Genomic DNA, 54,686 nt, shown 5'->3' with positions numbered 1-54,686 from the left:
GACAGCTCGGAAGGATCCTTCAACCGATCACTTTGGCTTTAACTGATCGGCATTAGCCCTGAGGCTCCCTTTTTTTGTTTCGATTTTCACTCTAAAACGGCTTGAATTTCGTTAAGTAGAACATTATACAGCACGTTATTTAAGCGATGCTTTCAATGAAAAACCTAAAATGGATACCAGAATAATTGTGGTTCTAAAACACGCTTTACGATCGCTAACACAACGATAAAGGCGATAACCATTAGCCAAACATAATCGATACGTTTCAAAGGCGCATAGCTATACCAAGTCCGTGACTTATGTCTGCCAAAACCTCGTAACGTCATTGCGTTTGAAATCTCGTCTGCACGGTCTAAGCTAGAAAAAATGAGCGGACCTAGAACCTTAGCAACGTTTTTGATGCGAGTGAGTAAAGGTGCTTTCTTCGATAGTTCAACGCCACGAGCCTGTTGCGCGTGCATGATATTGATGAAGTCTTTTTTAACTTCAGGTAAATAACGCAGTGTTAAGCTGACCGCGTAGGCGATTTTGTATGGAACGCCAATACGGTTGAGGCTTGCGGCAAACTCGGTCGGGTGCGTGGTAAAGACGAATATTAACGCTATCGGGAACATGCTCATGTATTTGAGCGTGACAGTGATTAAATAAAACAGAGTCTCTTGGCTCAACGAGTAGTTACTCGGCAGTGTCAGCAATAGAGTCTCGCTGCCGATGAGCTCTGTACCTTGCTGTGGAGCAAGCAGATACATGAACAAAGCATTTAGGCTTAATACACTCACCGTTCCCAATAACAAAGGCTTATAAACGCGCACAGGCACATTGGTGAGCTTTAGCAGGAATAAACCAGTCACAATAAGCAACGCGATCAATCTCAGGTCGAACGTAGTTAAAACCACAGTGACCCAAGCGAGAAAAAGTACAAATTTAGTGATGCCGTTCAGTGCGTGTAACGGTGATTTGGTATCAATGTAATTGATGCCAAATTTTACTTTTGATGCATTCATAGCGAGCTTCTCTCGTCGTCGATGAAGTACTGCATAAAAGCGTTGGTGTCGTCGATTTTCATTATAGTCGCAAGTTCATAAATGCTGGTAGTACAAAGGTTCGCACGTTCTAAAAGCGATGGCTGACTAAACACTTCCGTCATGGCTGCATTAGCAATTAACTTACTGTCTGCGATTACGATCGAACGTGTGGTGTATTCTAGAACCAAGTGCATGTCGTGTGAGATGATCACAACAGTAATGCCCAAATCTCGGTTAAGCTTTTGGATGAATGCCAGCATCGATGTGTAGTTACGGTAGTCTTGGCCTGCTGTTGGCTCATCTAAGATGAGGAGTTCAGGCTCCAACACTAAGATAGACGCGATCGTTACACGCTTTTTCTGACCATAGCTCAGAGCTTCAATGGGCCAGTGGCGGAACTTACTTAACCCGCAAAGCTCAAGAACGTTCTCTACTTTTTCTGTGATCAGTTGTTCTGCAATACCTCGGTTACGAAGACCAAAAGCAATCTCATCAAAAATCATATGATGTGAGATCATATGATTCGGGTTCTGCATCACCACACCGACTTTCTGGCTTCTTTCAAAGATGGAAAGTTCAGATAAGTCTTGACCATTTAGATAGGAAGAACCTGAATCAGCATCTATCACACCCATGATGAGTTTGGTGATAGTGGATTTACCCGAACCGTTCTTGCCCAAAATCGAGACAAACTCACCCTTACCAATTTTGAAACTCACATCTTCGAGTGCATTTTTTTCGCCGTCGTAAGAATAAGTTAAGCCATGAACTTCGAGTAAAGGCTGGTACTGTTTCTCTGCTACCGGTGCCGGGCGCTCAGCAAACCAAGCTTGAACTGCTGGGCGGAATCTTTTGTAATCCAAAGCTTTGAGGTTTGAAAGTTTATCTTCGTTAGTCAGAGGGGCTTTCGCTGCTTTAAGTGCAGATAAGTAGAGAGGTTCACGAATACCGTGCGTCTTAAGTAACTTGGACGCTAAGATGTCATCCGGAGTCATATCCGCGACTATTTCACCGCGCTCCATTAAGATTACACGATCGATATCTCGATGTAGAACATCCTCAAGGCGATGCTCGATAATCACGATAGTCTTGTTGGTTTCTTTATGAAGTTGGTCGATGATCTCAATCGTTGCTTTGCCCGTTTTAGGATCAAGGCTTGCTAAAGGCTCATCAAACAGCAAGATATCGACATCATCGACTAAAATACCCGCTAACGATACTCGCTGTTTTTGACCACCTGAAAGGTCATGAGGAGAGCGCTCAAGCATATCCGCTAGGTCGACCATTTTTGCTGTCGATTTAACTAACGGGTACATATCAATGTTCGACATCAACTGGTTTTCTAATGCGAACGCGATATCTTCACCGATACTTAACCCCACAAATTGGCTGTCAGTATCTTGCAATACTGTGCCGACTTGCTCGGTATAGTCGTGCATTGAAAACTCAGACACATTCTTGCCGTTGATCTCTAAAGAACCAGATACCTCACCTTTAATTGCATGAGGTATCAGACCATTGAGACACTGACCTAGCGTAGATTTACCACTACCACTTGGTCCAATAATGACGATTTTCTCTCCTTTCTCTATCCTTAGATTGATATTTTTTAGCGTCGGTTTATCCAGCGACTCATATCTAAAAGAGAAGTTCGAAAATGCTATAGTCATTAGCGTTTATGCCTCGGTCAGGTTACGGCTTTGTTTGTTACGTTTAGCGACTGATTTTAGGATCAGGAAGCCAACCACTGCGATAAGAATAGTGTTGCCCGCAGCGATGATAGACAGTTGAGTGAAGACTTTAGTAAACGGTTCTGCGTATAGGATGGTGTCTAGGAACGCGGAGCTACCATAACCCACAACGTTACCCGCAAGGGCAAGTACCACGAACAGTGCAAAATCTTTCATTGGCAGTTCACCTTGTTGAAGGCGATTCTTAGTCATCATTGGGAATAAGCCGATAACCATACCGACAATACCTGAGCCTAATACCCAAGTTAACCATACCCCCCAACCTGCGAACAAATCCGTTACCCAGTGACCGATAAAGCCAACCAAGAAGCCAACAATAGGGCCAAACAAAACAGAAAACAGTGCTAGGACTGCCATTGCTGGTTTCAATGTCGTGTTAGCAAACACTGGGACACCAAACATAGGTAAACCACCAATGCCGTACAGTGCCGCGCCAATAGCAATAACGACGACTGTTTTAGCTGAAAAGTTCATAGATAACCTCGAATACTGAAAATAAAGCATAATATTCGCCATTATTAATATGCGTCTCAATGAGAACGTTTTTTGGGCAAATATAAAAAATAAGGCGCGCATTATACAGTAGAACCCTTCCATAAGGGAAGGTAAGTGTCTAGATGTCTAAAATTCCATCTAGACGCATTAATATCATGTAAAAAGCGCAATTTTACGGTTAATCAAGCAACAAAAAAGCCAGAACGAGTCTGGCTTTTTGATTCATATTAACAATGTGTTAAGCGGGGTCGTCGTATATCTACGACCGTTTAGTGGTCTAGCTCTAGTTAGTGGTCTAGATACGGTTAGTGGTCTAGATACAAATAATTTTGCCAACTCTTCATGCGAATAAGCACTTTACGCATGATAGATACGTGAGTGAAGCTGTCAGAATAAACGGCCACTTCGACGGCAGTACCCATAGGCAAATGGTACTCAGACAGATCATCAGTGATGGTCAGCTTAACAAATACACGGCCGCTAGTGCGCAGTGCGTCAGTACCTAGAAGTGTGCCTCGAGCTTGAAATTGACTTTCACCAATGGCTGGGATCACTTCATCAATGCGTCCTTTAAACACTTTTCCTGGTAGTGCTCTAAATAGAAACTCAGCTTCGTAGCCAGGTTGCAGTCGTTGTAGTGAGTTTTGTCTAAAGGCTGCGGTATAGAATTGCGCCTCAGTGTGAACAAAGGTCATCACCGGCGCTAATGGTAGTGGTACAGCCATTACACCAGGACGAAGAGCGAGTTGAGTTACGTAGCCATCGGTTGGTGCTCTTACTACCGTTTGGTCAAGATTGAATTCAGCTTTACGTAAATCAGCAAGTAAGCCTGCAACCGCTGTATTCTCACCGCCAATCTCAGAGTTAAGTGCGATCTGAGCTTGTTGTTGGTTTGCTTCGGCTACTTTCACTGCTGCTTCTGTGGCTTTGTATGCCTGTCGACGAGTATCGAGCTGTTGCTCTGTAAATGCGCCACTTTCGAAGCCTCGCTTGTATCGAGAGAATTCACGTTGTGCTTTATCTCTTTCTGCAATGGCTTTTATTTTGGCTGCTTCGGCTTCTCCAACTTGCGACTCTAGACCTAAGGCACCTTGACTCGCTTCTTTTACTTTGGCTTGCAGCTTAGCAACTTCAGCTTCAAAAGGAATCGGGTCTATTTTGAAAAGGATATCCCCTTGCTTGAGAGGCTTATTTGCTTCAACCGGAACCTCGATGACTTTGCCTCGAACCCCTGAAACAATCGGTGTCGTTGAGTAAACTTGATTACCGATTTGTGTGAAAGGGTGGTTGTAGTTCATTAATAGAATCAAAGTACCGATGAGGACAACACCACCCAGTACGGCTGTTGGGACGGTCCATTTGTTTAGTGGGATTTTGAATACTTTGAAAATCGTAATACAAAGCGCCGCGTAGGTCATTATCAGCAGTAAATCCATTACTTAGCCTCCTGATCTTGAACGTTGTTTGTCTGTTTCTCTGTGCTGTTTTGCTCAGTGCCCGCTTGCTTTAGCTGTGCGATTTCGCTCTGAAGTGCACTCACTTGGTCGATGAGAGTGTCGACTCGGTGATGAATATCATGTTGTTCTTCTTCAAGCTTAGCGAAGCCCCAGCCACGATCTTTGCGCCACAACGTAGCCCAAATCCAAAGGAATGGCCAAATAGTGTGTAAAGTGAATAGGCTAACCCAGCCTGAGACATGAATAGCATCTTGATGAGGGTGATTGCGTTCTTTCGCAATTTCATAGGGAATATCGTGAATAACGATGATGCCGTAAAAGATAACTAATGCTACGAAAATCAGTAGACCGAGTGCAAAGTAGTCTAAAAACATAACAGATCCTTGTAATGTTAGATGTTAGTTACAAATATACTACGCTATCATCCAAGTAATTGTTATAAAAATGATTTACCAATCTGAAAATAATATGTTGCTGCTAATAATGAGAATAAAATCACTGATGGATCTTATAAAATCCAATTGAACTTGAATAGGTTGTTTCGTATTTCTTGCTGACAAGATGACAGTTCTGATTCAAACGATGCGCATAGCCATAATCATAACAACAAAAAATAAAGGATAAATGCGGATGTATATAGGTGAATTAGCGGCCATTGGCGCTGCGATGGTGTGGGCGTGTGCGACATGGATTTATGGGCAGTTTGGGCATCGCTTCTCTGCGATGCAGTTGAACATTGTTAAGGGGGTTGTAGCCTCTGGCATGATGCTGTTGGTCATGCCGTTAATACCAATGCCTGAATTCGAACTGAGTGCTAACCATTTTGGGATCTTGGCGATCTCGGGAGTCATTGGTATCGCAGTTGGTGACAGTGCTTATTTTGCGGCATTAAAAAGAATTGGTGCCAATAAGACCTTGTTGCTGGAATCTCTGGCTCCACCTCTTTCTGGTGTTTTGGCATTAATGTTTCTTGGCGCGGCACTCACTTTGCAAAGTTGGCTCGGTGTTGTGATAACAACCTTAGCGGTGACCTTTGTGGTCTTTCAGCCGTCGAAATCAGCGAACGGTAATGATATTTCTAATGACAAAGCACAGTGGGGTGGCATTGGATATGGGCTTATGGCAAGTGTTTGTCAGGCGTCGGGTGTGGTGATTTCCCACTACGCATTGGTGGCGGGTGACATTCCACCATTGTTAGGTGCTTTGATTCGCCTGACGATTGGCGTGTTTGCCGTAATGCTGATTATCCCTTTCGTTGAAAAGAAGCCGTACTCGTCGATAAAAAGAGATTTATGGGCAATGACCAAGCTCGATAAACTTTGGTTATTAGGGGCAATCTTTGTCGGGACGTTTCTCGCTCTATGGCTTCAGCAAGTGGCGTTGAAAAATGCTAACCCTGCGATTGCTCAAACATTAATAGCGACCAGCCCGGTCTTTATTTTGGTGATTTATGCGATTAGAGGAGAGAAGGTGTCAAAGCAAAGTATCATCGGGACACTTGCCGCATTAGGTGGAATTTCTTTGTTCTTTTATCAATAAGAGGCGGGCTTAGCTACAGAGCTACAGAGCTACAGAGCTACAGACCTACAGAACTAAAGACCCACAGACAGACGTGTTACTACTCTGTACACACTTGATTACGGCCGTTGGCTTTAGCTCGGTATAGGGCTTTGTCTGCACGATAGAAGGTACGCTGAGTATTTTCTCTATCGCGATGCAAAGTGATACCGATACTAACGGTTAAACCGCGCTCGCCGAGTATTTCATGCCACCCAAATTGGAAGATACGCTCTCGATAATTTTCAGAGTGCATTTCTGCTTTCGCAAGGTCAGTATTCTCAAGGATGACGAGGAACTCTTCTCCGCCAAACCTGACACATGACGCGCCTCTAAACTTAAAGTATGAACGCAGTTCTTGAGAAACGCTGACGATCGCTTTATCACCCACTAAGTGGCTCAGTTCATCATTGATTGACTTAAAGTGGTCGATATCGATAACCATTAATGCGAAAGGCGTTTCGTGTAGCAGTAGATCTTTCAGTTTCACATCTAACCAGCGACGGTTGTTTAACCCGGTCAGTGGATCGGTGAAAACATCTTGTTGTAGCTGAGCAACTGTATTTTTATGTTGCTCTGTTGTCTCTTTAAGCTCTTTGTTCTCTTGTTCGGAGAGAATGAGTTTAAGTTGTAATTCAAACCGAGATAGACGGCGCAGTTGGCTTGCACCGAGTTCGCTGATCGGGATCTGCTTCATCAGATCCGTTTCAATTCGGTAGCCTTTCTTCTCGTAGCTCAGCGCTTCTTCAAAACGACCTTGATTCAAACACACATCACTTAGAGAATCATAGAAGCGCTTCGCAAGCACAGGTGACGAGCCGGGCTTCACACGTTTGTGGGTGCTCGACAAGATCATACTTGCATAGTCTTGCTTTCCGGTCGCACTCAAGCAATGTGCTAACTCTAGACGAGTCATGGTCGCGAGCCAACTTGCTTGAGTACTGTTGGCTGGATATTGAATTTTTGACAGACAACGAAGCGCTTCATGGTGCTTTTTCTTAGCACGGAGCACTTTTGCTTGATACAACAGTATCTGAGCTGTGAGTAGCTTATCACTCACTAAAATGCTCAGTTCTTCGCATTCGTTCAGTAAGTCGCTGGCCGCCGTTATTCGGTTGAGCAGTAGCAGACTTGCTACCATATAAAGCTTGAATTTCAGACGAAGTGATCGACTGCTTATCGCGTGATCTATGCTATTGATTTTTTGGTAGTAGCGAAGAGCTCTGCTGTGGTCTCCGTAAGCGTCACACAGGTTCCCCATACCTAAGATAGCCATTACATATTCATCGATATGTCCGTGCTCAACGGCGATTGTCGATGAGCTGACGAATTCATTCAGTGCCGACGTGTAATCACCAATTTCAACCAAGCGATTACTTAAGCTGGTCTTTACAGTAAGAATATCTTCTATATCTGTAGGAAGGTGGAGTAGGTCGAGTGCCAGTTTTAATTCATCAATACTGGTTTGATTTTGTTGTAACTCGGCGCGGTACTCAGAGCTGATGATGTAACAGTGTGCTTGTTCTGTTTGTGTCGTCGAAACGTGTTGGCGAATATGATTCCAGAATATGATCGCCTCTTCACCCGATACCGATGAAGGATCTAGACCTGCATCTGTAATCTTGCTTAATAGGGTTTCCATCATTCTGTTACCTCAGCATCGTCTTCTTCTAGTTGTTCAAGAGTGAACGGGAACGTCAAAATATCGTTGAGGCTGACGGTCGGTCTCGAACCTTTTAATCCTTTTCTGTGCCATGGATAGATATCTAGCATGGTGGTCAGAGTTTTGAAGATCTGGTCAGCAGCTTCGTCTTTTTCGGAAAGCATAAGAGCCACACGTTCCGAACTTAGCCTTGCAATGAAGTCGTTCTGATTACACAAGGTATGTGCTATCTCGGTACAGACATCTAAGTAATCGGTATCGATGTGATGGAACATGATGATGCAGTGATTAGAGCGTTTAAGCTCCGTCTTAAATAGTACCAGTTTTTCCCACCAGAAGGTTTCGGAAACGACATAAGAGAGGTGCTTTTCCGGGTCGTGTTCGTGTTGACCTCGAATGCGGTTAATTAGCTTACGAGCTCTCTGTTCAAGCTGGCGTTTTGAACTGCGCGCTCTGTCTAAACCGACACGATTTGTTTGTTCTTTAAGCATGCCGGTAGAATATTGACGATACTTCTTAAAAGCGGTCAATGCGGCTTCAAAATCTTGATTTTCTTCTGCGACTAAAGACTGTTGATAACAAATTTGGCTAAGCAGTTCGCCATTATCGAATTCGTTTGCTGACTCTTCTGCCAGCCTTAGCAACTCGGCGGCTTGTTCTGGCCTCTTTCTTAAGAGCTCCAGTCTAGCTCGACTGATGTAGGAATGCGCTTTCATCCATACAAGGTTGTGCTCTACTGCTAGCTTGTGCGCTTTGGCTGTGGCTCGTTCTGCATCATCCAAACGTTCAAGGCCAAGTAGGGCAAGGCCTCGAAAATCCCATACTTCAGCGTGCCAAGTATTATCTTTATATTCTTTTAATGCTTCTTCTGCACCGTCGAGCACCGACAGCATTTCAACATAGTTGTTGAGCAGGTAGTAATCCCATGCGAGAAGTATTCTTGCTTTGCCTTCTAACCAACCAATGCGACTGTTATTCGCTACTTTTACAGCGAGCTGGTGGGTAGAGCGTGCAAGTTTATATTCGTGAGTCATTCGCCAAATGTTGCCAAGGCCAATGAGGCATTCAATTTGAATCTCCACTTCATCAACCAGTGCAGATTGTTCTAATGCATTGATCCAGAAATGTTGGGCGGAGTAATACTTGGCTTGTCCCCAGAATTGGAGAGCGTGTAAGTGGAGAATTTCAGGGAGAAAATGATCGGTATCTAATCGGCTTTGGCGTTTGTAGGCTTCCTTGATGTATTTTAAACCTTTCTGGTAATCCATAAGGTTCCAACAACATCTCGCCATTAACATGAATGACTGGATAGCGCCCTCTTCAAACAGAACTTGCTCTGATCTGACTAGGCATTGTTGTGCAATCTCTAGGATCACCAATGGCTCAGAATCAACGCGAGTTTTGAGTTGTTCTAGTTCGGTTTCAAGAAGGTACTGATTTTTGTCCAAGGCTTAGATCCATAATTATCGAACATATTGATAACACAATCATTATAGGAGTGTGATTGATGATAAGCATCAATTATCTCTCGCTGAGCATAAAGGGGACACGTATCTTTTCCAATTCTGGGTGTTATCTCATGCTTTTGCTTTGAAATCAATGAGTTCTAGAGCGCTTGTCTAGATGGTAAATCTCTATGAAAGCAATTGCTTAAGAGTTAATGGCTGCTCTGTCACACCTAAGCGTTGTGCTGCCGTCAACCCTTGCTTATCTTGGTAGCACAGATTGTGCCAAGATCTAAATATGTCGAGTAATGGAAGAATGCCCCCAGGACGAAGTTTACGTCTTGGCTCATTGATGAAGCTATCAAATAACAACTGAAAACGTTGTTGATAGAACTTTGTTTGCTGAATTGAAGCTGTATTAAACCACTGTTTTGGTTCTGGATTGTTACCGGTTAGGTAGCAGATACCTTTTTGACTGTCACCTTGACTCGCGATAGCCCAACGATCGCGCCACCAACTCATATGAACGATGTCGATCTTTTCAAAATTTTGGTCATCTTGCCAACCTGAGTCTTCCTCTACATACATAAGGTCAACATTTTGACTCTGAATACGCGGCAAGCAAACGCTTAGAGCGGCAGATCTTAGTAATGGGTCTTGTGGCATATAGATCGTGACATGCTTATTCTCATCACACATATCAAGCACGTGTAGGAAGTGAGCATAGGAAGTATAAGGCGGTCGAATTAGCGCGCCCTTCGAAGGGTAACTGAATGTCGTGAGGTTCCCCATTGGATCCTCGACATTACCTCTCGCAAGAATCACTTGGTATTGCTGCTCAATGCGCTCTTTCAGTTTGTCAGACGGCTGAGGAAGTTCGAGATTCGCTTCTGAAGAGTGCTCTTTAGACACAAAGCGTGCAACGTCATCATAAGGGTTGTGATCAGCACTTCCAGATGGTTCTTCATTTTGAGAGTAATTGACGTGTTGGCAAAGGATGTAGCCAGAGTGTGCCTCGCCAGTCGCTATCCATACCACACCATTGTTGCTTTTCGGTTGCAGGCGTTGGTAGTGAGAAGCGAATTCGTAATCTTTAGCATGGTTGACCCAACGAGCATCGATCATCGCTAACTTGCGACGACAGCGACTGGCGATATGGTCAACATGATCATAGAAAGTCTTTGGATTGATCTCTAACTTTCTACAAATTTCACGTACTGAATATCCCATGAACAATAAGCCCATGAGGTTCTCTTGAAACTGAAGTTTTTTGTTGGATCCTGACCACTTATCAACGAAGGTTGATTGGCAGTCTTTGCATCTGTAACGCTGCCTATCGCCACTGTAGCCGAAGGCATGATAAAGATGTTTGTGGGTATGAACCGATAAGCCAAAGTTATCGCAATCATCATTACGACAAGCAGGGAGCCCGTCGCTGTGAAGTTGTCTTAGGCGATGAAGTTCGCTTAACACTTCACGATTGTTAAGTAAGGGGGGGAAAGCTCCACATTCACGACAAACCATCGCTGGACGCTTAGGGTTTGCGTGTTGCAAAACATACCGTTTTGCATCGCTCAAGCCAAAGTTGTCACACGCCAATGTTTTACAAAAGTTGAGTTGCAAACCATCCGCATCTTTTGGCAGCTTGTCGTTAGACACGATCTCCCCCTCGGGATTATTTGAGCAGCCAAGTGAGCTTGGCTGCGGGGTAACGCTTTTCAATGTATCTTATCAATTCGTTAGATGTTGATTGCAGTCTCTAGAGCAACTTTCATCATGTCGTTGAAAGATTTTTGACGATCTTCAGAGCTTAGTTTCTCACCACGGATGATGTGGTCAGATACTGTTAGGATAGTTAGAGCTTTAGCACCAAGATCCGCAGCAACACCGTAGATACCAGCTGCTTCCATATCAACACCAAGGATGCCTAGCTTTTCCATTTTTTCGAAAAGGTCAGCTTCTGGAGTGTAGAAAAGGTCTGCAGAGAATACGTTACCAACTTTAACTGGAACTTCTTGTGCACGTGCTTGGTTTACGGCTTCTTCTAGAAGACCGAAATCAGCGATTGCCGCGAAGTCATGGTTGTTGAAACGAATGCGGTTTACTTTTGAGTCAGTCGATGCACCCATACCGATAACAACGTCCATTAGTTTAACGTCATCACGTACCGCACCACAGCTACCTACGCGAATAACGTTCTTTACGCCGTACTCAGCAATTAGCTCATGTACATAGATGCAGCACGATGGAATACCCATACCGTGGCCCATTACAGAAACTTTCTTACCTTTGTAAGTGCCTGTGTAACCAAACATGTTGCGAACGTCACAAACTTGCTTCACGTCATCAAGGAATGTTTCTGCAATGTATTTTGCGCGAAGCGGGTCGCCTGGCATAAGTACAGTTTCTGAGAAATCACCAGCTTGAGCATTAATATGAGGTGTAGCCATGGTCGTTCTCCAAAGTTTTAACGGTAATTATAGGAACAGGGTTTTATTAATTACCGATTCTGTTGAATTGAATTCGTTTTGTTGAGGCAATATTAGCGAGTTAAAACGAGGCTCCGTGAGATGTTTGTCACAAATTTGCTCTACCTTTAAAGTATTATTCATATAGATAACCAAATATGTTGAAAGTTTAGAGGCAATCGATTTTGTGTGGTTAAATTACGCTATGTCCAGACGAAAAACGACAAATAAAGGCCTGTTGCATATCAGCTTGGAGCAACAATACGTTGTCGCGACGTTTGATCAGCGATAATCTAAACTTTGATAAAAAGACAAACCAAGGAATTGTATGTCGTATTGCGCTAACTCGACGCCTTTGCACTCAATGAGAACACAGATACGTAAGGTAGCTTTACCTCTAGTGAGGGTCACCTTGTTTGTGGCAGCGATGGCTTCGTCGTGTGTGTCTGCTGCAACTTTTGAGTTGCCGCCAACTGAAAGTCGTATTGTCGGAAGAATACAGCAGCATGAAGTGGCAGCGGGCGAAACGTTGGCCATCATTGCTAAGCAATACGATATTGGTTTTCTCTCTTTAATGGCGGCAAACAAAGGCGTTGATCCTTTTCTTCCTGCTGAAGGTTATGTGTTAAGTATTCCTAGTCGTCTGATTCTGCCGGATACGCCGAGAAAAGGCATTGTGATTAACCTTGCCGAGTTAAGGTTGTACTTCTTTGAACCTGAGAAAAATCAGGTGCACGTATTTCCTGTTGGCATCGGTCGAGTGGGGCGAGATACCCCAGAGATGATCACTAAGATAAGCCAAAAAAGACCCAATCCGACTTGGACGCCTCCAAACTCAATTCGTAAAGAGTATCTAGAGAAAGGGATTGAGCTACCAAAAGTGGTTCCTGCTGGGCCGGAAAACCCTCTGGGCGAGTATGCATTACGACTTGCTTATGGTGCAGGTGATTATCTGATACACGGCACCAATAAAGACTTTGGGATAGGCTTGCGAGTCAGCTCCGGCTGTATCCGTATGGAACCTAAAGATATTGAGTGGCTTTTTGAACAGGTTAGTCGTGGTGAGCAAGTCACAATAATCGATGAGCCTATCAAAGTGTCTTTAGAGCCAGATAGAAGCGTGTTTGTTGAAGCTCACGAACCATTGACGCGAAGCGACGGCTCTAAGAAATTATTGCAAATCCCCGTTGAATTAAAATGGTGGCTTGAAGATGCAGATCTACCAAATTCAAAAGCGAAAGCGGTGATATTTGCTCAAAATGGCGTGCCTGTTGAGATAGCACCACCTGTGATTGAGTTCTAATTTGATTGCCTCTTCTGTAATAAGGGGCGTTTATCTTTGTTTACTCGAATTAGTACCTTCTACTCGAATTAGTAACGCCGAAAAAAAGCACCACATCCGTTAAGAGGTGGTGCTGTCTATTTACTGCATTTTGCGACTGATTTAATCTACAGCTTAATCGCACTGAGCTCTCAAACTATTTAGTGTAAGACTCTGCGATGTTGTCGATACGGTCGTTAGCACGATCCGCTTCTTCTTTTGCTGCCATAGCGGCTGCAGCTGCTTCTTGAGCTTTCATTTCAGCTGCCGCTTTATCGCCTTTAAGTGCTTCAACTTCACTGGTTAGCTCAGCAACTTGGTTAGTCAATTGATCCATTTGTGACATTGCAGCTTCTTCTGGCTCAGAAGAACAACCAGCTAAAATGAAAACTGAGGCTGCAGCTGCGATTAACGTCTTATTCATAAGAACTCCTTGCTTATTTATCATCAAAAGATGCGCTATACATTCTTTATCATATAGTCGCTTCATTAATGATTGTAGCGACTAATTTTTTAACTGCAAAAACAATAACTAGAGAAATTACTAAATTTTTGAGGTAATTAGCTGAGCGTCACGTTATGTCTCGTTTATGAGATGGAGGGGTGAGAGCCGGTTTTGATGTGTTTTGGAGAGTTATTTCTTTACGAACAATGCATACAATGTGCTAGCAAACGAGAGATAAAGGGATAAATTTTCTGTGATCTCTATCCTTATAAAGTACTTTCGCGGTATCATGTCACGTTAAATTAATTTTATTCAATACCATCATGACTGGAGAGTCCTTTGCACTTTAAAGATTTAGGCTTAGATAACCGCTTACTGAAGAACTTAAAACATTACGACTTCAAGAAGGCGACAGAGATCCAATCAAAAGCGATCCCTGTTGCTATTGCTGGTAAGGATCTATTGGCTTCATCAAAAACGGGATCAGGTAAAACATTGGCGTTTGTGTTGCCGATGATACATAAAGCATTAAAAACAAAAGCGTTTTCTGCTAAAGATCCTCGTGGTGTAATTTTGGCTCCTACTCGTGAGCTAGCAAAACAAGTTTACGGCGAGCTGCGTAGCATGCTTGGTGGTCTGTCTTACGAAGCCACACTTATCTTGGGTGGCGAAAACTTTAACGACCAAGTTAAAGCCCTGCGTAAGTACCCTCGTTTTATTGTTGCGACTCCAGGTCGTCTGGCCGATCACCTTGAGCACCGCTCACTGTTTTTAGATGGTGTTGAAACGCTGATCCTTGATGAAGCTGACCGTATGCTAGATTTAGGTTTCGCACCTGAATTGCGTCGTATCGCGAACGCAGCTAAACACCGTCGCCGTCAAACGTTGATGTTCTCTGCGACACTTGATCACGCGGAAGTGAACGACATTGCAAATGAAATGCTAGATTCGCCTAAACGCATCTCAGTGGGTGTTTCTAACGAACAGCACCTTGATATCACTCAGAAGTTTTACCTATGTGACCATCTAGATCATAAAGAAGCAATTCTGGATCGTGTTATTGAAGAAGCTGAATACCGTCAGGTGATGATCTTCACGGCAACTCGTGCTGATACTGATCGCCTAACCGAGAAGTTAAACGAGAAGAAGCTTAAAGCGGTGGCATTGAGCGGTAACCTAAACCAAACGCAACGTAATGCAATCATGAGCCAGTTCGAGCGTGCGGTTTACAAGATCTTGGTAACAACAGACGTTGCTTCACGTGGTATCGATATTCCAAACGTAAGCCATGTTATTAACTTTGACATGCCTAAGCATACAGAAGAGTACGTGCACCGCGTTGGTCGTACTGGTCGTGCGGGTAACAAAGGTGATGCAATCTCTTTGGTTGGTCCAAAGGATTGGGATAGCTTCAAGCGTGTTGAGCTTTACCTTCAACAAGATCTTACCTTCTCTGTACTTGAAGGACTAAAAGGTAAGTTCAAAGGTATTAAGCCGCGTAAACCTGCTTTTGCTAAAGGCGGGCCTGCGAAGAAGAAAACCAATACTCAAGCTAAGAAGACGCCGAAGAAACCGGTTAAGCGCGATAAGAGCTTCCACAAGAATGTGGCAGTGGGTGATACAGTATTTATCCCTAAGAAGAAAGTTGCGCCAAAAACTGACGACGAGTAATCAACTCGTGTGAGCTAAAAGATGATGTTTATAAAAACAGATCTTTATACAAGCTAGCGTAAACAAAAACCGCCTATGAAGGGCGGTTTTTTTGTATCTGGTTTCTACTCCTGAAAGGTGTTGTCTCAGGTTACAGAGTCATTCGAAAGGCTTTAGAAATCAAAGGTTGAGAATGAATACGCTAAGATATGGTCGGCAATGTATTTGTGGGTGGCGGTCGTTGGGTGTGTTACTCCCCAGAAGACATAGCTGTCTGATCCGTACGCTGCGCAATCATTGGTTAAGCTGTGACTTTTTAGGTAGTCGGCTGCTGAGCTTCTATTGATATTTAGGCAGGCATCACTCGCGTTTCGAAAGCCATGTTGCTCTGGATTATCGGTAATGCTGGCGAACAACGCGCTTGCATCGAACAACACCACGTTTTTACCCATGCTTTGGTAATACTTGGCCTGCGTCTTGATGAATTGATTGAACTCTAAAATCTTGCCACGAACTTTAATGATCTCTTGTTCAGTTGAGTATTTGAATTGAGGTGCTTTGGTTGCATCAGGCAAGGTGAACAGCAGGATACTGTTTGCACCAGATTCCGTTAAGCGGATCAAAGCGCTGCTGAAATCGGCTTTTACATCGGCCACTTCTCGGTTGTAGTTCATAAAGTCATTGAGGCCAAACTCCAAAGTAAACAACGAGTTTTCTGGGCGGTAGTTTTTGGCGATTTTCATATAGGTTAAGTAAGAGGTGACTTGGTCATATACTCCGGTTAATGCGACGTATTGATTGGTGCCAGCTGCCCCACCTACTGCCCAGTTATAAAGAGGCACATCTTTCGCCTTGGCTAAATACTCTGTCCAGACTAAACCGTTTGAAAAGTGCCCTAAAAACCATGAGTTAGCGTTCGGGAAAACCCATTGAGAACCGTTAAATAGGTTACCAGTGTCAGAAAGACTATCACCGAAGGTGACGATACGGTTGATGGTGTTCGCTTGGACAACGTTGTCATTTGTCCAAATCGAGTGGTTATAAGAGAAGCGATTGTCTGCGGCAAAGTAAGTGATGTCTGCGGCATCATTTTGGATGTCGAGCGTTTCTTCACAACGTTGCTTGATTTCAGGCTGGGGCGTATCACTGTAAAACATGTTTTTGAAGGATACAGAAGACCACCAGTATCCATTGATCGTGTAGTAATCACCATTTTCTTTTTTTGCCCATTTCCAGTCGGTGGCTGGAGAGTCATGTGAGGCATCGGTTCGATACCAGCATCGAACATAAGAATAGGTCTCGGAACCTTGTGTACCAAATACTTGTGCGGATGTAATGGATTCAGGTGTCGGTATTGAATCTTCAGCAGCATAAGCGCCAAAAGGCAGGGTTAACGCGAGTATAAAAGCCGTATTTTTCATCACTGTATTCTCTTTTATATTTAGTGAGCCAAACAAAACGTTGTTGCTTGTGACTGTTTTAATAACTAAATTGCAGATAACTGGTATGACCTATATCTAAAACCAATAGCTCTCGTCAATACATTCAGGTTGTTAGCGGCTCATAACTGGCATAAGTGTCAAAGTTTCAACCACTTTTTGATTGAAAAACAATGGCTTCGAAGTGAAATGGCTAATATCTAACATTTGATTTTAACGAACTATCGCAGGCAAACACGTCGTCATTGACCGGTATGTGATGACTTGTCTATTGAATGCTAAATGAAAACGTTATCAGAAGGGGGGGAGGTAAATTATAATTTAATCAGTAGCTTACCCGTTGGTAATATCAAGCGACGTTGCATTTTCTATGTTCATCACAATTGTTTAATTCAAGTTCAATATCACAAATATCAAGTTGTTACTTTTTGTTTTATAAAATCATCATCTACGGTTTCCTTGCTCATCAGAGGTCTAATCTGTTTAAGGAAAGAGCATTGAAAAAGATATTAATTTGGACGATAGCCTGCCTATCCAGTTTTGGCGTCTATGCCGGAACAAGCGCATCAGCATTAGAAACCAGCGGATACACTGCAACGAAATACCCTATTATGCTGGTACACGGTTTGTTTGGTTTCGATACATTAGCAGGCGTGGATTACTTCTATGGCGTACCGGAGTCTCTAGCAAAAGATGGTGCGAGCGTATACGTTGCTCAGGTTTCAGCTACCAACAGTTCCGAAGTTCGTGGTGAACAGTTACTCGCTCAAGTCGAGACGCTATTAGCCGCGACAGGCGCAAGTAAAGTGAATCTAGTCGGTCATAGTCACGGTGGTCCTACTGCGCGCTATGTCGCATCGGTTCGACCTGATCTTGTTGCTTCGGTGACGAGCATTGGTGGTGTTCATAAAGGATCTAAAGTGGCAGACCTTGTTCGCGGGACGGTATCTGAAGGGTCAGTTTCAGAAGGTATCGCGGTTAAATTGGCTGGTGGATTGACGGCGCTTATCAACCTATTATCTGGTGGAACGGATCTTGATCAAGATGGCCTTGCGTCTCTTGAAGCGTTGACCACTGAAGGTTCGCTTGCATTCAATCAGTTTTACCCTGAAGGCGTGCCAACGTCTGAGTGTGGTGATGGTGAATGGCAAGCAAACAACGGTGTCTATTACTATTCATGGACAGGCTCTTCCACTTTTACCAACCTTCTTGATCCTACCGACGGAGCGATGACAATCCTTGGTTTAGCTTTTAATGAACCTAATGACGGGTTAGTGGGAGCATGTAGCGCGCATTTGGGCAAAGTGATTGGTGATGACTACAAAATGAATCACCTAGACGAGATCAATGGACTATTGGGTATCCACCATCTTTTTGAGACCGATCCAGTGACCTTATATCGTCAGCACGCCAATCGATTGAAGTTGGCCGGCCTTTAGGTAGCACTAACCGTTCATTAAGAGAATAAGGAAAGTATGATGAAAAAGATCGCCATTTTGTCGATAACCACGATAGCCCTGATGAGTACAGCGGCGGTCTTTTTATATCTAAAGAAGGAAGATACAAGTTCATATAATAACAGCGAACAAAGCGCTTCTTCATTGAAGGTTAGCTCTCAACAAGATACCGAAATCGATAGTGCGTCAGCTAAAGACATGATGGAATATTTCGTGTCAGGCAATACAGAATTAACCCTCGAAGATATTCGCGACAATGTGGCAAAACACCACGAGCAATCACAAGCTACGATTGTCGATGAAGCACTGTTTGCCAAGTATCTTGAGTACAAGGCGGCACTGACAGCATTAGACGTGCAATTCGACAACACCTCTATATCCGCTGAGGACTTACGTGCACTGAATCAAGCTCTCCTCGATCTTCAAGCACAGTTTTTCAGTGAGAGCGAGATAAGTATTTTGTTTACCCATGACAACAGAATGAGGGAAATCGCTTTAGAAAAGTTACTTCTGAAACAAGAAGGGCTAGACGAGTCAGAATATCAGCAAAGGCTTGAGTCTTATCTATCTGAACAGCCAGATTACGTTCAAGCCAGTCATCAAAATCAGGTATTACTCCCACAGCTATCCAGTTCAGAAGGTCTAGACGAACAAGGTAAATACTTGAAAAGAAGCGAACTGGTCGGAGAAGAAGCGACACAGAGGCTCGAAGCGCTTGATCAACAAAGGGCGGACTTTGATGGAGCTTTAGAAATTTACTTTGTTGAACGAAATGACATTTTGAATGACTCCGAACTCTCTGAAATTGAGCAACAAGAGACTATCGCACAGCTTCGGACTACGCATTTTCAGCCACAACAGCTGAGAAGGGTAGAAGCGATTGAAAGAATCAGAGCTGCTCAGAGCGATCAGTAATCTCCAGAAATTAAAAAAGCCAACTACTGATGACTCAATAGTTGGCTTAATAATGAAGGACGGTTACTGCAATCTGTACATGCTAAGTAAGTGCTTACAGTTTAAGGCTTAAATTTTGTATCCTAGAGCCTATACCATAAGCCGTTACAGCTTGAACCTTAAAGCTTATTCGCCCTTAAACCTTACTCCTTAAACCTTAAAGAAGCCCAACTGCTGCTTTTGTTGTTCAGCGAGGTTTGATAACTCGTGGCTTGCTGCTGCTGCTTGGGTAATGCCGGTTACGTTTTGGCTTACTAAGCTGTAGATATTTGAGATATTACGGTTAATGTCTGAAGTCACTTGGCTTTGCTCTTCTGCTGCTGCTGCGACCTGAGTGTTGATTTCCGTGATATCCGTTACTGAGTTCGCAATGCCGGAAAGTGCAGAGCTTACCTCACCCGAAAGCGTCTGGTTATGCTCCAGCATAGACAGCGAACTGCTCATACTCTCATTCGCGTTTCCAGATTGAACCTGCAAGCCTTCAATGATGGTTTGGATTTCTTTGGTCGAATCTTGTGTACGTGCTGCTAGCATTCTCACTTCATCAGCTACAACCGCAAAACCACGTCCGCTTTCACCTGCACGAGCGGCTTCAATGGCAGCGTTAAGCGCAAGAAGGTTAGTTTGCTCTGAGATGCTTTGAATAACCTCAATGACATTACCAATCTTCTCTGAGTGCTCTTTTAGCGTGCCAACAACGTTCGCAGCTTCGCTAAGCTGAATCGCCATTTGCTCGTTTGCTTGGTTACTTTCATTAAACAAGCTCATGCTGTGTGTCGCCATTTCGTCAGCTTGCTTAGACGCGGAGTCGGCTTGTACTGCATTTTCGTTGACGTTTGCTGCTGTGCTCTCAAGTTGATTCACGGCAGAAGCAACTTGTTCCACTTCTTGCTTCTCTTGGTCTGAGTTCGCACTTGATTGTGTCATTACAGCAGCTAGTTCAGTCGATGCTGACGCAACTTCGATGCTGATTCGAGACAGTGAACTTACCGTGTCACGCAATTGCTCAACGGATTTGTTTACGTCTTGCGCAAGACGTGAGATCTCATTGTCTCCATGTTCTTCGGCTTTTACTAGCAGGTTACCTTTTGCTACTTCGCGCATGGTTGCCTGAATATTGTTGATTGGTTTAACAATGATGCCAGCCAGTGTCCAGCTAATAACAAGAGCAATAGAAAGAATCACTAAAAGCCCAATAGTCGCAGTATTTAGGGTGCTAGTGTGTTGCTGACCATTGGTATGGACTTGTTGAGTAGCAAGCAAGTTTAGCTTTTTAGAAAGACTGTCGATTGCTTTTACCATTTCGTTACCTGCATGGCGGTATTGGTCAATTGCCGTTTGGTAACGAGTATCAAAGTCAGAAGTTAGCACTGAGTTACCGTGTTTTGCCTTTAACAGGGGAAGCATGGTATTGCGTGAAAAGTTAACGTAATGGTCCATCGCCTTGCTCATTGCTGCGACTTCATCTTGCATACCTGGCACTGTGTCTAATGAGCTCAGTAGGCGTGAGTTTTGATCGCGTTTTTGATTAAGCGTTTCAACGAGTGTGTTTACATCATCAGGGTTGAACAAGCTATAGATTGCTTTGATGCGCATGCCGTAACTATTGTCGACGATTTCGCTGAGTTCTTCTTTATGTAGAATGAGTTGATCTGTTGCTGTTGATACATCTTTAAATGCGTTTTCCAGCTTGTCACCACCGATGATGACACCCGTCAAAAGTAATATGACGGAAAAGAGTACTGGAATAAGAATTTGTATTTTAATTGATAAGCCACTGAGAAGTTGGCGCATGAATTGTCCCTCTATAAATAAGTAAATGAGCCGATGCAATTGCTTTTATTATAATTATCCCGTGATTCTAACTACTGAGAATGACAATTCAATCAGTAATACATTCGATTTAGATATATGCGATAGGTAATTGATAAATTACGGTTATTTATTGTGCAAAATGAGCGTTTTTCTTTATTTCTCTATGGTTTTCCCGTTATGGTTTGGTGTGTGGTAATTGGTAATATTCGGTATTGGTGGAATGTTGAACGATTTGGGTTAAATAGATTGAAATAAGTGTTTAACGTTTATGAGTTATTTAAACTTATTGCTTCAAGGTTATTTGACACGAAAAAAGACGAAAATAAATGTCAGCTGTCATATAGGCTTCAATTTAATGAAACACAACTGTCACATTCAGATTCTAAAGTGGGCACCGTTCAAGTTAAACACAACGGCAATAACGCCACTTAAGGAAATTTGTGATGAAAAAGACAGTTATCGGTGCAATCGCTCTTTTAGGTGCACTAACAGTGACTCCAGCTTCAGCTAAAGAAACTATTTCAGCAGTTGGTTCAAGCAGCGTGACGCCACTGATGGAAGTTTTCTCTGAAACATACATGAAAACGAATTCAAACGTATTTATCGAAGTACAAGGCCCTGGTTCGTCTGCTGGTGTTAAAGCGGCGAAGAACGGCAGTGCAGATTTAGGTATGTCTTCTCGTAACCTTAAAGATAGCGAGAAAGAAACAACACTCGTTGAAGAAGTGGTTGCTCGTGACGGCATCGCAGTCGTGGTTAACCCTAAGAATGGTCTTGACGGTCTAACGGCTGAGCAAGTAACGGCTATCTACAAAGGTGAAGTAACAAACTGGAAAGACGTTGGTGGTGCGGACAAGCCAATCGTAGCAATCACTCGTGATACAGCATCTGGTACTCGCGGTGCATTCGAAGACATCATGTCTCTTAAAATGAAGATTTCTGGCACGAAAGTATCAGCAATCTCTCAACGTGCTCAAGTTGCTAACGGTAACGGTGCACTAAAAACAATGGTTGCATCTAACCCTTACGCAATCGGCTATATCTCTTTAGGTACAGTAGATAACTCAGTAAACGCGCTTGCAATTGACGGTACTGAAGCATCTGTAGACAACGTTAAGAACGGTTCTTACAAAGTAGCTCGTCCTTTCCTAGTACTTTACAAAGAAGGTAAGCCTTCTTCTGAAACTCAAAAGTTCCTAGATTGGATGCTAACTGACGAAGCTCAATCTCTTGTTGAGAACAAAGGCTACATCTCAGTTAACTAATCTATATCTCAATTAATTAAATATTGCTCAGCCTACCTTTTCAGGCTGAGCCTTTTCTATCCCACTTCGAGTTAATCCGTACGCTTATACAGCGTGTTAAGGATTTCGATATGTGAGACTTGTTATGACCATCGCAACGAATAGTGAACAGCTTATGAATAGCGAAGCGACTCAACTGAAACGCGGCTTACGTAAAAAGAAGCGTGTAGATTGGAAAGAGCGTATTTTTCACGGCTTATTCCTTACTAGCGCAATCATCGGCATCGTATCCCTTGCTGTTATTGCTTTTTTCATCGTTAGAGAAAGTATCCCTGCGTTCCAGGAAGCGGGCCTATCGGGCATCGTGCTAGGACAGAACTGGCTACCACCAGCACTTTACGGTGTTGCTACCATGATTGTGGCATCTGTCGTATCGACATTAGGTGCAGTAGTGGTCGGTGTGCCGATTGGTGTATTAACGGCAATCTTTATTGCTGAAATCGCGCCAAAGCGTCTGGCGGACATCATTCGTCCTGCTGTCGAATTGCTAGCGGGTATACCTTCGGTAGTTTACGGCTTCTTCGGACTCGTTATTATCGTTCCCCTGATTCAAAACGTATTTCAAGTGCCTGCGGGTAACACGATTTTGGCGGGTATTATTGTTCTGGGTGTGATGATCCTTCCGACGGTAATTACGGTTTCTGAAACCTCAATCCGTGCTGTACCAAGAACGTACAAAGAAGGTTCCTTAGCGTTAGGTGCTTCAAAGATCTTTACCATCTTTAAGTTGCTCGTTCCGGCTGCTCGCTCAGGCATCATGACGGGCGTAATTTTGGGTATTGGCCGTGCTCTTGGTGAAACGATGGCAATCATTATGGTGATGGGTAATGCGCCAGCAATGCCTGAAGGTATTCTAGATTCAGCGCGTACACTAACCGCGAACATTGCGATTGAAATGTCTTACGCGAGTGGTATTCACGCAAGTGCGCTCTATGCGACGGGTGTTGTTCTCCTTGTTTTCATCATGTCTCTGAATGCAATTCTCCTTTACTTGAACCGTGAGAAGGCGAGGTAACATTATGTCTTTAGAAAATAACGTAGCACCTCAAACTAATCCTACGAACCCGCAAGGTAAGACGATGAATAAAATCGCGTTAAAGAAAGCCCGCGCACGTAAAGACGCCGTCCTGAGTGGTTTTATATGGGCTGCTGCCGCGTTAACGGTGGGCTTCTTGTTCTGGATTATGTGGTACATCCTCTCAAACGGCTTACAGCACGTTGATTGGAATTTCATCACGGATGACTACACGCGAACGGGCGATGAGCACGGCATTTTTCCGATGATCATCTCGACCATCTACATGGTTATTGCTTCGATTGCGGTTGCGGCGCCATTGGGTATCATGACGGCAATCTACCTGACTGAATACGCAAAAGTAGGCAGTCGCTTAGTTAAGATCATTCGTTTTTGTACCGAGTCATTAGCAGGTATTCCGTCAATCATCTTCGGTTTGTTTGGTATGACATTTTTCGTAGCTATTTTAGGTTTAGGTTTCTCTATCCTATCGGGCGCGTTGACACTGAGTATCTTGATTCTTCCAGTGATTATTCGTACTACTGAAGAAGCATTGATGGCGGTATCTCAAACTTATCGCGAAGGCTCTTATGGTTTAGGTGCTTCTAAAATCTACACAATCTGGCGTTTGATTCTACCAAGTGCAATGCCGGGTATTATCACTTCAGTTATTCTGAGTATTGGTCGTGTTATTGGTGAATCAGCGCCAGTATTCTTGACCGCAGGTATGGTTGCTCGTATCCCAGATTCATTATTGGATTCTGGCCGTACATTAACCGTTCACTTATATAAGTTAACGACGGAGCTATTTACCATTGAAGAATGGAATCAAGCATACGGCACAGCAACAGTACTGATTGTTCTTGTACTGCTGATCAACACACTCACGAAGTTGATCGCAAGACGTTTTAATACTGCAACTTACTAAGCAGGGTTTTCTAGAGCCAAATGAGCTCCTAAAACAAAAACAGTACAGACTTTGACGAATTACGAGATTACGAATATGAACAAATTTAATATTAAAGACCTAGACCTTTTTTACGGCGAAAACCAAGCGCTTAAATCAATCAACCTACCCGTACCAGAGCGCCAAGTGACCGCTTTGATTGGCCCGTCGGGTTGTGGTAAATCAACGCTATTACGTTGCTTGAACCGAATGAACGATCTTATTGAAGGTGTAAAAATCACCGGCCTTCTTGAGATGGATGGCGACAACATCTACGGCAATATCGATGTGGCTGATCTACGTATCAAAGTCGGCATGGTTTTTCAAAAGCCAAACCCATTCCCAATGAGCATCTATGAAAACGTGGCATACGGACTACGTGCTCAAGGGATCAAAGACAAAAAGCACATTGATGAAGTGGTTGAAAGTTCACTTCGCGGCGCGGCGCTTTGGGATGAAGTGAAAGATCGTTTGAAAGCACACGCATTCGGTTTGTCTGGTGGTCAGCAGCAGCGCCTGTGTATTGCTCGCACCATCGCAATGCAACCTGACGTAATTTTGATGGATGAACCTACTTCAGCTCTTGATCCAATTGCGACTCATAAAATAGAAGAGTTGATGGAAGATCTGAAGAAGAACTTCACTATCGTTATCGTAACGCACTCAATGCAGCAAGCCCGCCGTATTTCAGATCGCACGGCTTTCTTCCTAATGGGGGAGCTTGTAGAGCACAACGAAACCAGCGTTATCTTCAGCGAACCAAAAGATGATCGCACTAAAGGTTATGTAAACGGTGACTTTGGTTAATTGCTTAATCGATAACGTGGTCAATACCACTAACTGAAACGCAGGTTAGATAATCGATTCGATTTACAGAATTATCACTATAACTATAAGCGATGGAAGTTTTGCCCCACTTTAGGTGGGGCTTTTTTATGCTGTTAAAAAGCATCACATGTCGACGAAATTTTGGGCAGGAAATCCCATTTTTGTAGTCCTTCTCATGCTTGTGATAATGCAAAAGGTCAAATTGCGACCCACTTAACATCTCATTTTTAGTTACATTGATTGCATATCAAGGCTTCTGTATTTTTGCGTTATTCTTATTAGCCAATGGACCAACGCCGTGCATGTTAAAGCCTTTGCAAAACAGATATCTGCTACGCGTGATCACCGTTTATTGGCTGAGTCTCTGTTTGACTACCTGATTAAAATGCTTGGCCCCCAAGGGGTCGGAATATTTGCAGAGCCAATACCAGAAAGCGACTCGTTACCGTTGTTTTCCTACGGTGAATTAACCTCTCTTGATCATTACCCTTCAACATTTTGGCCATGGGTTTCACAGTTCGACACTGCAGATGGTGTGTTACCGATGTCGCTCAATACGTGCAAGTGGGAGCACAGTAAAGCGCTTGGTGGAGAGTCGTTCATCATGATGCTCGACAACGCACCAGCCTGTAGAACTTATTTAATTATTCAAAATTGCATCGCAGAAAAAGTTAATCAAACCTTTGACCAAGGGCTGGATGGCCTTCAATTAGCGGCAGCTCGCTGGCAGTGTATTCGCGCAGAAAAAAATGCAGCTATCGAGATTAAGCATAGGGATACACGTGAAGCGCAATATCTTGATGAAATTAAGCTTCGAGAGTTGTTTGTCGAGAATATGAAATTGGTTCATCAGGTGGCGTTAGAGCTCTCGAACCCTGAATCATTGGATGCACTCTACAAAGCATCGGTAGAGGCGGTACGCGATAGACTTGGTTTTGATCGCGCCATATTTATGTTGCTTGATATGAAAAAGCGTTGTTTTAGTGGCACCTACGGCACCGATGAACTAGGAAAAACCAACAGCGAACATCACACTCAATATGACCTGCATCAGCTTGAATCGGAATATATCGAGGCATTGTCTGACAACCACACTAACTTGGTCGTTATTGAACATGCTCCACTCTACACTGAAGGTAAGGTTGTAGGGCAAGGGTGGAATGGCATGCTTATCTTGCGTGAAGGGGATAAACCCGTAGGTTGGATTGCTATGGACAACTACATTCACCGCTCGCCAATTACCAATTACCAAAAGCAGATGCTTGAATCGTTCGGCTCTCTGCTGTCTCAGATATACATTCGTAAACGCCAAGAACTGAACATCCGAATGCTACATTCGAGTATGGTTGAGTTATCTCGCTGCGATAGCGTCAGTGCTGTGTGTAAGTCCGCCGTCAGTTTTGCTATTCAGCATTTAGGCATTGATCGATTAGCTGTTTTCCTTACCGATAAAAATTGCAGTTACATGCAAGGTACTTGGGGTACCGACATAAAAGGCGATATTGTCGATGAGTCTTATTATCGCTCCGAGCTGGTAGAGCGCGACATTGTGTCTGCAGCTCGTACTTACCCTAACCAAGTCGCTTTTGAAGAATCGGTCCCAATTTATCATGATTATAATATTGTCGGAGTTGGCTGGACGGCAATGACAATGCTCACCACAAATACAGGCGTTCCGATTGCGTTTATCGCTGCGGATAATTTGCTAACACGAAGCCCTTTAACTTCACAACTGCGTGAAGTGATACGTATCTTCGCCTCTAGCCTTGCTGAAGTCTTACAAAGAACCATGGCGCAAGAAGAGATCAAAAAGCTCAATGAAACCCTAGAACAAGAGGTTAGCAAGCGAACTCAAGAGCTTGAAAATGCCATTGAACAGCTCGATGTGATTTCTAAACTCGACCCGCTGACTCGTCTTGGTAACCGCCGTATGCTGTCACAAGTTTTAGATGATCTGAATTGTGAGGAACAAGGTGCATTTGCTACGCAGAATGAGGTCACCTTTGGGTTAATTCTTGTCGATCTTGACCATTTTGGTTTGTACAACAGTGTCTATGGCCATACTGAGGGGGATGTCGCTTTACGTGCCATTGGCAAGATACTGAGCACTCATGTTTACGGTGATCAAGAAACCTTCTGCCGTATCGGCGGTGAGGAGTTTATGTTGTTGATGATCGGCACCAATCACACAACAACAAAGCAGCGTGCAGAGTCGATTCGACAAAGTATTGAAGATGCAAAAATTCTCCATTGTAAAAGTAGCACTAGCCAATATTTAACCGCGTCTGTGGGTTATGTATCGATAACTTCGGATCAGCGCCAGTTCGATTTTGATTTGTTGTATGGCAAGGCTGATAAGGCTTTGTATAAGGCGAAAGATTCGGGGCGAAATAGAATTGTCTCTGCTCTAAAGCGAAGAAAGGTTGCGGCTACACTGACTTAGTGTGGTATCTGTTTTTCCCGTTCTCAAAAACGACTGAAGCCGTGATGTTCACAATGTGGTCATCACGGCTTCATTTTTCTGCCAGTTTTATTTCCTGGTTAATTAAAGCGTTTCTAGTGAACTTTTACGCGTTTTGTTAGAGACTCGCTTTGGCTTCTTAACTACTTTGATTGCCTCAGTAGGATCCCATGGCTGACTTAGTGAGCCATCTTCACCATAGAGACTTTGATTGAGCTTCGTTAGCTCGACTTCAATTGCTTCTAATGTTTCATCACTCAAATCTGGGTTTTCTGTTTTCCATTGCTCAAGCAGGGTTCTGGTCATCACACCATCTTTCATTTTCAGAGCGGCAATAAGCGCTTCTGCCGTATCGGATTGACGTTCATCTTTTTGCTTTGGTTTTACTGCTGCGCCGCGGCGTGACCAGAAGTAGAAAGCAATCGCAGAACTGGTTAACCACAACACAGCAAACAGCGCTGTTAGATAAGGCCACATTCCTGGGTTTTCAACGGTAACAATCGTCGGGCTGGCTTGTTGTGTCGGCGCTTCAATCGTTGGAGGAGGCGTACTTGATGCAGCTTGCTCGCTAGCTTGTACCGACAATTCTAAGCCAAGTGCTTTAGTGGTTTGTTCCGATTGCGTATCGGTGTTGAACCAAGCTTGAGACACATCAGGAAGCGAAATATTTCCAGCTTCTTTCGGAATCAATACTTGCTTATAAACAACCACAGCATCACCAGACTGGTTTGTGCCAAATTGCGGTTTCTCTTCGTAAATACGTATCGATTTAGGGTAGATGATGTTCAGTTTCGGCAGTTGGTGTTGTGTTAAATTGCTAGCCGTCATAGTGATGGTTCGAGTTAACGAATCACCGGCTTCCAATTCAAAACCTTGCTTATTACTATCAAAACCATTGCTATCTGTTAGCTCATTACCTTGGCTGTCTGACCATTTCTGTAGCAACTTGAAGTCGGAGGTTGGTAACCACTCACCTTGATAGCCTTCTGGTACAGGCTTGACGGTGACATTCAGACTTTCAACAGGAGTATCGAGCTGGAAAAGGCGAGTTTTGCTTGAGTTGTTGGTTGAGTAAACAACAGCACCGGTTAACTTTGGCCCTTGAAGCTGAAATTGCCCTGCTTGTTGTGACGATATATGGAAAGATTGCTGAACAACCGTGACTTCTTGTCCGTTGATAACATCTTGAAATTGCTTAGACTCTCCAATAGGTTCTACGTCTAATTTCGCTGAAGTTGGTGGCGCAATTTTAGGATCTTGCAATCTTCTAGGATCAGCCTTAATGATGAGTTTTACATCAAGCTCCGCGACCTCTTGAGGGTATAGCGAGTCTTTACTCAGATTAAGTTGAAACTCGGCCATATCACTCTGCTTTGGAGCGGCTTTGTTAACCGCAACGTTGATGGTGATCGGCTTAGTTTTAGCGCCTTCAATATCAAAGCTAGGAATCTCTAATCGGCCTAATCGAAGCGGGGCAAGGGTAATATTCCACTCGCTAGACACAGTGCGGCTGCCATTGACGATTCGCATCGATGACCCAAAGCTTGGGGTACCGACGTAGAAATTCTTCTGGAGGGAGGTTAGATCTAAAGCACCTGACGATACTTTTTCATCGGTCGCCACTCTAAGTAGGAAGACTTCATCTTTGGTCACACTGTTTTGCGAAACACTCGCCACAGCGGTCGCTGCGAATACAGAATGTGACGAGAAAACACCGATTAACAGTGTCAGTAGCATTGATAAAAATGGCTTGTTTAAAAATCGCATGGTTACCACTTTTTGTTTTGGTTGTTAGGAGCACTTTTTTGTCGTGCTTGTAGAATCATTTGCGCTTTAAGCAATTGGCTCGGATCACGAGCGCTTTCTACTTGCTCAAGTTTTCGCATATCAGGATCGCTCGACATAGGTTGACCTGATACTTGTGCCGCAGCTTGTTGATCGTTGTTATCAGTGTCTTCCTTAGCAGCCTCTTGTGTTTGTGCTGCCTGAGATACTGAGTCACCCTTGTCCTGTGGCTGTTTATCTTCTTGATCCGCTTGGTTTCTTTGCACAGCTTGCTTGTCGTTTTCTTCATCCGCCTTGGAATCAGGGTGGCTATCAGCTTGGCTTTGGTCAGTATTCTGATCTTGGTTTTCACTTTGATCTTGGCTGCCGCTTTGACTTTGCGACTTCCCATTGTCAGCTGAGCTTTGTTGTTGATCCTGCGAGCTTTGCGAAGAATCATTTTGCTGACCTTGCTGACCTTGCTGACCTTGCTGACCTTGCTGACCTTGCTGACCTTGCTGGTCTTGTTCGTTTTGGTCTTTGGACTCAGAATCGTCTTGCTGTTGCTGTTGCTGTTGCTGTTGCTGTTGCTGTTGCTGTTGCTGTTGCTGTTGCTTCTGAGCTTGTTCGACAATCTCTAGGTTCTTCTTCGCGTAAGCATGTTCAGGGTTACTTTCGAGAATACGTTTATACTCTTTTATCGCTTGGTCGTACTTACCTTGCTTTGCTTGTGCATTGGCGAGGTTGTAGCGAGCATCTTCGCCAGAAAGACCTTGTAGCGTCTGTTCGGCCGCTTCAAAATCACCGGCTTTGTATTGCGCTATGCCTTTCCATTCTTGCTGTTCGAACTGTTCTGCGGCTTGTTGAAAGTCCTCATCTTGATACAACTGATAACCCACTTGGTCATCGGTTTTCCAAGGATTTGCAAACGCAGTATTCGGTTGGCTGAACGAGACAAGTACAGCTAGGCCACACCAAATGACCCCTTTTCGAAATAGGCCAAGGGCAGGAAGTAACAGAAACGGCAATAGCCAGAAGCCGTTGTTTACTCTGGTGTTGAGTGAGTTGTTGGTTTTAGTCACTTCTGATGTTGTCGCAACTCGGTCGAGGTAATTTGCGATGTGTTCAACGTCTGAGTTATTAAATTGCACCTCGGTGAATGTGCCACCAGAGCGACGAGTCAGGTCGCGCATATTGTCTAAGTTAGTTTTTGCCACCACGGTTTGCCCTGAATCTGTTTGCAGCATCGACCCGCTTGGTAGAGAGATTGGCGCGCCACTTTCCGTGCCTACAGCCAAGACTGATAATGTCCAATTGCTGCCAGAGAGTAGCGAGTCGATCTCTTTCTTCTCTTGATCATCGATATCATCGCCAATCAGTACCAGATCGCCTTGATAGATATGGGCTCGAGTCATCATCTCAATCGCAAGCTTAACTGCCGATGCTGCATTGCCGCCTTGGAAGGGCATGATATCTGGTGATAGGTTGGGTACGAGGTTCTTGATGGTGTTGATGTCAGACGTTAGCGGACTAATGGTGTAAGCATCACCTGCGTAGGCTACCATTCCCGTTAGGCCTTCTTTCCATAACGAAAGCAGATCCAGAGCCTTGTATCGCGCCTGTGTTAAACGGTTCGGTTTAATATCTGTGGCGTACATAGACATCGACATATCCATGATCACAACTCGCGCCTGCGTTTTTTCAAAGCTCGGCTGTTCATTTTTTTCAAAGCTTGGTCCAGCTAACGCGATGACACCGACTATCCACCAAATACCAAAGTAAGTACTGCGGTTTTTCGATGGCTTGCTCGATTCAGGAGCCAAGTAGCGGGCGATATGTGACGCTAATAACCCTTGCTTCGATTGTCTCTTGCTAAGCCACCAAGTAACGGGCAGCGCGGCAAGAGCCAAGAACCAATATGGGTAGATAAAAGTAAAGTTAGACATTGTTTCTCCTAATGGCTAACAGCATAAATGCGAAGAACATTGCCGCGGACAGTGGCCATACGAACCACTCTTGTTGTGGTCGCCAGATCTTAGTAGCGTTCGTCACGGGTTCTAATTGGTTGATGGTGTCGTAAATCGTTGCCAGCTCTTTGCTGTCACGCGCACGGAAGTATTGACCGCCAGTGCGTTTAGCGATTTCCATTAGAGTACGCTCATCCAAGTCTTGAGCAGTATTGACCTTACGAGTCATGAAGAACTCTTTGACCATCATTTCACCCGCACCGACACCCACGGTGTAAATTGTGGCGTTGTATTTCTTTGCAATATCCGCCGCTTCAAGTGGATCTAATACGCCCGCGGTATTACTGCCGTCACTGAGTAGAATCATCACACGCTGAGGAGCGTCGCTGTCGACAAAGGTTTTGGTGGCAAGACCGATACCATCACCGATCGCAGTTTGAGTACCGATAAGCTTTAACACCGCTTGATTGAGCTGTTGTGAAAGCGTGTCTCTGTCTAACGTCAGTGGCGTCTGCAAGTAGGCGTGATCAGCAAATAGCACCAATCCGACTCGGTCGCCTTTTCGTCGATCAATAAAGTCACTCAATACATGTTTCACCGCAGATAAGCGATCGATGTATTCGCCATTGAACTGCATGTCTTCTTGGCTCATTGAGTAGGAGAGGTCGACAACCAACATCAAATCACGGTGTTTCGGTTGAAACTCAACCGGTTCACCGTACCAAACTGGGCGTGCCATGGCCGTTACCAATAAAAGCCAGATGATGACCGACAACGCCTTGGGTAAGCGACTGCTCGGCGTTTTGGTATTGCTGTCCTCGGGCAGAAATGGAAGCCTTAGGGCATTGTTCGATTCCGCCTTAGGAGAGAACAAGTAAACGAGAACCGGCAGTGGCGCGAGGAAAAACATCCACCACCAAACGAATTCAATATTTAGTAAGCTCGTGTTTAAAAGATCAGTCATAACGACCTCGCTTTGGAGGAAGGGCTTTACGAAGCCAGATTTCGCAGTCGTTAACCAATTGCTGTTGAGCCTTTTTCTGTTCGTCGGTCATTAAGGTTGCATCTTGGTAGAGCGCTTGTTGCCATTGCGATTGTTTTGCGGCGAACAAAGGTTTTGCCAATTGCGCATCTAAGAACGCCAACCAATCATCACCAGACAAGCCTGCAATTTTTTCACGTGGGAAATAGCTCAGTGCTGCCTGACGAACGATGTCTTGAGCTGCACTCGGAGACAAGGTACTTGAAAGCTGACTATTACGAAAGCAAGCAAGTGCTTCGTTCTTCGCGTATTGGTTCTTTTGTCTGCGTTTTATAATGAAAAATACTAAGGCGATCAGAACGATGGCCGTGATAATGACTAGCCACCAACCCCATGCCAAAGGCCACCATGACGGTGCGCTTGGCGTAATAATCGGGCTCAAGTCGAGAGGTTGATTCATGACTGAACTCCTGATACTTGGCTCATTAACGATTGCGCACAAGACAATGAACTGTATGGGATCGCCAGAGAAAGGCTCATTTGCATCAGTTGTTGTTGCTTCTGACCAAATGCGTGACTGAGCTTTTCCTTTTCCTTGCTTGATGAAAAGTTAAACCAATGCGTTTTATTGCCGTCGGTGATCTGTTTTGAACCTTTGAAAGCAGTGACACCTTGCTCTAATGGATCGTAAAAATGCACCAAGCGAACTCGATTATGTCGACGTATTTGATTGATAAGTGAGTAATTACTTTCGTTATAACGAACGAAATCACTGAGCATAATGATATCGCTTCCTTTCGGGCAAAGCTGGTGAAGAGATTTCAGCCCATGCTCTAAGGTTGTGTCGCTGTTATTGCCTGGGTTGGTCAGCGCTGCGTTATTGATTTCTATGACTTTTTGTAAAATACGCAGCGGAGCATGGTTGCTAGCACTGGGTTTAATCTCAATGATCTCTTGGCCAGTATCTATCACTGCGCCAATACGGTCTTTTTGAGCGACGGTTAACCAACAAAGTTGGCTGGCAAAGTGCGCGAGTTGAACCGATTTAAGTAACAAGGTTGAGCCGAAAATCATACTGCTCGACAGATCTAAGAACAAAATCACAGGCTGTTCTCTTTCTTCAGAAAACAGTTTGGTGTGCGCCTTGCCTGTTCTCGCCGTGACGCGCCAATCAATGCTGCGGATGTCGTCGCCCGCCTGATATTGACGAACCTCAGAGAAATTCATGCCGCGACCTTTACGATTGCTCTCGTGTTGCCCGTTTAGTTGCGACCACAGGCTCTTGGCTGGAGGCAACCAGCGAACAGACTGCGCTTTGTATTGCAGCAGTTCGTCCAGATTTAACGTGACACCGTCACTATGGTTGGGTAATTGATTATTCATGCGCTTATCCTTATGCGCTACCAACCAACGAGATAAGGTGTGCGATCACTTGGTTTGCAGTGACCCCTTCAGCTTGTGCGTGGTAGCTACGAAGCAGGCGGTGGCGCAATACAGGGAATGCCATCGCTTGAACATCTTGTGGGGTAACATAGTCGCGGCCAGCAAGCCAAGCGTGAGCACGGGCACAACGGTCTAACGCAATGGTTGCACGCGGGCTAACACCCATGTCTAACCATTGATCAAGCTGGTCGCTGTATTGCTTAGGTTGGCGCGTCGCCATTACCAGTCTGATTATGTACTGCTCAATGGTGTCTGCCATGTGAATGTTGAGTACTTCTTGGCGAGCTTCGAAGATCGTTTGTTGAGATATAGGCTCTGGTTGAACGGGTTGATTGCCTTGAGCTTCGCCTCTGTTTAGGCGCAAGATCTCCAGCTCACTCTCCATGTCTGGATAAGCCACTTCTAAATGCAGCAAGAAACGGTCTAATTGAGCTTCTGGTAGAGGGTAGGTACCTTCTTGCTCAATCGGGTTTTGCGTTGCCATCACCAAAAACAGATCGGGCAGAGCATAGGTTTTTCGACCTGCGGTCACCTGTTTCTCAGCCATAGCTTCTAGCATTGCGGCTTGCACTTTCGCTGGAGCACGGTTGATCTCATCCGCTAGAATTAGTGAGTTAAAAATCGGGCCAGATTGGAAGGTGAACTCTCCCGTTTCTGGACGGAAAATATCGGTACCCGTTAAATCAGCAGGTAACAAATCTGGCGTGAATTGAATGCGGTGGAAGTCTCCCTCGACACAGTCAGCTAGTGACTTTACGGCGCGGGTTTTTGCCAACCCCGGAGGCCCTTCAACAAGAATATGACCATCTGCCAGTAAGGCGATCATCAGTTGTTTTACGAGCTCTTGCTGACCAATGATTTGAGACTCTAGGTAGTTTTGAAGGATTTCGAAGTTATTTTTATGCATTTTTGGACTCTCTGGGGGCCATTTGATTCTTATTTTGAGTATTGGTCACTGATTAATAGGAAAAAGTTCCAGTACATCTACGTAATTTATTTTTCCAAAAATGGAATGATTTACAAGCGGTTAACGAGAAAAAACCACTGAGCCATGGTTTGTACCATATCAATTGTTTTTTATATATCAAAGCTTCAGAGGTCTGTCGTTAAGTGAGCTTCGGGGAACCTTATTATCCAGATAATTAAAATGAATGGTTACGTTTCATTGTATTAGTCTTGCTGATGGTTTCTTCTATAGAAGAATGATTGCTTTGTTTCACCATGCTTACAAATTTTTGCGAAATACCTCTCTAGTTTGATGGGGTTTAGCCGATATATGGTGGAGAGAGTGCACTACTGGTTTAAGTGCACCAAAAAAATCCTGTTCAGGATATATAAATAACGAGCGATTCTTTTTAAAGGTCCAAATATGTTGAAAACTAACTCTCTGAGTATTAAACAAAAAGTTGTACTTGGAATTACCTTCGCAGTTCTTGCATCAACGGTGATTGTCGGTGCGATGGCACAAAAGCAAGCAAGAGATGTTTTGAGTCATCGATTAGTCGATATTGAGCTTCCGGGAATGTTAGAGCGAATTAATGGTGAAATTGACCGTGAAGTCTCTCAGCTATTGTTAGCTGCAGAACAAATTGCTTCGAATGAATTCATTTCTGACGCTATCGAATCGACCGATCGTGATGCCGTCTTAGAGAACAAGCTAGTAAAGCAATTGAACAATGTTCGTAACCAATACCAGCTAAATGATGCCTCGGTAGCAAACCGTCAAACGGCCTACTACTGGAACCAAGATGGCTTCTTGCGTCAACTCAATCAACAGCAAGATGGTTGGTTCTTTGGCTTTACGCAATCTGGCCAGCAGACAATGGTCAGTATGTTCCAAGAAGCGACAGGTGAAGTGAAAATGTTCGCTAACTACCAACAACCTTCTGGTTTAGCGATGTCTGGCTTATCGAAATCGATGGGTGACATGGTAAGTCTACTCAATAGTTTTAAGATCGAAGATACCGGTTTTGTTTTCTTAACGAATAGCCAAGGTGATGTTCAAATTCATCGCGAACGTTCGCTTAGTGATTCATCACTTCAACAACTTTACGGTCCTCAATCTAGTCAGTTGTTAAGCAAGTCAGGATTTAACCTGATTACAACGGAACATAAAGGACAAGAGTTGTTTGTCGCGAGTTTGTATGTGCCGTCAATGGATTGGTTCGTTGTTGGTGAAGTTCCGACGAGCGAAGTTTTTGCTGAGCTTGATGCAACGGCTAAACAGATGCTGATCATGACCGCTGTTGTAGCGTTAATCTTTATTCTGATGGGCGTAGTGCTAGCAAACAGTATTACTCAACCGATTAAACTTTTGGCTAAGCGATTCGGTGACCTTGGCGAAGGTGACGGTGACCTTGCTCAGCGTATCGAAGTGAAAGGCAACGATGAAATTGCACAGCTTTCAAAGGACTTTAATGGATTCATCGAAAAGATTCACGAGTCGATGAAAGAGGTGTTTTCTACAAGCCAAGCACTTCAAGTCGCCGCTGAGAGTGTTTCTAATAAAGCACACATCACCCACGACAATAGCCAAGAACAACGAGATCAAACTCTTCAGGTAGTTGCAGCCATTAACCAGATGGGCATGACAATCAGCGAGATTGCATCGAATGCGGCAACGGCTGCGGAAACGGCAACACAGGCTTCAGGCAATACTGAAGTAGGCCGATCTGTGGTAAACAAAGCAAAAGACGCGATCAGCCGTTTAGCGCAAGACATCGAAAGTACAGGTCAAGTGGTAGAGCAGTTAGCTTCAACGACTCAAGACATTGGCTCTATTTTGGGTGTAATTCGTGACATCTCTGAACAAACCAACCTACTAGCTCTGAACGCTGCTATTGAAGCTGCGCGTGCGGGTGAACAAGGTCGCGGCTTTGCCGTTGTAGCCGATGAGGTTCGTAACCTAGCAAGCCGTACCGCAGATTCTACTGAAGAGATTCAGAAGATGATCAACCAACTGCAAAGTGATGCTAAAGATGCCGTAACGGCGATGAGTGCAGGCAAAGTGATTACACTTGAAGGCGTATCGGCGTCGGATGAAGCGGTGGACGTACTGGGTGGTATTTCAGACCGTATCGTTGATATCACTGATCGTAACACTCAAGTGGCAACGGCAACGGAAGAGCAATCAACCGTAGTTCATACCATCAACCAGAATATTGAAGAAATCAACGCGATTAACGAAGTGACGACTGGAACCGCAGAGCAGCTTGCTGAAGCGAGCCAAGAACTTCAACAGCTTTCTTCTCGCCTAGATAAGATGGTTGGTTCGTTTAAGCTTTAACAGCCAATAAACATACAGAACTATAATTGGAGCCGGATTCACTTCATGTGAATCCGGCTTTTTTACGTCTAACATGTTTGTTCGTTGATATGGCACTTTACGTTTGGTATGGCTTTTACGTCTGATACTGCTTTTTATGTTTGGTGTGGCTTTTACGTCTGATACTGCTTTTTACGTTTGGTATAGCTTGTTACGTTTGGTATAGCTTTTTACGTTGAACGTCGCCATTCAGACCGCAGTTCTGCATTTAAGCTGATGTTCACTTGATCTGGTTTCGGGCTTTGCACCTAATCGCCCTAGCATCATAGAGCGTAAATGAGTAAAATCTCGCTAGGTTTAATATTTAGGTAAGTATCATGAGCGATTTTGAAAAAGAACTAGAGCAGATGACTCAAGAGATGGGCGATGAGCCTGAAGTGAAACTTCCATCACTTGAAGAGCAAAAAGCGATCGTTGCTGAATTTAAGCGACTAGAAGCGGAAGGCAAACTGACACCTGAAGTGTTAGAACAGCATTTTGGCCAGTTCAATAAAACAAGTGATACGCCAATTCACTAAGTTATTTACTACGATTGGTATTAAAGTTGAGCAAGCCTATATCTTTATCGTATAGATAGGGTGGCTTTTAGCTCCAACAGATAAAGGTCTAGCATTCGCTAGGCCTTTTTTGTTTTTATACTGAACAGACAACAGACAACAGACAACAGACAACAGACAAAGCGCGATCTATTTAATGAAAGTAAAACTCGTTGTCAGAAAATGAGAAATCCCCCTTACAAGGTAAGAGGGGTTCGATATGGGCAAGTTATATCCTAAAAAGACGAACCGATTAGTCGGTGCCGTACTCTTTGTACAAGCGACGACATGCTCTACCATCGCTATGGAACAAGTGACAACGGTGTGCAGGAATACCAATCGCTAGCTTGTCACCAGACTCAATCGTCAACGTGTCTGGCTGGCGATAGATAACGTCAGCATCGGCACTGTCGAGGTTTAGGTAAACTTGTGTTTCGTTACCGAGCTTCTCGACCATCAACACATCAGCTTCAATCGTCGCATCACCTGTTTCAGCAGACAACAAGTGCTCAGGACGAACTCCTAGAGACATACGGTCACCAGCGTTGACAGTCGTGCCATCAACTGGGATCCAGAAAGTCATACCGTTTGAAAGTTGTACCAATACGCGTTCTGCTTCAGCTTGTTCGATGTGAACCGACATAAAGTTCATTTTTGGTGAGCCAATAAAGCCAGCAACGAAACGGTTTTGAGGATAGTGGTAAAGATCAAGAGGTTTACCCACTTGAGAAACAAAACCACCATCAAGCACAACGATTTTATCCGCCATTGTCATCGCTTCAACTTGGTCGTGTGTTACATAAATCATGGTACAGCCCAGTTGACGCTGTAGCTTCGTGATTTGTGAACGCATTTGAACACGCAGTGCTGCATCCAGGTTAGATAGAGGTTCATCAAGTAGGAATACGTTTGGTTGAGAAACCAGAGTACGACCGATAGCAACACGTTGACGTTGACCACCAGACAATGCTTTAGGTTGACGTTCAAGAAGGTGACCAAGCTGAAGGATTTCTGCAGCATGTTCTACACGCTTGTCAATTTCAGCTTTATCGGCGTTTGCCAGTTTAAGACCAAAAGACATGTTGTCGTAGAGATTTAGGTGCGGGTAGAGCGCGTAAGATTGGAATACCATACCCACACCACGTTTTGATGGCTCAACATCGTTCATGCGTTGGTCACCAATGTACAAATCACCAGACGTAATATCTTCTAGACCCGCGATACAGCGTAATAGCGTCGATTTACCACAACCTGATGGTCCAACGAATACTACGAACTCACCTTCGTTGATGTCTAAGGTTACGTCCTTAGAAATCTGTACATCACCATATGATTTATAAACGTTTTTTAACGTGACACTCGCCATCTAGCTTGTCCTCGATCGATCAAATTTTAAGTTTTACTGCTTATCATTATAAGGAATTTTTGGGTCAGCAGTAACTGTAGGAATTGGTAAGTATTGAGTGAGTAAGAAAAAAGTGGGTGGGACTTGGATTCTTTAACCAAGCCCACCCGTCATAGCCAAACTGGTGCCTATTTCCCCCACATCCAGCTAAATCTCCCCCGTGATTCAATCACAGATTTAGCTCGATGCTTAATAAAGACAACAGCGGGCAGTGAAGCCAACTAAATGAAGAATGCGTCAACGCATAACATTCGCTGGTAAAGGGTTCTTACTATCCACTCTTGGATGAATGCAGTTTCGGTGAATTCGCGTAATGGTACATCCTCCCAATAGAAAATTAACTAGGGGGAGTAGGAGGGGAGGAGTAGATAAAGGGGGTTATCTATAACTGGCGATCCAGTTCAAATAAATCCACCGCATAACGGTGATGTGGATCACGATGAGTATCTACTTTGTGACTTCGCTCGCCAATCTTACCGGATGACGATCACGAAATTAGGCCATAATAGCTAGGGCGTAGTGGCTAGGATGATGAGCTGTCATTGATTTTCTCAGATCATAGCCTCCGAAAACTGGCTCGTCTTAATTGAATGCGCCCTACGTATAAATATAAAAAGGATATTGACATGAAAAACGCTCTAAGCGCTGTAGCTCTAGGCACAATCGTTGCTCTGGGTTCTTTTGGTGCAAACGCTGCTATCGAAGAAGGTCAACTAACTATTTGGGTTGGTGGCGACAAAGCTTATGAAGGAATGGCTGAAGTAGGTAAACGCTTTGAAGAAGATACTGGTGTTAAAGTAACCGTCGCTTTCCCTGACAAACTAGAAGAGAAATTCTCTCAGGTTGCAGCAGCTGGCGATGGCCCAGACATGATTTTCTACGCACACGACCGTTTTGGTGGTTTTGCAGAAGCCGGTCTTCTTGTTGATATCAAACCTTCTAAAGAAACTAAAGAAGGTATCGTAGACTTCGCATGGGATGCTGTTTCTTACGACGGTAAAACAATCGCTTACCCAGTTGCAGTTGAGTCAGTTTCTCTTATCTACAACAAAGCACTTGTCCCTAACCCACCTAAGTCTTGGGAAGAGATCCCTGCACTAAACGCTAAGCTTCAAAAAGATGGCAAGAAAGCAATCATGTGGCCTCTACGTGGTGGCGCTTACTTCACATGGCCTCTACTTGCAGCTGACGGCGGTTACGCGTTCAAGCAAACAGCGGAAGGTTACGACATTAAAGATGCAGGCGTAGCGACTGACGGTGTTCAGAAGTCTCTAGGTTTCATTGAGAAGATGGTAAAAGACAAAGTTATTTCTGCGGATATGGATTACTCAGTTGCTGAGTCTGAATTCGTAGCGGGTAACGTTGCAATGACTATTAACGGTCCTTGGGGCTGGGCAAACATCGAGAAAGCTGGCGTAGATTACGGCGTAGCAACATTGCCTAAGTTCAACGGTAAAGCGTCTAAGCCATTCGTTGGTGTATGGGCTGGTGGTATCAGCACCGCTTCTCCAAACCGTGATCTAGCCGTTGAGTTTATGGAAAACTACCTACTAACTGATGAAGGTATGAAGAGCTTGAACGACGACAAGCCATTAGGTGCTGTTGCTCTTAACTCTTTCCAGCGTCAACTAGACAGCGACACTCGTATTGCAGCAACAATGGATAACGCGATGAACGGCGAAATCATGCCTAACATCCCTCAGTTCACAACATTCTGGTACAGCATGGAAGAAGCTATTGGCAACGTAGTTGATAGCCGTCAATCAGTAGAGCAAGCACTAAAAGGTGCTGAAGCTCGAATGACTAAGTAACAACCAAGCACTACCTTTTAAGGAGGGGGCAACCTCTCCTTACTTTTCTATTTTTATATCTCGTTAGCAGGTTCCTCTATGCAGTCAGTTCAAGGTTCAGATGCGATCCCGGCACCATCAAGCCTTCCAGGCAGTAAAAGCGTCTTCATCAAATGGGGGTTGCTTGGTAGTGTTGGCTTAATTAATGGCTACGCTACAATTTTAATGTATTCTCGCGGTGAGCTCGCATTTGCGCTGCTTACTGTGATTTTAACGGCTTTGGCTCTTTACATTTTTGGTAGTAAGAAAACTTACGCCCACCGTTATATTTACCCAGGTATTGCCGGAATGATCTTATTCATTCTTTTCCCACTGGCATATACCGTAGGGCTTGCGTTTACTAACTACAGCGCAAAAAACCAGCTCTCTCTAGAGCGTACTCAAACCGTTCTTTTAGACCGTTCATTCCAAAGCGGTGAAAGCTACCCATTCACTTTGTACAAAACAGATAACGGTCACCAGATCGTTGTGAAAGATGGCGACCAGCTGTTAGCAACTGATGTATTTTCTCTGGAAGGCATGGCATCAACAGAGATGGACCTATCTGCAATTGACTCTGTACAAGGTGAAAAAGAGAAGATCAAAGCGATCATCCAAAATCGCTCTGTGATCAGTGGTGTCGATTTCCATCTGCCAAATGGTGATGACATCCGCATGAGCGGCTTACGTAAATTTGCTGCCGTTGCACCGCTTTACACTCTTCAAGATGACGGGGAAACGTTATACAACAATGAATCTGGTGAAATATTGAAACCAAACATGGAAGTGGGTTTCTACCAACCGGTTGACGAGAAAGGTGAGTTTATCGGTAACGCCATTTCTCCAGGATTTGTTGTAGACATTGGTACAGCCAACTTTGAACGTGTTTGGAAAGATGACGGCATCAAAGAACCGTTTATCAGTATCTTTATTTGGACGGTTGTATTCTCCATTTGTACGGTAGCCTTCACACTTGCAATTGGTTTGGTTCTGGCAAACGTTGTGCAGTGGGAAGAGCTGAAAGGCCGTGCTGTGTATCGTGTTCTACTAATTTTGCCTTACGCCGTACCAGCATTTATCTCGATTCTTATCTTTAAGGGCCTATTCAACCAGAGCTTTGGTGAGATTAACATGGTGCTTGAGAGTATCTTTGGTTTAAGCCCAAACTGGTTCTCCGACCCGATCTTAGCGAAAACCATGGTGTTGATTGTTAACACTTGGCTAGGCTTCCCTTACATGATGATTCTATGTATGGGTCTACTAAAAGCGATTCCTGAAGATTTGTACGAAGCGTCAGCAATCGATGGTGCTAACTTCCTTGATAACTTCAAGCGAATCACTTTTCCATTGATGATAAAACCGTTAACACCGCTATTGATTGCAGCGTTTGCCTTTAACTTCAATAACTTTGTAATGATTCAACTATTGACGAACGGTGGCCCGAACATGATTGGTACTTCTGAGCCAGCGGGTTACACAGACTTGCTTGTAAGCTACACGTACCGAATTGCATTCGAAGGCGGTGGTGGTCAAGACTTTGGTCTAGCAAGTGCAATCGCAACGCTTATCTTCCTATTGGTTGGTGCCCTAGCGTTACTAAACCTTCGTTTCACTAAATTGACTCAAGATTAAGGAGCACGACAATGGCTATGGTACAAGGTAAGAGCCTTAAATACCGAGTATGGGCAACGCATATTGCGCTGTGGTGCTTCTTAGCGCTAATTATTTTCCCACTACTGATGATTATTGCTATCTCATTCCGCGAAGGTAACTTTGCAACCGGTAGCTTGATTCCAGACAACCCATCTTTGGAACACTGGAAATTGGCTCTGGGTATGTCAGTGACGAATGCTGATGGCTCAGTTACTCCGCCTCCATTCCCAGTACTGACTTGGCTGTGGAACTCAATAAAAGTAGCGGGTATTACGTCAATTCTTATTGTTACACTGTCGACAACATCGGCTTACGCATTTGCTCGTATGCGCTTTAAAGGTAAAGAAACTATCCTGAAAGCGATGATGATTTTTCAAATGTTCCCTGCGGTATTGGCTCTAGTGGCTATCTACGCACTGTTCGACAAATTAGGGCAATACATCCCATTCTTAGGCTTGAATACGCATGGCGGTCTGATCTTCTCGTACTTGGGCGGTATTGCATTACACGTTTGGACGATTAAGGGCTACTTTGAGACGATTGATAACTCTTTGGAAGAAGCTGCAGCATTAGATGGCGCAACACCTTGGCAAGCGTTCAGATTGGTTCTATTACCACTGTCAGTACCAATCCTAGCGGTTGTATTCATTTTATCTTTCATTGGTGTTGTTGGTGAGGTACCAGTTGCTTCCATCCTATTATCGGACGTGAACTCTTACACGCTAGCGGTAGGTATGCAGCAGTACCTATATCCTCAGAACTACTTATGGGGCGACTTTGCGGCAGCGGCGGTACTTTCTGCACTTCCGATTACTATCGTGTTCTTACTGGCTCAGCGTTGGTTAGTTGGCGGTTTGACGTCGGGTGGTGTAAAAGGATAAGCTGTCCTTATAAGAAAGACAAAAGAGCGACCGTTAGGTCGCTCTATATTGGCATTTTTATTACATCATTTGGTTTGGCCGCCGATCAGTAATAAAAATAACCCTCAGGTTACGCATAGCTGGCTACTAATCAGGTTCCTTACGCTATTAATGATTAGTGGTTTTTGTAACTCTAACCCAGGTACTTACTTGGGTTTTTTTATGCCCGCTACTTTTATCTCTATCTCTATCTCAATTTCTATCTTTATCTCTATCTCTATCTCAGCCTTTTTGGTTTCTTTCAGTCATTAAATACTGAAGCACCTCTTTCCTGGATTTTCTGGTTTCATCTCTCTAATTGAAGACATCAACGAGTCTCACAAATCAGACTCTCAGTATAGGGGGCCACAGCTCTATTGATATATAAGTAATATTTCCATGCGTGATACTTCAATAATTTGGATGCAACGGATCGGTCGATTACACAGAAAGTGCCTATAAAGGCAGACTCGTGTTAATGTTTTGTGGTGGGTATTCTCGGTAGTTATTGATTTGGTGGTAAATATTTCCAAAATGGAAAAGGAAAAGGAAAAGGAAAAGGAAGAGGTGATGTGAGACTAAAACTCTTTGCTAGAAGGTGCGCAACCTAAATGCTGAAGTAAAACATAGATGCTGTCTTGATAAAGAGCTACGCGACGAAACAGATCCGCAAACGTCTGATCACCGCCAAAACAAGCTTGGATATAGTGGTTAATTTCATTAGTGTCGTAGCCTTCGACGTACAAACTTCTAACCCATTGATACTCAACTGCCTTCAAGTTCGTCAGTGTAGATTCGCAAAGGGTGGGAAATGTCGTGCTCAAAAGTGGCTCCAAGAAATTTAAATACATCCATTATGATTGGCGGTATTTAAACAGAGCAAAATGACGACTTTATTACAGTCAAAATAAATCCGTGAACAAGTATCGGATCATTTTAACTTTTGACTGGGTATCACGCTTTATAGTCAGCATTAGGTGTGTAACGGATTTACTTGGGTATAGAGAGGGAATTGAAAATGCCAAGCAAGTACTGCCTGGCATCGTAATAAGGTTTTGTAGGGTAGATCTGCTAGTGGCGCCTATTTAAGATACTTTACGTGTGCTTCCATCTCTTCACCGATCTGTTTTCGCATGTTCATTAGACGAATAGCAGAATCTCTTAATTCGATGTCTTCTGATGTTTCTGGTACCCATTCTGGCACTTTAGTCGGGTTACCATTTTCATCAACAGCGACCATAATAACGATACAGTGAGTCGTTAGGCGGTTGTTGAGTTCTTTTGGGTCGCTGGCTTGAACATCGATAGCGATGTGCATAGAAGATGACCCTGTATAAATGACCTTCGCACTTACTTCAACAAGGTTACCCACATGGATTGGAGCAACGAATCGAATACCACCAGCGTAAGCGGTAATACAGTACTTACCACTCCATCCAGCAGAACAAGCGTAAGCCGCTAAATCGACCCATTTCATTACGGCACCACCATGAACTTTACCACCAAAGTTCACATCCCCGGGTTCAGCTAAAAAACGCAGAGTAACGTCTCGTTTACCATCTTGTCGGCTATTGTGACTGCTCATCTATCTTCCTTCATTATTATTGTTCTGAATAACATGCTCGTTACTTGCTAATAACAATATACTTAAGATGACATAAATTAAAGCGGATAATCTCACGAACAAGACTATTTTTTCAGACAGATGGCGAGTTGATGACTATTGATGTTTAAAGGAGGTGGACGTGACTCTCCAACAGAGGAGTACTCTATCGAGCAAGTTGGCGGAAGGGTCGATTGAAAAAAAAACACCTAGCGGAATGCTAGGTGTTTCTAAGCCGTGTGGTACTCATATCGGTACCTTTTTGAGTTAGCCAACTAACCGTCGCTTATCTGGTTTAGTTAAAGTGATGGTATCTTAATTAATCCCAAAACGATAGTTTTGGTTGTTTTCTTATAAGCTCACTTTCTGTTCGGAAAGTATAGAACCTTCGCGTAGATATTTCCTTTCTTATTATTGCTAGAAAATTCTTTTAATGCATTTTGCAGTAATAATCTGTATTTGTCGGGGAGTTAAGGTGTTAAAACTAAATTGGTGTCAATTTTAAAGTATTCACTTTTGTATAAACCAAAGTAACTAGACGGTTCTTTCGTTGCTGTAACTTTTCTAAATGGCTCATAGTGACCTGGGTTACATGAGCCGTGTGAACATAGGAGAGCGATTAGAGCAACAGTTACCTGCTTTCTGGAGAGTTATTCTAACGCTTTGAATAATTAAACCGTACTTAGTGCATTAAACGGAAGTTGCTGAGATATTGCAATAGTAAACACCATTATTAAGCGTACTTAAAAGCTTCATGAACGAAAAATAAAATCAGAGAGCATGAATCGAGAAATCGACAATAAACAACAGTACCTGCTAACGAGGCAGGTACTGAGTGGAAAATGGAATGGGGCATTGTCGCAGGTTAAGCGGGGTTAGTTTTGCTGAGGTAAGGGAGCCTCAAGCCTTGGTTTTCTTTTGATTTGAGCAAGGATGACACCGGAAATCACCATCACACCACCAAGGATGTGGAACTGGTTAATCTTTTCGCCCAGCCAGGTGGAAGCTAATACAATCGCGATAACTGGCATCAAATTCATAAACATCGCGCTTGAGTCAGCACCAATCGTGTCAATCGCCTTCACCCACATCCAAGGCGCTAAAATTGAAGCGGCCACCGCGGCGTAAGCTATCAATGGGATCGCTTGTTGCGGTGGTAAAAGCTGTTCGCTGGTAAGCCAAAGTGGCGTAAGCATCGCGACAGCAAACAGACCCTGAATGTAAATCACCACCCAGCTACTGATTGGCATTTTCCAGCGTTTCAATAACACACAGTAAGAAGCATAAACAAAGGCCGCAATTAACATATAGCCATCGCCTTGAGTCAATTCTTGATGCATGAAGAATAACGGGTCGCCTCTACCTAACATCAGAGCTAAGCCTGACAGTGACAACACACCGCCAACAATACTCAAACTAGAAATCGACTTGTGCAACAGAGGGACGCTTAAAAACACACTGATCAACGGGACTAGAGACGTGATCAATGCCATGTTGGAAGCGGTTGTGGTTAAGCCTGCGTAGTAACCTAGAGATTGGTTCAACACCATGCCCAAAAAGCCGAGGAACGCTAATTTCGATAGGTTTGGCTTAATGACAGCCCACTGCTTCATCACCGGGCGAATACAGAAAGGCGTGAGAATTAGCATCGCAAAAAACCAGCGGTAAAAACTCATCGCGCTAGGTTCTATGGTGCTTGCAGCAAGCTTGTTGACGATTGCATTGGCGCCCCAGATACAGACTGTAAAAAATGGTAAGAGATAATGCATGTGAATTCCATGGCGAATGAGTTGATGCGGCTAGTTTGACAGGTCGTTATACTTACAAGTATCTTTAGAAAGACATCAGGCGCGATAGGAAGACAAGTTTGAAAAAACACTCCAGAAACCTTCATCCATCCTTATCAATTGATAAGGCACCATCCAACGTATTTATGAATTTTGAAGCGTTTCTTTCGAACACTGAAACCCGAGTTCATAGCCACTCATGGGGACAGGTTCAATTGATCAGTGGCGGTATATTAGAGATGGAAGCGGAAAGCACCCGATTTCTAGCACCACCGCATTTGGCGATTTGGGTACCGGCCGGGGTGATGCATTGCAGTTATAACCGTAAGCCTTTGGACTACTGTTCGCTAAATATCGCCCCAGAGCTCACGCAACACCTGCCAGATAAAACCAGCCTTATAAAGATCACGCCGATTGTGTCTTCTATCATCGATGATTTTCGCGATCGTGGAATCAATGTTGCGGAAACAGAGCAAGACCAAAGGCTCGTTCAGGTACTGCTTGACCAACTTGCGCAGCGTGAGGTTGAACACCACTTCTTGCCTTCGACCGACAATAAGTACCTCGCGCCTATATTGGCTTCTGTTGAAGAAAACCCAACCGATGAAGTGACACTGAAAGATTGGGCTGAACGTGTCCACACCACGGAAAGAACCCTTTCTCGCCACTGCCAGACGGAGCTTGGAATGAGCTTTACAGAGTGGCGATTACGTGTCCGCTATCTGTACTCGATGGACTTGTTAAGAAACGGCCAATCGGTCAAAGAGGTGGCTCTTACATTGGGCTATAACCAAGCCAGCCCATTTATCACAATGTTCAAACGTTACGCGAACCAGACGCCAGAACAGTATAAGAACCGTTTGTTGTGATTGGTTTCTTTCATCCGATGTATTAATAATTGATGTTTCCCTTTTTATATTTAAGTTTTTGTTATTAAAAGATTAAATTCGGTGTTGATAGCGGACGTACACGTCTGTTTCGTCAATGGTTTGAATTTGGTTATATAAGCATTTAGTTTTTTTATCGTATTTGAGTGAAAATTTATATAATCACTTACTCAAAATGCCGAGGAAAAATTTGAAGTTTATTATCCCAACGATATCAGTATTAGCTGGAACACTTTCTGCATGTGGTGGTGGTAGCGATAGCGCTGCGCCACCACCTAAAAAGACTAAAACCGTAGTTCCTCAAATGTCTATGACTCCGGCATCAGGAAGTGTTGCAGACCCAAAAGATGACGTTGCAAAAAACTCTTATAGCAGTCCTGTCATGTATTCAGCTAATGCTATAGGTAGCACTGATCTCAAAGAGTGTATCAAGTCTCTAAACCTATTTAATATTTATAGTATTGGTTGGGACGATGAATTTAATGAAGAGCTTTCATCTAAGCAGCAAAAAGATCTCAAAGGTTTTTATGGTGTTTATGGCGCAAACGGAATTGTCGATTACTCTGCCCACACCACCGAAGCTATCGAAGCTAAAGATTGGATCAGTTATTTCTACTACGATGCAAATTTTCAAGATTGTGAAGCGCGTCGTTACAAGTCATATGCCAAGGTCAATAAAGTAGGCCAAGACATTACCGAGCTTAGCTACAAGTACAGTGTAGATGCTACGACAAACACACCTCAACAAGATATAAGTAACTATACGGCTTGGCAAAGCGACGCTGCGAAAAACACAGTGGTTGGTTTAGTGACCAACATTACAACAGGTAGCATTCAACACAAGCAGCAACTGAAAAGCTTCACATCCGACAATGGGCGCTTTGTTGATAACGTCAATTTCAGCAAGATGTTTAGAAATAGCTATTTCTTTGAGTCTTATGACAATGGCGAAGTTGAGTTCCAAGTTGTTGGCGGTAAGGTGATTGATAGATATGCAAAATTAAACCAGTCAGCCCCAGATACATACTATGCAGTTAACTTGATCTCGGCATACTTCCCAGGTGTTGGAACAAGAATTAATTGGTGTGTACGAGGGAGCCAGTTCGTACTAAACAAAGAGACGCCTATCAGCGAAGCACAATACAGCAGCATTATTGAAAATGGTGATTTGGGAGCGGCTTACTGTGACCCATTTGATGCGAATATCAGCCAAGTTCGTTACTACGATACGAAAGGAAGTATAGTCTCAGACAGCTCCGTAATTGCGCTTGAGTTAAACAATAAGTTGGCACACGGCACTATTGTTAAAGACAAGTTGGATCAACGAGTAGCAAATAAGAAGTTGTACTTAGGAAAAACACACAGTGAATATTTCCAAGATACTTCTTTGGCGAATCAAGTTGATCAGATCAAAGCCGATTTGACTAAATAGCGTTTAGACGAGCGTTATGAAGGTATGCCTCCATAATCTCTAATCGTAAATTGCCATCCTCGTGATGGCTTTTTCATATCACGAGTGGGTTGGCAAGCAGTCGCGTGGCAAGACCTTCGAAATCTTAAATATTTGTTTGGCGCTTATATCCAATCATGGGCTACCGCCATTAACGAAACAAAACTGGTCAGTACATTCGAGAGGATGGTAACCACATGAATGAGATGCACTAATTTCTTCCCTTTAAAGGCTTTAAATGAGTAGATTGTTGAAAGCAAAGATAGGACAAAAAACAGACCAATAGGCCAATACCAATAATACAGGGGGTCAAACTGAGTAAATTCGCATGCAACAACAGCATAAAAAAATCCAACTAAGGATAATAGGCCGTGAGCAGATTGAGCAATCGACCTGGAATTTAAGTAGTAGAGATAAGAAACCATGGGGTAGAAGGCTAATAAAACCCAAACTTGGCTAATCACAGTCAGTTGGTAGTCACTCATAATTCTCTCGAACACCTAATGCCTTGTCAATTTGTGGAAACTATACGACGAAGCTATATACGTAAACGTTATATACGCAAAAAAATATGCGAGTACTCTAACCAAAAAAACTAATCATTACAAAGTGCTATTGGAGTGCGTTGAATCGATTGACAAGTAGTTTAATAATGAATGAGGCTATAAGTATTTACCTGCATTTTCATAAGCTTCGATTTCTATCGGTGCTTCAACGTAACCAAAGATGGCTAGTTGCAATAAATACTTTTTAGTAAATGCTTCAAGCCCCAAATCTTCGACTTGTTTTACATGAATCAATTCATGAGAAAGTAGTAATTTGTCACCTTTTGCTTTGTTAGCGATCCAAATGCCATAACCAAATGTTGAACCCGTAAAGTAAGGAGAGTCAAGCCCCAAACGTTGCATTTGAAATAGCAACGATTCATTTTCAGGCAAAGGAATTGAATCGGCATAATGTACGCGGATTTTTTCAGGATATTTGATGCCAATCTTATGTGCAATTTCAACGTATTGAGGTAGTAAAGGGATACCTTGGGTTAGTGCTATTTGTTCATTTTTTCTTACATACTTAATAGACAGTGGGAAGTATGCTTCTAGTTGCTCTAATAGATGGCTAGGAGGGCCAGCATAGACGTCGTTTTTATCTTCACATCCTAGAATTGAAATAACTAAGATCAAAAGAGTGATAAATTTAAGTGATGCTTTCATTTGTTGCGAACTCCTTTTTATCGTTATTTGTCTTGTAAGAAAAGTAAGTGTCCATTAGCACAATAACAATATTCTCGAAATATATGACGTTGCCTTAGCGAAGGTTCTTAGGGTATTACTCTTTAAACATCGTTGTATTTGAAATAGGGGTTGTATTGCGATGGGTTTCACGTTTTCCCTCGACAAAACAATGAATTAAGTCGAGATCTACAAAGTTATATCCACGGTAGTAAAATTTTCGGTATAGCAAAAGCTTTGGATCGTAATGGTGCTCGTGCCGGTATGCTTAGTACCCAGTCAACTCCATATAGCCCGTACCAGAGTGTGTTCCTTCAATAACGATTGGCCCTTCCCAATAGGGTACAGACAGTGGCATTTTTGCTTCTGGATTGAGTGCCGAGACGGTCAGTTCGATCTGTTGAGTTGGAATTGAAATTTGCCATTCTGTTGGATAATCGCGTCCGTCGATTTCTGTTTGCTTGACGGCGGTTAGGGTTATCTCTTGTTGTGAAATGGCAATGCCAGAACCGTCTTGCTGCATTAATCTTGCGTTAGCATAACTGGCTTCGCCTGATGTTGAGTTTCGAAGCTGAAATACCACTAAGCTGGTTTCATCACTCAGCCTTAGCGCAAACCAATCCCAACCTTGTTGCGAGTCGAGTAAAAACTGAGAGCTCCATTCTCGGTCTATCCAACCTTTACCAGAAACCTGATGAGTGACTCCATCAATGGTTACCTCGCCTGATACATCGATGAATGGTTGGCTGTAGTAGTAGGAAGCCACTTTGCCATCGCTACTTTTAGTGCTGTAGCCTTGTTCGCCTTGCTTTTGATAAGGCGCGTTGTTGGTTAACTTAAGCGAGTATCCAAATTGACCCGAGTTAGCGACCAATGTAGCTGGGAACAGGTCATCGGTCGTCGACGTCCATTGCCAGTCATCAAGATAGACACGAAATGGTGAAGCGCTTACTCCTGCCAGTTCTGCTTGGTTACGTGACCACTTTTCATCGGCATAGTGTTTGTCTTCGGTGGTGACAGCGCTGTGTGCCATGTAGATCTGCTGACTTTGCCACGTGGTTTTCTTAGTGCTATTGCCACTTTCCTGTGGTGCAGCCGCAAAGCGGAATTGAGTCCACTGCACGCCTAAAGTATTGCCGTCTCCATCAATTAAGTTTGCGGTTAAGTACCACCATTCATGACGAAAATCAGGGTGTGCTTGATGGTCGGCAGGGAAGGTGATCTCCACGCATTTTAATACCGACGTGAATTGCTCAGTCTCTTTTTGTACTTCATTCTCGGTTTGTGCTCCAGTACCGAGTATCGAACCCATATTTTGAGCTGATGGTTGCGTGGACTCCTCGCATCCTAAAAAGAATAAGGGGGTAAGTGTGAGAACGAAAACTCTCATTGTTCGATTCATCACAACACCTCGCTCTGTAAACTGGATACCACGGGTTTGCTGACCAAACGCCACTGTGGGATCAAGGTCGCGAACACAGCCACTAAAATGGTGATGGCTGCGATGCTGAGTGCATCACTCCAATTCCATACGTAATTTAGGCTCCAACCAAAGGCGCGCAGGGTAACGATGTCCGTCAACACATAGCCGACCATAGCGCCGAGTGGTAAGGCGATAACCAGAGTGAAGGCGACCAGAACAACGATTTGCCCGACTACCATTGCAATCAATTTTCTCTGACTAACACCGAGCGCATACAACCTTGCAATAGCGGCTTTGCGTGCATCGAGCAACATGAAACAGGCGCAGAACAACCCTATCACCGCGACCATTAATGTGACGCCATTAAGCGCCCGAGTGATGGCAAAAGTTTGTGAGAAGATATCTAAAGCGATCGATTTGATCTGTGCTTGATCGTAAAGCTGGCTAGGGTGCAAATTGAGTTGTTGGCGTAGCTGTTCGTACACCACTTGTGGGTCGCCAGAAACTTTGATTCCCAAGCTGGTGGGTAAGTCAGTAAATCCGCTTTCGATCCACAAATTAGGCGCAAGTAACACTTCGCCATTCGGTGAGCCGTAATCGTGGAAAATCGCCCCGACGATGAGTGTTTTGTCTTGGATCGCGTCGAGCTTGAGTTGGCTTCCAAGCGGCAAGCCGAGCTTCACCGCCGTAGGTTCACTGATCGCCACGAATTCACCTTGGTAAAAGTGCGTCCAGAAATCATCAAGGTAGGATTGGAACACCATGGTTTGCTCAAGTGTGTCTTTGTCTTTGGTGCCGAGCAAAGTCGGTAAACCCTGCAAGTTATCGTCGACATAATATTGCTTATAAACGGTTTCAACATTTTCAAACTGCTCTAACGCACGTTCCACATTCGCGATTTCACCTTGGGCAGGGCTAACGTAAATATCGGCATGTAAGCGCTGTTCAAGCCATTGCTTTAACGTGGATTCAAAGCTGCCGACTAAGGTATTCATTCCCACATTGGCGGTGACGGCGAGAAGCAACGCCATCATGGCAAGGGAGAGAGGGGTGTATAGAGACTAGAGATATGAACAATATGGGAGATTAGGGATCAGGCGGACCTTTGGCGGATTAAACGGACCTTTTAATTAAATTAATTCGGGATATAATGGGATTAAGAGAACGGAGGGTATTATGGCTGGTGTTAGAAATTTCGTGATGCAACTTACGAGTGAACAAAAGAAAGAGCTTGATGAAAAGATACGTGAATCGGGCTATGGCAAGTGTACACAAGTCGCTGATTGGGTGAACACTCAATTGGGCGTAAAGACCTCAAGGACTGCTGTGGCAAGGTATGAGCAGGCATTGAGGAAGAAAGATGGGGTGTTTGATACTGGTGGCTCTATTAACGCTATGGCGAAGTTGTCAAGCGTTGGTGGAGAGCTGGCAAGCTTGTACCAAGAGCTTGGCGAGTTAGAGTATCGACGGGCTGAACTGCTGGAACAGATACGGGATTTGATGGATTAATGGATGGGCGCATGTTGCGCCCTTTTTTGTACCTGTCAAAGTCGGTACGAAATGAGCAATAAATCTGAAACGTGTCGTTTTACCCTATCAAAGTGAGCACTGGCTGTTTTTGTTTGTTCGCTGTTTAAATCGAGTTTAAACATTTAAAACGTGAGGCGTTAAAGTCTAACCTTTCTAATCCTCGTCATCAGAACACGCACCGCTTCACCAATGACCTCAATATCATTTAGGTCATCTCCTGAGAAAAACATTTCGTCGTACTCTTTGTTATCGCTTTTTATTTTAAGTGTCTGTTTTATATGGTTGTATTGAATTCTCTTTATGAATAGATCATCTTTCAGACGAATGACATAAACCCCTTCATGTAAAAAGCTATCTAAATTTATCCGTTGTATTAGCACCAGGTCATCTTCATAGAGCGTGGGCTCCATGGAGTCGCCCTTTACAGGAAGGATGAATAGCTCTCTACGGTTCGTTACGCCATAGAGCGATAGAAGCTCTCTCTGGATTGCTACGTATTCATTAGCTTGGTCTTGTTCGTATGGGATGCAGCCATGCCCCGCAGACACTGTGACGTCGTAGACAGGAATCTTAATAGTATCACCAAGATAGGCAACGGAAGGCTCTCTTACCTCGTTGTTTTCCAAGGAGTCTATTACTGATTGAGGAAGGCTGCTTCTGTGGTATTCAAACGCTACGCCCTTTATTTTTGTTCGTTGACGTTTCTTCCACCCTTCTTTTGATGCCTTCCTAGTGACATTGCTTGCGGTGTTTGGCATTCCCTCAAGTTGTGAAATCTCTTCAGACGTAAACCATTCCTTCATGATTTTAAAAGCTCCTATTTGGAATCATTTTGATTTCAAAAAATATAAATAGATACCACCCTTTGTAATCAATTACTTAGGTTGATTTTGGTAATATTTATTGAAATCAATTTGAATTCACTATTGATTTCAAAAAGAATTCAAACTATTCTCTTCCTAACTCGTGAGCTACTCCATGAAGTAGCTCAAATTAACAGGAAGAGGATCGCATGATATGAGCCTTAATAAAAGAGATATGGCGCGAGAAGACATCGTTGCTGAATTAAAGAAACGAAAAATTTCATTACGTTCTTTAGGAAGACAGAACGGACTTTCTCCTCATACATTAAAAAATGCTTTAGATAAATCCTACCGAAATGGCGAAATCATTATCGCAAAGGCGTTGGGAATGAAGCCTGAAGATGTGTGGCCTTCACGATATCAATCTTTTCATAACGCAGCTTAAGTGGGTGGGTTATGACTAATTGGTTTACGACAAAAGAATTGGTTGGACTTCCAGGGTTGCCAGAGCACTCTCAAAATATATCGAGAATGGCAAAGAAAAATGGATGGGAGTTTAGACAAAAAGAAGGCGTTAAGGGTGTTGCTTACGAGTTCTCAATGAATTCACTACCAATACAAACTCAAACAGCTCTGATGAAAAAACAAGGCAAAGTTCAAGTTGGCGATCAGGTT

Annotated in this window: 46 protein-coding genes and 1 pseudogene; 20 read left to right on the top strand and 27 right to left on the bottom strand. The window is 43.7% G+C overall.

Annotated features, from left to right (window positions below; all coding sequences use genetic code 11):
- Nucleotides 1-164: 164 nt before the first annotated feature.
- The 5 genes from AB6E08_RS11790 to AB6E08_RS11770 all read right to left on the bottom strand — a co-directional run bounded on the left by AB6E08_RS11790 (nt 165) and on the right by AB6E08_RS11770 (nt 5,102).
- Nucleotides 165-1,004, bottom strand: coding sequence for an energy-coupling factor transporter transmembrane protein EcfT (locus AB6E08_RS11790; RefSeq protein WP_017100918.1), 840 nt, complete (start codon nt 1,002-1,004; stop codon nt 165-167).
- Nucleotides 1,001-2,695, bottom strand: coding sequence for an ABC transporter ATP-binding protein (locus tag AB6E08_RS11785; RefSeq protein WP_372064861.1), 1,695 nt, complete (start codon nt 2,693-2,695; stop codon nt 1,001-1,003). Before AB6E08_RS11785 ends, AB6E08_RS11790 begins: the two co-directional genes overlap by 4 nt.
- Before the next feature lie 6 nt (nt 2,696-2,701).
- Nucleotides 2,702-3,250 carry an ECF-type riboflavin transporter substrate-binding protein gene (locus AB6E08_RS11780; protein WP_009845837.1) on the bottom strand — a complete coding sequence of 183 codons (549 nt, stop codon included), beginning with the start codon at nt 3,248-3,250 and terminating at the stop codon, nt 2,702-2,704.
- 326 nt (nt 3,251-3,576) lie between these two features.
- The gene (locus tag AB6E08_RS11775; RefSeq protein WP_009845836.1) at nt 3,577-4,707 is read right to left on the bottom strand and encodes an HlyD family secretion protein; all 1,131 of its coding nucleotides are present in this window, start codon (nt 4,705-4,707) and stop codon (nt 3,577-3,579) included.
- Nucleotides 4,707-5,102, bottom strand: coding sequence for a DUF3302 domain-containing protein (locus AB6E08_RS11770; RefSeq protein WP_017104296.1), 396 nt, complete (start codon nt 5,100-5,102; stop codon nt 4,707-4,709). The genes AB6E08_RS11775 and AB6E08_RS11770 overlap by 1 nt, the downstream gene beginning before the upstream one ends.
- 256 nt (nt 5,103-5,358) lie before the next feature.
- Between AB6E08_RS11770 and AB6E08_RS11765 the strand changes: the two genes are divergently transcribed.
- Nucleotides 5,359-6,267 carry a DMT family transporter gene (locus AB6E08_RS11765; protein WP_029223175.1) on the top strand — a complete coding sequence of 303 codons (909 nt, stop codon included), beginning with the start codon at nt 5,359-5,361 and terminating at the stop codon, nt 6,265-6,267.
- A 79-nt stretch (nt 6,268-6,346) separates the two neighbouring features.
- Here AB6E08_RS11765 and AB6E08_RS11760 read toward each other — a convergent pair whose 3' ends face one another.
- The 4 genes from AB6E08_RS11760 to deoD all read right to left on the bottom strand — a co-directional run bounded on the left by AB6E08_RS11760 (nt 6,347) and on the right by deoD (nt 11,843).
- Nucleotides 6,347-7,927, bottom strand: coding sequence for a GGDEF domain-containing protein (locus AB6E08_RS11760; RefSeq protein ID WP_029223174.1), 1,581 nt, complete (start codon nt 7,925-7,927; stop codon nt 6,347-6,349).
- Complete coding sequence (locus AB6E08_RS11755) at nt 7,927-9,396, bottom strand: tetratricopeptide repeat protein (protein ID WP_372064866.1); 1,470 nt, start codon at nt 9,394-9,396, stop codon at nt 7,927-7,929. The genes AB6E08_RS11760 and AB6E08_RS11755 overlap by 1 nt, the downstream gene beginning before the upstream one ends.
- Nucleotides 9,397-9,582: 186 nt before the next feature.
- Nucleotides 9,583-11,052 (bottom strand): lactate dehydrogenase, encoded by a 1,470-nt coding sequence (locus tag AB6E08_RS11750; RefSeq protein WP_029223173.1) that lies wholly within the window; start codon nt 11,050-11,052, stop codon nt 9,583-9,585.
- 80 nt (nt 11,053-11,132) lie between these two features.
- On the bottom strand, nt 11,133-11,843 hold the full coding sequence (gene deoD / locus AB6E08_RS11745; RefSeq protein WP_017100923.1) for a purine-nucleoside phosphorylase: 711 nt from the start codon (nt 11,841-11,843) through the stop codon (nt 11,133-11,135).
- A gap of 346 nt (nt 11,844-12,189) precedes the next feature.
- On the opposite strand from deoD, the gene AB6E08_RS11740 reads away from it, so the two are divergent.
- Nucleotides 12,190-13,164 carry a L,D-transpeptidase family protein gene (locus AB6E08_RS11740; RefSeq protein WP_017100924.1) on the top strand — a complete coding sequence of 325 codons (975 nt, stop codon included), beginning with the start codon at nt 12,190-12,192 and terminating at the stop codon, nt 13,162-13,164.
- A gap of 175 nt (nt 13,165-13,339) precedes the next feature.
- Here the strand turns inward: AB6E08_RS11740 and AB6E08_RS11735 are convergent, their stop codons facing one another.
- Nucleotides 13,340-13,606 (bottom strand): Lpp/OprI family alanine-zipper lipoprotein, encoded by a 267-nt coding sequence (locus tag AB6E08_RS11735; protein ID WP_009845829.1) that lies wholly within the window; start codon nt 13,604-13,606, stop codon nt 13,340-13,342.
- A 360-nt stretch (nt 13,607-13,966) separates the two neighbouring features.
- Between AB6E08_RS11735 and AB6E08_RS11730 the strand changes: the two genes are divergently transcribed.
- Nucleotides 13,967-15,298: a DEAD/DEAH box helicase gene (locus AB6E08_RS11730; protein WP_009845828.1), complete on the top strand. Its 1,332-nt coding sequence runs from the start codon at nt 13,967-13,969 to the stop codon at nt 15,296-15,298.
- Between the two features lie 152 nt (nt 15,299-15,450).
- On the opposite strand, the gene AB6E08_RS11725 is transcribed toward AB6E08_RS11730, so the two are convergent.
- A complete protein-coding gene (locus AB6E08_RS11725; protein WP_371708098.1) occupies nt 15,451-16,698 on the bottom strand; it encodes an SGNH/GDSL hydrolase family protein in 1,248 nt (415 codons plus the stop codon).
- Between the two features lie 515 nt (nt 16,699-17,213).
- Here AB6E08_RS11725 and AB6E08_RS11720 point away from each other — a divergent pair.
- Entirely contained in the window at nt 17,214-18,155 is a 942-nt protein-coding gene (locus AB6E08_RS11720; protein WP_372064871.1) for a lipase family alpha/beta hydrolase, read from the top strand.
- 39 nt (nt 18,156-18,194) lie between these two features.
- Nucleotides 18,195-19,088, top strand: a complete 894-nt coding sequence (locus AB6E08_RS11715; protein ID WP_017101005.1) for a lipase secretion chaperone — start codon at nt 18,195-18,197, stop codon at nt 19,086-19,088.
- A 189-nt stretch (nt 19,089-19,277) separates the two neighbouring features.
- Here AB6E08_RS11715 and AB6E08_RS11710 read toward each other — a convergent pair whose 3' ends face one another.
- Complete coding sequence (locus tag AB6E08_RS11710; RefSeq protein ID WP_372064874.1) at nt 19,278-20,921, bottom strand: methyl-accepting chemotaxis protein; 1,644 nt, start codon at nt 20,919-20,921, stop codon at nt 19,278-19,280.
- 464 nt (nt 20,922-21,385) lie between these two features.
- Here AB6E08_RS11710 and AB6E08_RS11705 point away from each other — a divergent pair, with 464 nt between their 5' ends.
- From AB6E08_RS11705 to AB6E08_RS11685, 5 genes are all read left to right on the top strand, one after another.
- Nucleotides 21,386-22,207: a phosphate ABC transporter substrate-binding protein gene (locus AB6E08_RS11705; protein ID WP_009845822.1), complete on the top strand. Its 822-nt coding sequence runs from the start codon at nt 21,386-21,388 to the stop codon at nt 22,205-22,207.
- Nucleotides 22,208-22,331: 124 nt separating this feature from the next.
- Nucleotides 22,332-23,261, top strand: a complete 930-nt coding sequence (gene pstC, locus AB6E08_RS11700; protein WP_009845821.1) for a phosphate ABC transporter permease subunit PstC — start codon at nt 22,332-22,334, stop codon at nt 23,259-23,261.
- A 64-nt stretch (nt 23,262-23,325) separates the two neighbouring features.
- A complete protein-coding gene (pstA, locus tag AB6E08_RS11695; RefSeq protein WP_012600195.1) occupies nt 23,326-24,189 on the top strand; it encodes a phosphate ABC transporter permease PstA in 864 nt (287 codons plus the stop codon).
- A 75-nt stretch (nt 24,190-24,264) separates the two neighbouring features.
- A complete protein-coding gene (pstB, locus tag AB6E08_RS11690; protein ID WP_009845819.1) occupies nt 24,265-25,014 on the top strand; it encodes a phosphate ABC transporter ATP-binding protein PstB in 750 nt (249 codons plus the stop codon).
- Between the two features lie 319 nt (nt 25,015-25,333).
- Nucleotides 25,334-27,478, top strand: coding sequence for a GGDEF domain-containing protein (locus tag AB6E08_RS11685; RefSeq protein WP_372064879.1), 2,145 nt, complete (start codon nt 25,334-25,336; stop codon nt 27,476-27,478).
- Nucleotides 27,479-27,580: 102 nt separating this feature from the next.
- On the opposite strand, the gene AB6E08_RS11680 is transcribed toward AB6E08_RS11685, so the two are convergent.
- The 6 genes from AB6E08_RS11680 to AB6E08_RS11655 are packed head-to-tail and all read right to left on the bottom strand — an operon-like array spanning nt 27,581 to nt 34,559.
- Nucleotides 27,581-29,263: a BatD family protein gene (locus AB6E08_RS11680; protein ID WP_372064882.1), complete on the bottom strand. Its 1,683-nt coding sequence runs from the start codon at nt 29,261-29,263 to the stop codon at nt 27,581-27,583.
- A 2-nt stretch (nt 29,264-29,265) separates the two neighbouring features.
- Nucleotides 29,266-31,206, bottom strand: a complete 1,941-nt coding sequence (locus AB6E08_RS11675; protein WP_372159925.1) for a VWA domain-containing protein — start codon at nt 31,204-31,206, stop codon at nt 29,266-29,268.
- Entirely contained in the window at nt 31,199-32,191 is a 993-nt protein-coding gene (locus AB6E08_RS11670; protein ID WP_372064887.1) for a VWA domain-containing protein, read from the bottom strand. Before AB6E08_RS11670 ends, AB6E08_RS11675 begins: the two co-directional genes overlap by 8 nt.
- The gene (locus tag AB6E08_RS11665) at nt 32,184-32,669 is read right to left on the bottom strand and encodes a DUF4381 domain-containing protein (RefSeq protein ID WP_269334625.1); all 486 of its coding nucleotides are present in this window, start codon (nt 32,667-32,669) and stop codon (nt 32,184-32,186) included. The genes AB6E08_RS11670 and AB6E08_RS11665 overlap by 8 nt, the downstream gene beginning before the upstream one ends.
- Nucleotides 32,666-33,592 (bottom strand): DUF58 domain-containing protein, encoded by a 927-nt coding sequence (locus AB6E08_RS11660; RefSeq protein ID WP_372064890.1) that lies wholly within the window; start codon nt 33,590-33,592, stop codon nt 32,666-32,668. The genes AB6E08_RS11665 and AB6E08_RS11660 overlap by 4 nt, the downstream gene beginning before the upstream one ends.
- 10 nt (nt 33,593-33,602) lie before the next feature.
- Entirely contained in the window at nt 33,603-34,559 is a 957-nt protein-coding gene (locus tag AB6E08_RS11655; RefSeq protein ID WP_017084836.1) for a MoxR family ATPase, read from the bottom strand.
- Nucleotides 34,560-35,021: 462 nt separating this feature from the next.
- Between AB6E08_RS11655 and AB6E08_RS11650 the strand changes: the two genes are divergently transcribed.
- Together AB6E08_RS11650 and AB6E08_RS11645 are read left to right on the top strand one after the other, a co-directional pair.
- On the top strand, nt 35,022-36,938 hold the full coding sequence (locus tag AB6E08_RS11650; protein ID WP_372064893.1) for a methyl-accepting chemotaxis protein: 1,917 nt from the start codon (nt 35,022-35,024) through the stop codon (nt 36,936-36,938).
- A 356-nt stretch (nt 36,939-37,294) separates the two neighbouring features.
- Nucleotides 37,295-37,495: a chromosome segregation ATPase gene (locus tag AB6E08_RS11645; protein ID WP_009845810.1), complete on the top strand. Its 201-nt coding sequence runs from the start codon at nt 37,295-37,297 to the stop codon at nt 37,493-37,495.
- 271 nt (nt 37,496-37,766) lie between these two features.
- On the opposite strand, the gene malK is transcribed toward AB6E08_RS11645, so the two are convergent.
- The gene (malK, locus tag AB6E08_RS11640; RefSeq protein ID WP_009845809.1) at nt 37,767-38,879 is read right to left on the bottom strand and encodes a maltose/maltodextrin ABC transporter ATP-binding protein MalK; all 1,113 of its coding nucleotides are present in this window, start codon (nt 38,877-38,879) and stop codon (nt 37,767-37,769) included.
- Between the two features lie 665 nt (nt 38,880-39,544).
- Here malK and malE point away from each other — a divergent pair.
- The 3 genes from malE to malG all read left to right on the top strand — a co-directional run bounded on the left by malE (nt 39,545) and on the right by malG (nt 43,281).
- On the top strand, nt 39,545-40,729 hold the full coding sequence (malE, locus tag AB6E08_RS11635; RefSeq protein WP_009845808.1) for a maltose/maltodextrin ABC transporter substrate-binding protein MalE: 1,185 nt from the start codon (nt 39,545-39,547) through the stop codon (nt 40,727-40,729).
- A gap of 78 nt (nt 40,730-40,807) precedes the next feature.
- Entirely contained in the window at nt 40,808-42,379 is a 1,572-nt protein-coding gene (gene malF / locus AB6E08_RS11630; RefSeq protein ID WP_372064897.1) for a maltose ABC transporter permease MalF, read from the top strand.
- Nucleotides 42,380-42,390: 11 nt separating this feature from the next.
- Entirely contained in the window at nt 42,391-43,281 is an 891-nt protein-coding gene (gene malG / locus AB6E08_RS11625; RefSeq protein ID WP_009845806.1) for a maltose ABC transporter permease MalG, read from the top strand.
- A 596-nt stretch (nt 43,282-43,877) separates the two neighbouring features.
- On the opposite strand, the gene AB6E08_RS11620 is transcribed toward malG, so the two are convergent.
- From AB6E08_RS11620 to AB6E08_RS11610, 3 genes are all read right to left on the bottom strand, one after another.
- A complete protein-coding gene (locus tag AB6E08_RS11620; protein WP_012600205.1) occupies nt 43,878-44,150 on the bottom strand; it encodes a hypothetical protein in 273 nt (90 codons plus the stop codon).
- Between the two features lie 230 nt (nt 44,151-44,380).
- On the bottom strand, nt 44,381-44,884 hold the full coding sequence (locus tag AB6E08_RS11615) for an acyl-CoA thioesterase (RefSeq protein ID WP_012600206.1): 504 nt from the start codon (nt 44,882-44,884) through the stop codon (nt 44,381-44,383).
- Between the two features lie 893 nt (nt 44,885-45,777).
- Nucleotides 45,778-46,671: a DMT family transporter gene (locus AB6E08_RS11610; RefSeq protein ID WP_372064901.1), complete on the bottom strand. Its 894-nt coding sequence runs from the start codon at nt 46,669-46,671 to the stop codon at nt 45,778-45,780.
- A gap of 98 nt (nt 46,672-46,769) precedes the next feature.
- Here AB6E08_RS11610 and AB6E08_RS11605 point away from each other — a divergent pair, with 98 nt between their 5' ends.
- Nucleotides 46,770-47,558 (top strand): helix-turn-helix domain-containing protein, encoded by a 789-nt coding sequence (locus AB6E08_RS11605; RefSeq protein ID WP_012600208.1) that lies wholly within the window; start codon nt 46,770-46,772, stop codon nt 47,556-47,558.
- Between the two features lie 208 nt (nt 47,559-47,766).
- Complete coding sequence (locus AB6E08_RS11600) at nt 47,767-49,008, top strand: hypothetical protein (protein ID WP_372064904.1); 1,242 nt, start codon at nt 47,767-47,769, stop codon at nt 49,006-49,008.
- 143 nt (nt 49,009-49,151) lie between these two features.
- Here the strand turns inward: AB6E08_RS11600 and AB6E08_RS11595 are convergent, their stop codons facing one another.
- The 4 genes and pseudogenes from AB6E08_RS11595 to AB6E08_RS11580 form a co-directional block, all read right to left on the bottom strand.
- Nucleotides 49,152-49,511 (bottom strand): hypothetical protein, encoded by a 360-nt coding sequence (locus AB6E08_RS11595; protein ID WP_017096226.1) that lies wholly within the window; start codon nt 49,509-49,511, stop codon nt 49,152-49,154.
- Between the two features lie 177 nt (nt 49,512-49,688).
- Nucleotides 49,689-50,237 carry a hypothetical protein gene (locus AB6E08_RS11590; RefSeq protein ID WP_372064907.1) on the bottom strand — a complete coding sequence of 183 codons (549 nt, stop codon included), beginning with the start codon at nt 50,235-50,237 and terminating at the stop codon, nt 49,689-49,691.
- 286 nt (nt 50,238-50,523) lie between these two features.
- Nucleotides 50,524-51,657, bottom strand: coding sequence for a lipocalin-like domain-containing protein (locus tag AB6E08_RS11585; RefSeq protein ID WP_372064910.1), 1,134 nt, complete (start codon nt 51,655-51,657; stop codon nt 50,524-50,526).
- Nucleotides 51,657-52,736 (bottom strand): annotated as a pseudogene (locus AB6E08_RS11580) (ABC transporter permease); the annotation flags it as partial. The pseudogene AB6E08_RS11580 and the gene AB6E08_RS11585, both read right to left, overlap by 1 nt.
- 118 nt (nt 52,737-52,854) lie before the next feature.
- Here AB6E08_RS11580 and AB6E08_RS11575 point away from each other — a divergent pair.
- Nucleotides 52,855-53,187 (top strand): hypothetical protein, encoded by a 333-nt coding sequence (locus AB6E08_RS11575; RefSeq protein ID WP_102558691.1) that lies wholly within the window; start codon nt 52,855-52,857, stop codon nt 53,185-53,187.
- A gap of 158 nt (nt 53,188-53,345) precedes the next feature.
- Here the strand turns inward: AB6E08_RS11575 and AB6E08_RS11570 are convergent, their stop codons facing one another.
- Complete coding sequence (locus AB6E08_RS11570; RefSeq protein WP_372064914.1) at nt 53,346-54,011, bottom strand: S24 family peptidase; 666 nt, start codon at nt 54,009-54,011, stop codon at nt 53,346-53,348.
- Between the two features lie 214 nt (nt 54,012-54,225).
- Between AB6E08_RS11570 and AB6E08_RS11565 the strand changes: the two genes are divergently transcribed.
- Complete coding sequence (locus AB6E08_RS11565; protein ID WP_016076459.1) at nt 54,226-54,456, top strand: helix-turn-helix domain-containing protein; 231 nt, start codon at nt 54,226-54,228, stop codon at nt 54,454-54,456.
- An 11-nt stretch (nt 54,457-54,467) separates the two neighbouring features.
- The coding region (locus AB6E08_RS11560; protein ID WP_372159921.1) for a DNA-binding protein at nt 54,468-54,686 on the top strand (219 nt) is incomplete at its 3' end.

Source organism: Vibrio sp. 10N.247.310.24, from assembly GCF_041467175.1.
GTDB lineage: Bacteria > Pseudomonadota > Gammaproteobacteria > Enterobacterales > Vibrionaceae > Vibrio > Vibrio tasmaniensis_A.
The sequence above is the reverse complement of the archived record's forward strand: the minus strand, read 5'-3'. Positions and strand labels throughout refer to the sequence as shown.

Excerpts from the sequence above, each read along its gene's own strand:
- AB6E08_RS11790 (WP_017100918.1), bottom strand. The coding sequence starts at position 1,004 with ATGAATGCATCAAAAGTAAAATTTGGCATCAATTACATTGATACCAAA.
- AB6E08_RS11785 (WP_372064861.1), bottom strand. The coding sequence starts at position 2,695 with ATGACTATAGCATTTTCGAACTTCTCTTTTAGATATGAGTCGCTGGAT.
- AB6E08_RS11780 (WP_009845837.1), bottom strand. The coding sequence starts at position 3,250 with ATGAACTTTTCAGCTAAAACAGTCGTCGTTATTGCTATTGGCGCGGCA.
- AB6E08_RS11775 (WP_009845836.1), bottom strand. The coding sequence starts at position 4,707 with ATGGATTTACTGCTGATAATGACCTACGCGGCGCTTTGTATTACGATT.
- AB6E08_RS11770 (WP_017104296.1), bottom strand. The coding sequence starts at position 5,102 with ATGTTTTTAGACTACTTTGCACTCGGTCTACTGATTTTCGTAGCATTA.
- AB6E08_RS11765 (WP_029223175.1), top strand. The coding sequence starts at position 5,359 with ATGTATATAGGTGAATTAGCGGCCATTGGCGCTGCGATGGTGTGGGCG.
- AB6E08_RS11760 (WP_029223174.1), bottom strand. The coding sequence starts at position 7,927 with ATGGAAACCCTATTAAGCAAGATTACAGATGCAGGTCTAGATCCTTCA.
- deoD (WP_017100923.1), bottom strand. The coding sequence starts at position 11,843 with ATGGCTACACCTCATATTAATGCTCAAGCTGGTGATTTCTCAGAAACT.
- AB6E08_RS11740 (WP_017100924.1), top strand. The coding sequence starts at position 12,190 with ATGTCGTATTGCGCTAACTCGACGCCTTTGCACTCAATGAGAACACAG.
- AB6E08_RS11735 (WP_009845829.1), bottom strand. The coding sequence starts at position 13,606 with ATGAATAAGACGTTAATCGCAGCTGCAGCCTCAGTTTTCATTTTAGCT.
- AB6E08_RS11725 (WP_371708098.1), bottom strand. The coding sequence starts at position 16,698 with ATGAAAAATACGGCTTTTATACTCGCGTTAACCCTGCCTTTTGGCGCT.
- AB6E08_RS11715 (WP_017101005.1), top strand. The coding sequence starts at position 18,195 with ATGAAAAAGATCGCCATTTTGTCGATAACCACGATAGCCCTGATGAGT.
- AB6E08_RS11710 (WP_372064874.1), bottom strand. The coding sequence starts at position 20,921 with ATGCGCCAACTTCTCAGTGGCTTATCAATTAAAATACAAATTCTTATT.
- AB6E08_RS11705 (WP_009845822.1), top strand. The coding sequence starts at position 21,386 with ATGAAAAAGACAGTTATCGGTGCAATCGCTCTTTTAGGTGCACTAACA.
- pstC (WP_009845821.1), top strand. The coding sequence starts at position 22,332 with ATGACCATCGCAACGAATAGTGAACAGCTTATGAATAGCGAAGCGACT.
- pstA (WP_012600195.1), top strand. The coding sequence starts at position 23,326 with ATGAATAAAATCGCGTTAAAGAAAGCCCGCGCACGTAAAGACGCCGTC.
- pstB (WP_009845819.1), top strand. The coding sequence starts at position 24,265 with ATGAACAAATTTAATATTAAAGACCTAGACCTTTTTTACGGCGAAAAC.
- AB6E08_RS11680 (WP_372064882.1), bottom strand. The coding sequence starts at position 29,263 with ATGCGATTTTTAAACAAGCCATTTTTATCAATGCTACTGACACTGTTA.
- AB6E08_RS11675 (WP_372159925.1), bottom strand. The coding sequence starts at position 31,206 with ATGTCTAACTTTACTTTTATCTACCCATATTGGTTCTTGGCTCTTGCC.
- AB6E08_RS11670 (WP_372064887.1), bottom strand. The coding sequence starts at position 32,191 with ATGACTGATCTTTTAAACACGAGCTTACTAAATATTGAATTCGTTTGG.
- AB6E08_RS11665 (WP_269334625.1), bottom strand. The coding sequence starts at position 32,669 with ATGAATCAACCTCTCGACTTGAGCCCGATTATTACGCCAAGCGCACCG.
- AB6E08_RS11660 (WP_372064890.1), bottom strand. The coding sequence starts at position 33,592 with ATGAATAATCAATTACCCAACCATAGTGACGGTGTCACGTTAAATCTG.
- AB6E08_RS11655 (WP_017084836.1), bottom strand. The coding sequence starts at position 34,559 with ATGCATAAAAATAACTTCGAAATCCTTCAAAACTACCTAGAGTCTCAA.
- AB6E08_RS11650 (WP_372064893.1), top strand. The coding sequence starts at position 35,022 with ATGTTGAAAACTAACTCTCTGAGTATTAAACAAAAAGTTGTACTTGGA.
- AB6E08_RS11645 (WP_009845810.1), top strand. The coding sequence starts at position 37,295 with ATGAGCGATTTTGAAAAAGAACTAGAGCAGATGACTCAAGAGATGGGC.
- malK (WP_009845809.1), bottom strand. The coding sequence starts at position 38,879 with ATGGCGAGTGTCACGTTAAAAAACGTTTATAAATCATATGGTGATGTA.
- malE (WP_009845808.1), top strand. The coding sequence starts at position 39,545 with ATGAAAAACGCTCTAAGCGCTGTAGCTCTAGGCACAATCGTTGCTCTG.
- malF (WP_372064897.1), top strand. The coding sequence starts at position 40,808 with ATGCAGTCAGTTCAAGGTTCAGATGCGATCCCGGCACCATCAAGCCTT.
- malG (WP_009845806.1), top strand. The coding sequence starts at position 42,391 with ATGGCTATGGTACAAGGTAAGAGCCTTAAATACCGAGTATGGGCAACG.
- AB6E08_RS11620 (WP_012600205.1), bottom strand. The coding sequence starts at position 44,150 with ATGTATTTAAATTTCTTGGAGCCACTTTTGAGCACGACATTTCCCACC.
- AB6E08_RS11615 (WP_012600206.1), bottom strand. The coding sequence starts at position 44,884 with ATGAGCAGTCACAATAGCCGACAAGATGGTAAACGAGACGTTACTCTG.
- AB6E08_RS11610 (WP_372064901.1), bottom strand. The coding sequence starts at position 46,671 with ATGCATTATCTCTTACCATTTTTTACAGTCTGTATCTGGGGCGCCAAT.
- AB6E08_RS11595 (WP_017096226.1), bottom strand. The coding sequence starts at position 49,511 with ATGAGTGACTACCAACTGACTGTGATTAGCCAAGTTTGGGTTTTATTA.
- AB6E08_RS11590 (WP_372064907.1), bottom strand. The coding sequence starts at position 50,237 with ATGAAAGCATCACTTAAATTTATCACTCTTTTGATCTTAGTTATTTCA.
- AB6E08_RS11585 (WP_372064910.1), bottom strand. The coding sequence starts at position 51,657 with ATGAATCGAACAATGAGAGTTTTCGTTCTCACACTTACCCCCTTATTC.
- AB6E08_RS11575 (WP_102558691.1), top strand. The coding sequence starts at position 52,855 with ATGGCTGGTGTTAGAAATTTCGTGATGCAACTTACGAGTGAACAAAAG.
- AB6E08_RS11570 (WP_372064914.1), bottom strand. The coding sequence starts at position 54,011 with ATGAAGGAATGGTTTACGTCTGAAGAGATTTCACAACTTGAGGGAATG.
- AB6E08_RS11565 (WP_016076459.1), top strand. The coding sequence starts at position 54,226 with ATGAGCCTTAATAAAAGAGATATGGCGCGAGAAGACATCGTTGCTGAA.